This is a genomic window from Roseospira navarrensis (genome assembly GCF_009601025.1).
GTDB classification, from domain to species: Bacteria; Pseudomonadota; Alphaproteobacteria; order Rhodospirillales; family Rhodospirillaceae; genus Rhodospira; species Rhodospira navarrensis.
In genome coordinates this window covers 1-49,935 of the sequence record NZ_WIVE01000032.1, presented here as the reverse complement: position 1 = coordinate 49,935, position 49,935 = coordinate 1, and the positions used below count along the sequence as shown (strand labels likewise).

The window sequence follows — 49,935 nt, the reverse complement described above, 5'->3', positions numbered from 1 at the left end:
CCGGATCGCGGATCACGATGACAACGGGCAAAGACCCCATCCTGAGACGATCACACGATCCGGTGCGGGGCCCCGGGTGGCCACCCGGGGCCCCGCAACCCGGCATCTCCACAATGCCACAAATCAAACAGACAATCCTGAGGGAGCCCCCGCGACCATCGTTCCGATGGTCGCGCTCCTTTGCGGCGACGCGAAGCGTCGCCGGGGGCGACCGAAGGACCTCGTGAGGTGGGTTCGACCCCTGCAGAGTCACAGAACGGTCATCCGGGTTCGGAGCCCTGGAGGGATCTCGAAAGGCCCGCGCTGACGGCGCGGACCGTGCCGTCATGTCAACCTGAGCCCGTTGCCCTGCGGTCACGCCCTGGGGCCGGGCACGCGAACGATGCGGGGCGCGGCGGCGTCGGCCGGCCAGTCGGACTGCACGCGCGGAACCCGCTCCATCAGGGCGAAGCGGTCCTCGCGGGCGACGACGGCCGGGTCCTCGCCGTCCGGCACGGGCACCCACAGTTTGTACTGCGGATCGTTGCCGCCGGCCCAGTCGATCTCCTCATGAAAATCGAACACATAGACCCAGCCGCACTCGCGACACCGCAGCACGTAGCGCCACTCGTGGCTGTCCTGGAACACGGTCTCCAGGCGCTCGAAGTGGTCCGCCATCCGCGCCCGGGTGATGGTCTCCGGGTCGCGCCACAGGGCGCAGGTCTCGACGGTGGGCATTGTGTTTGCCTCCGTGTTCAAATCCGACTTACCGGGCGGCCGCCGCCTTGGTCCGGGTGGTGGGCGCGGCGGACACAGGGTCTTCCGGCCAGGGATGCTTGGGATAGCGGCCCTTCATCTCCTTGCGCACTTCCGCCCAGGCGCCCCGCCAGAAGCCGGGCAGGTCGCGCGTGATCTGCACCGGGCGGCGCGCCGGCGACAGCAGGCGCAGCACGACCGGCACCCGCCCGCCGGCCAGCGTGGGATGCGCGTCCAGCCCGAACAGCTCCTGCACCCGCACCGCCAGCGCGGGTCCTTCGGGATCGTCGTAGTCCAGGGCCAGCCGCGAGCCCGTGGGCACGGTCAGGTGCGACGGCGCCCGCGCATCCAGGTCCCGCGCCCGGTCCCAGGGCAGCAGTGCCGACAGGACCGCCAGCAGGTCCAGCCGCTCCAGATGCGCCGCGCGGGTCATGCCCACCACGAAGGGGGCCAGCCAGTCCTCCAGCGACTCCAGCAGGGCCGCATCCGACAGGTCGGGCCAGCCGGCCTCGGCGCCCTCGGCGTGGCGCAGGAACAGGACCCGCGCGCGCCAGCGCCGGGCGGCCGCGCTCCAGGGCAGCCCATCCAGCCCCAGGTCGCGCACGCCCGCCAGCAGCGCCGCCGTCACCGCCGCCGGATCAGGATCGGCCAGGGGCGCGTCCTTCAGCACCAGCGCGCCCAGGGTGGTGCGCCGCCGCGCGAGCACGGCCCGGTCCCGACGCGACCAGACGATGACCTCGCCCGTCTCCAACGGGTGGACCTCGCCCGCCAGCACCGCCGCGCCGTCCAGGGGCGCCGCCACCCGCACCCGGCCTTCAGTCCCGGCCCGGTCGGCGATGTCCGCCACCGCGAGCCAGTCCACCCCGGCGAGGGGATCATGCGCGTCCACGGCCACCCCGCGCCCGCCGGAGAGGAGGAACCGCCCGGCCTCGCCCCCGGTGCGCCGCTGGCCGATGCGGTCCGGGTAGGCCAGCGCCAGCAACGCCCCCGGATCTCCCGCCTCGCCCTGGTCCCGCACCCCGGCGAGACGGCGGATCTGGCGCGCCGCCTCCCGCGCCCGGTGGAGCGCGCCGGCGTGCGCCTCGGCCTTCGGCGCGCGGCCACGCAGCAGGTCGAGCCGGTGGCGCAGATCCGCGTCCCGTGTGCCCACCGCAAGGTCGCGCTCGGACAGCAGGGCGGCGATATCGGCGGCCAGCGCACCCGCGCCCCGGTCCGCCCCGACCACCACCATATGCGCCAAACGGGGATGCAGCGGCAGCCGCGCCAGCGCCCGGCCGTGTGGAGTCACGCGGCCGTCCGCGTCCAGCGCCGCCAGCCCCCGCAGCAGATCCCGCGCCGCTGCCCAGGGGCCGGCGGGCGGCGGGTCGAGCCAGCGCAGCGCCCCGGGGTCGGTCACGCCCCAGGCCGCCAACTCCAGGACCAGCGGCGCAAGGTCGGCCTCGGCGATCTCCGGCGGAGTGAACGGCACCAGGGCCCCATGGGCGGCCTGCGGCCACAGGCGGTGGCAGGTCCCCGGTCCCAGCCGGCCGGCGCGCCCGGCCCGCTGCGCGGCCGAGGCCTGCGAGATGCGCGCCGTCTCCAGCCGGGTCAGGCCGCTGCCCGGATCGAAGCGGGGCACGCGCGCCAAGCCGCTGTCGATGACGGTGCGGACCCCCTCGATGGTCAGGCTGGTTTCGGCGATGTTGGTGGCCAGCACCACCTTGCGCCGCCCCTCGGGCGCGGACCGCAGGGCGGCGTCCTGACGCGCGGCGGGCAGCGCCCCGAACAGCGGCATCACATCCACGCCCGCACCCAACCCGGAGAGCCGTCCGGCAACCCGCGTGATCTCGCCCTCCCCGGGCAGGAACACGAGCACGTCCCCGCCGTCGTCCGCCAGCGCGGCCCGGATGCGCGCCACGACCGCGTCCGTCAGGCCGTCGCGGGTGGCCGCCGGGGCCGGGTGATGGTGGACCGAAACCGGATGCTGCCGCCCGACGCTCTCGATCACGGGCGCGTCCCCCAGCAGGCGGGCGACCGGCCCGCCGTCGAGGGTCGCCGACATGACGAGCAGCCGCAGATCCGGGCGCAAACCCTCCTGGCTGTCCAGGCACAGGGCCAGGCCCAGATCCCCCTGAAGCGAGCGCTCATGGAACTCGTCGAGGATGACGCACCCCACGCCCTCCAGCGCCGGATCGTCCTGGATGCGGCGGGTGAGGATCCCCTCGGTCACCACCTCGATGCGGGTGCGGGGGCCGACCGCGCTGTCCAGGCGGACGCGGTAGCCGACCGTCTCACCCACCGCCTCGCCCAGGGCAGAGGCCATATAGCGCGCGGCGGCGCGGGCGGCCATGCGCCGGGGCTCCAGCATGACGATGCGGTGGCCGGGATCGAGCCAGGGGGCGCGCAGCAACGCGAGGGGCACGCGCGTGGTCTTGCCGGCCCCAGGGGGCGCCAGCAGCACGGCGTTGGGCCCCGCGGCCAGGGCGGCCGTCAGGTCCGGCAGCACAGCATCCACGGGCAGGGGTGCGGAGTCCGTCATGTCAGGGGGCCTCGCCATCGGCATGCAGAACCACCCGGGCCAGGGTGAGCACATCCACCGCCACCGCACCCGCCCGCTTCAGGACGCGGGCGCCCTCCTCCACCGTCGCGCCGGTGGTCAGCACATCGTCCACCAGCAGCACCCGGCGGCCCTCGACACGCTCCGGCCGGACAACCTGGAAGGCGCCGCGCACGTTCTCCGCCCGCCCGCGCCGGCTGCGACCGCCCTGGGTGGGCGTCGCTCGGGCGCGGGTCAGCACGCCGGGCGACCACGACCGGCCCGCCCGCGCCGCCACCGCCCGCGCCAGCAGCGCCGATTGATTATAGCGGCGGCGCCACAGACGCCAGCGGTGCAACGGCACCGGCACAACCAGATCGGCCGAGTCCAGCACATCCGCGCCCGCTCGCGCCATCCAGCCGGCCAGTGCCCCGGCGGCGTCGGTGCGGTCGGCGTGCTTGAAGGCCAGCACCAGCGGCCGCGCCCCGTCGTCGTAGACCAGCGCGGCGCGCGCCCGGGTGTAGGCGGGCCGCCGGCGCAGGCAGACCCCGCACAGCAGGCCCTCCGCCTCGTCCGCCTCGGGCTCGCCCCAATCGCCGCCGAACGGCACGCCGCAGCGGGCGCATTGCGGTCGGGTGATGAAGGCGACCGCCTGGAAGCAGTCCGCGCACAGGGCCCCGGGATCGGCCACCAGATCCCCGCAGCGCAGGCAGCGCGGCGGCAGCACCAGGTCCAGGGCGGGCCGCAGCGTGGCCGCGCCTCGGGTCACCGCGCGCCGCAGCGGGACGAGGGGATGGTTCGACACCGTCGTCATGGGGTATTGATGCGGGCCGTGCGCCGTCGGCGCAACGGATTTCCCGCCTGCACTGATGCAACTCGGTCTTAACATCGCCATCAACCGGGCTCACATTCATCGCATGACCGCACGATCCGACAGCATGACCGTCTTCGACCGTCCGCTTGTGAGGCGGCACCGCGAGCGCGCCGCCGCCGGCTGGGACGGCTTCGACTTTCTGGTGCGCGAGACCGCTGACCGACTGGTGGACCGCCTGGACGACATCACGCGCCGGTTTCCGGTCGCGCTCGACCTGGGCTGCCACGGTGGCGAGGTGGGCCGCGTCCTGAACGGCCGGGGCGGCATCGAGACCCTGATCCAGGCCGATCTGTCGGACGGCATGGCGCGGCGGGCCGCCGCCAACGGGGTCGGCCCGGTGATGGTCTGCGACGAGGAGGCGCTGCCCGTCGGTCCCGCGTCGCTGAACGCCATCCTGAGCAATCTCAGCCTGCACTGGGTCAACGACCTGCCGGGCGCGCTGCTCCAGGCCCGCCAAGCCTTGAGGCCGGACGGCCTGTTCCTGGCCTGCCTGCTGGGCGGGGCCACGCTGCGCGAGCTGCGCACCTGCCTCGCCGATGCGGAACTGGAGATCGCGGGCGGGCTGTCCCCCCGCACCTCGCCGCTGGCCGATGTGCGCGACGTGGGCAACCTGCTCTCCCGCGCCGGGTTCGCGCTGCCGACCGCCGATGCCGACCTCATCACCGTGCGCTACGAGACCCCCCTGAAGCTGTGGGCCGACCTGCGCGGCATGGGGGAGAGCAACGCCGTGCTGGCGCGCCCCCGCGGCTTCGCGCGGCGCGACGTGATGTTGCGCGCGGCAGACCTCTACATGGAGCGCCACGTCGGGCCGGACGGCCGGGTGCCGGCCACGTTCGAAGTCATCACCCTGACCGCGTGGGCGCCCGATCCCAGCCAGCCGCAGCCGCTCGCCCCCGGCAGCGGCCGCACCAGCCTGACGCAGGTGCTGCATTGATCGTGTTCGTCGATGGACCGGACTGGTCCGGTCCATCGCCTCCGCCGCTTCGCGGCGCCGGCCCGGTCGGGCCGGCCGATGGACGACATGGTAAACCCTGTCGTCCATCGGGAGGACACCCTTCAAAATAGATCCCTAGGGAGCCTGACGACCGCCGATGGACTTTCCCGCACCCCTGATCCGGGGCACGCTGGTGCGCCGCTACAAGCGCTTCATGGCCGACGTGGACCTGGACGACGGCACCCGTGTCACCGCGCATTGCGCCAACTCGGGATCGATGTTGACCGTCCAGCCCCCGGGGGCCGAGGTCTGGCTGTCGCCGCAGGACAGTCCCAAGCGCAAACTGAAGTACACCTGGGAGCTGGTCCGAATCGGTGACCATCTGGTGGGCATCAACACCAACCATCCCAACGCCATCGTGGCGGAGGCGGCGGCCGACGCGCTCATTCCCCAGCTCGCCGGATACGACACCGTGCGCCGCGAGGTGAAGTACGGCCGCAACAGCCGCATCGACGTGCTGCTGTCCCATCCGGATCGGCGGAGTTGCTACGTCGAAGTCAAGAACGTGACCATGAAGCGGGGCCCCGAGGTCGGCGGACCGGCCGAGTTCCCCGACGCGGTGACGGCGCGCGGCGCCAAGCACCTGGACGAAATGATCGACATGGTGGCGGCCGGTCACCGCGCCGTGATGGTCTATGTGGTCCAGCGCGGCGACTGCGGGTCATTGCGCATTGCAGGCGATATCGATCCGGCTTATCTAGAAGCCCTGCAGCGGGCGCTGGCCCTCGGCGTCGAGGCCGTGTGCGTGTCCTGCAGCGTGACGCCGGAACGGGTGGCCGTGACCGGCCCTCTTCCCCTCGACCTGGATCCCTGACCGTCATGATCGAAGCCGCTGCCCGTTCCGAGTCACAGGTGACCCTTCATGGCGCCGAAGGCTTTGCCGCGATGCGCCTCGCCGGACGTCTGGCCGCCGAGACCCTGGACTTCATCACGCCTTACGTGCAGCCCGGGGTGTCCACCGACGCCTTGGACCGCCTGTGCGCCGAGTTCATCGCGGATCACGGCGCGGTCTCGGCCCCGCTGAACTACAAGGGCTTCCCCAAGAGCATCTGCACGTCGGTCAACCACGTGGTCTGCCACGGCATCCCCGGCCCCAAGACGCTCAAGGACGGGGACGTCGTCAACATCGACGTCACCCCCATCCTGCACGGCTGGCACGGCGATTCGAGCCGCATGTTCTATGTCGGCAACGTGGGCGTGAAGGCCCGCCGCCTGTGCGAGGTGACCTACGAGGCCATGATGCGCGGCCTTGCGGTGATCCGCCCGGGCGCCTCCCTGGGCGACATCGGCCACGCCATCCAGTCCTTCGCCGAAAGCCAGCGCTATTCCGTGGTGCGGGATTTCTGCGGCCACGGCGTCGGTCGCGTGTTCCACACCGCGCCCAGCGTCATGCACTTCGGCCAGCCCGGCACCGGCACGGTGCTGCATGAGGGCATGATCTTCACCGTCGAGCCGATGATCAACGCCGGGCGCTACGAAACCAAGATTCTGGCCGACGGCTGGACCGCCGTGACCAAGGACCGCTCGCTGTCGGCCCAGTTCGAGCACACCATCGGCGTCACCGCCGACGGCTGCGAGATCTTCACCACCTCGCCCAAGGGCTGGCACTGCCCGCCCTACGAATAGCGCGGCCCGCCGCCCTCGGACCGCTTCGAAACCGCCAAGGCCGTCCCCTCCCGGGGCGGCCTTTTTTGCGTCCGCCAGACAGGCCCTGACACCCATTTCGTGCTACCGCCGATCCCGCCGCCCACAGCCGGCAGGCGAACGGGCCCGGTGGTTTCCGCCCGTCCCAAAAAAATGGCTTGAAAAGACGACCCCGTTGATCGGAAATGTGGTCCGCGATTCACATGCCGACACAGGGGTTTTTTGGCCGGTCCACAGCCCCCATGTCGGATGCATGGCGTGTCGTACCCACGAACCCGGTTCAACGCGGGAGACGGTGCGTTGTGATGCCGTGAGCGTGGGGGCGCCTTTGGTGTCGATCCGACACACCACTGCGACGCTCGATGAATGAAAACAGGGAGGACACAGTTCCATGACATCCATCAAGACCCTGGCCCGTTTCGGCGGCGCCACCGCGGTGGCCGCGATGCTGGCCACCACCGTCGCCAACACCGCCTCGGCCCAGGACCGCGTGCGCTGGCAGATGACGATGGGCTTCCCCTCGACCCTGACCGCGCTGGCCGACACCGCCCCGTGGGTGGCGGAGCAGGTCAACACCATGTCCGGCGGCAACATGACCCTGCAGGTCTTCGAGCCCGGCAAGCTGGTGAAGGGCACCGAGGTGTTCGACGCCGTCTCGCAGGGCAAGGTCGACTCCGGCTACGTCTGGGCCGGGTACGAGATCGGCAAGCTGCCGGCCTCGGCCCTGTTCGGCGCCCAGCCCTTCGGTCTGGAGCCGATGGAAATGATGGCCTTCATGCTGGAGCACGGCGGCCAGCAGATGATGGAAGAGATCTACGCCGAGCATAACATCATGCCGCTGTACTGCGGCACGATCAGCCCGGAAGCCGCCGGCTGGTTCACCTTCCCGCTGGAGAGCCTGGACCAGGTCAGCGGCATGCGCATCCGCTTCGCCGGCCTGGGCGGCGAGGTGATGCAGAAGATGGACGCCGAGGTGACCCTGCTGCCCGGCTCCGAGCTGTTCGAGGCCCTGGAAAAGGGCGTGATCGACGCCACCGAGTTCTCCCTCCCGACCGTGGACGAGCAGCTCGGCTTCTACAAGGTGGCCAAGTTCTACCACCTGCCGGGCTGGCACCAGCCGTCCACCAACCAGTATCTCTACATCAACCTGGACAAGTGGAACGGCCTGGATGAGGCGCAGCAGTCCATCCTGCGCACCGCCTGCGTCGCCGGTGTCGCCAAGTCCGTCGCCCGCGCCGAGGGCCTGCAGGGCGCCGTGCTGAGCACCTTCATCGAAGAGCACGGTGTGACCGCCGTCAGCCTGCCCGAGCCGATCCTCATGGAACTGCAGGAAAAGACCGACGAGGTCATGGCCGAGTTCTCCGAGAAGGACGAGGACTTCGCGCGCGTCTGGAGCGCCATGTCGGCCTTCAAGGAAGAGCACAAGAACTGGAAGGAACTGGGCTACCTGCCGCGTGACTGGATGAGCAAGGTCGCGGGCGAGTAATCGCCGCCGACTCCATCGTCCCGTGGTCGAATGCGCCGGCCCCCGCCCGAGGCGGGGGTCGGCGTTCGACCGTGAGGCCGGGCGAACCTGAGGGTTCGTTCAGCCGGGCAGCGGAAGGAAACGGTTCCATGAGCGAAACCCCGACCCCCAATTTCGACGGCACCGATCCGGACGGTCTGCCGGACGATCGCCGCTCACTCCCCCGCACCCGCCTGTCCAACGCCATCGACCGCTTCATCATGGCGGTCGGCAACGTGGCGTCGTGGATCTGGGTGCTGCTGATTCTCGGCATCATCCTCAACGTCACGCTGCGCTACGTCTTCGGGCGGGCCACGGTGTGGCTGGAGGAGCTGCAGCTCTACTTCTACGCCATCGGGTTCATCATCGGCCTGAGCTACGCCATCACCTGGAACCGTCACGTTCGGGTGGATGCGCTGGCCGACCGCTGGAGCCCGCGCACCCGGGCCTGGATCGAACTGCTCGGCATGCTGTTCCTCCTGCTGCCGTTCTCGGTGTCCATCCTGATCGAGGCCGTGCCCTACGCCCTGACCTCGCTCCACCTGAACGAGGGCTCCCCCTCGCCCGGCGGCATGCCCTACACCTGGATCCTGAAGTCGTTCATCGTCTGGGGTTTCGCGCTGATCTTCCTGGCGGCCTTCTCCCGCATGCTGCGGTGCACGGCCCTGCTGTTCGAGCGGCCCCGCCCGATCTGGTAGCCGCGGCCCCGCGCCGCGGCTTCGCACCATTCCGATTTGCGCCGCCCGCGTCGGGCCGGCGTTCCGAACAGGGAGAGCGGTGTCCGACCAAGATCCCCGCCGGCCCCACCACCCCCGGGCCCGCATGACGAGGGGACGACCGGACAGCCCGAGGGAGAGCCGCCGTGTTTGAATACGAGATTCTCGTCATCATCCTGCTGGTCAGCTTCATGGCGCTGATCTTCACCGGGTTCCCGCTCGCGTGGGTTCTGGGCGGGGTGTCCTTTGTCTTCATGGTGCTCAGCCTGACCGTGCTGAACTGGTTCGGCGTCGACACCTATTTCCTCGACGACTGGAACGACTTCGCCATCATCGTCGATCGAATATGGGCGCAGATGCAGAACTGGGTTCTGGTCGCCCTGCCCATGTTCGTGTTCATGGGCCTGATGCTCGACCGCTCCGGGGTCGCCGACAAGCTGATGGCGAACTTCACCAAGCTGTTCCGGGGCCTGCGCGGCGGCCTGGCGCTGACCGTGATCCTGATCGGCGTGCTGCTGGCGGCCTCCACGGGCATCGTCGGCGCATCGGTGGTGTTGCTGTCCATGCTGGCCCTGCCGCCGATGATGGAGGCCCGCTACAACAAGAGCCTGGCGACCGGCGTGGTGGCCTCGTCCGGCACCCTGGGCATCCTGATCCCGCCGTCGATCATGCTGGTCATCATGGCGGACCAGTTGTCGCTCCCGGTGGGCGACCTGTTCATGGGCGCCGTGTTCCCAGGCCTGATCCTGGGCGCGCTCTATGTCACCTACGTGATCGTCGCCGCCATGGTCCGCCCGGACATCGCGCCCGCGCCCGAGCGGGCCGAAACGGTCACCTGGTGGGACGTGCTGGGCGTGGTCTGGTCGATCGTGCCGCCGCTGCTGCTGATCCTGGCCGTGCTGGGCTCCATTTTCGCCGGCATCGCGACCCCGACGGAGGCGTCGGGCATCGGCGCGCTGGGGGCCACCCTGCTGGCGGCCGCCAACCGCCGCCTGAACATCGAGGTGCTGCGCCGGGTCTGCCGCGAGACCATGCTCACCACCGCCTTCATTTTCGGCATCTTCCTGGGCGCGACCGCGTTCGCGCTGGTGATGCGCTCGCTGGGCGGCGACGAGTTCATCGGCGGGCTTCTGACCGGCCTTGATGTCGAACCCTGGGTGGTCGTGGTCATCATCCTGTTCGTGGCGTTCATCGCCGGCTTTTTCCTGGACTGGCTGGAGATCAGCCTCATCATCCTGCCGCTGGTGGCGCCGGTGGTGGACGCCCTGGGCTTCGACCTGATCTGGTTCACGGTGCTGTTCGCGACCACGCTGCAGACCAGCTTCCTCACTCCGCCGGTGGGCTTCTCGCTGTTCTATCTGAAGGGCGTGGCGCCGCCGGGGATCACCATCGGCCACATCTACAAGGGCGTGATCCCGTTCGTGATCCTGCAGATCATCGCGATCATCCTCGTGTTCCAGTTCGAGGATATCGTGCTCTGGCTGCCCGACCAGATGTACTGACGCCCGGGGCTTGCCCCGGGGGCGGGCTCAGCCGGTGGCCCCGACCGGCTGAGCCGTCGGGGCCTCGACCGGGACCAGTCCGATCCGGCGGGCGTGGTCCCGGGCGGTCTCGACACGGCCCGGATCGACGGGCGCCATCAGGCCGGGCACCCGGTTCGACTGGTAGGCGGGATGAAAGCCGTCGAGCAGGCTGACGGTCATGCCCGCGCCCAGAAGGTCCCGCACCGCGTCCAGGGTGGCCGTCACGTTGCCCATGTCCTGGGGCAGCACCAGATGACGCACCAGCAGACCCCGCCGGGCGAGCCCCCGCCCGTCCGTCACCAGCGGGCCGACCTGCCGGGCCATCTCCTGCAGCGCCTCGCGGTTCGCGGTGACGTAGTCCCGCACACGGGAGCACCGCCGGGCCGCCATGTCGTCGGCGTACTTGGCGTCGGGGGTGTAGATGTCCACCACGCCGTCGAGCAGACGCAGCGCCTCCACCGCGTCATAACCGCCGCTGTTGTAGACCAGCGGCAGGGTCAGGCCGCGCGCGGCGGCAATCACCAGGGCCTCCAGCACTTGCGGCACCACGTGTGACGGCCCCACCAGATTGATGCAGTGGCAGCCCCGCGCCTGCAACGACAGCATGGCCTCGGCCAGGGCCTGGGCGTCCATGTTCTCCCCCTCGCCCTCCAGCGAGGACGGCGCGTTCTCGCAGTAGACGCAGCGCATGTTGCACCACGAGAACAGGAGATCACCGGACCCGCCGGTGCCGACGATGGCCGGTTCCTCACCGAAGCCGGGCGCGACGGCCGCGACGCGGGCACGGCGCCCGGTCCGGCAGACCGCGCCGGCGGCGATGCTGCCTGCCGCCGCGCTCAGGCGGTCCACGCCGCAGGCCTGGGGGCAGAGGTCACAGGCGGCCAGGCGCGCGAGCGCGGCTTCGGCTCGTCGCGCCAACTCGCCGGTGTCATGAAGCGTCAGGTAGGCAGCAGGCATCCATATCCCCCGTTCCGGACCACGGGTCGTGACACCACGACCGAAACGACACGATGCCGGAGCGCGCCACCGTCTTCAAGGTAGCCGGACCGGAGGCCAGGGCTCCGAATCCAGATGACAGGGGTGTCATGGTTCGTGCCCCATCACGAGATCCTTTGCGCCCTTCGGGCGCTCAGGATGACAATCTCTACTACAAGTGTGTGATCCTGTGGGAGCGAAGCGACGGAAGGATCTCGTGAGGCGGGTTCGCCTCTTCAGAGGCTCAGAACGGCAATCCAGGGTCGGAGCCCGGGCCCGAAGGGGATCCGATCACGACCCGCTCAGGCAGTCCCGCACGGACTCGGCCAGCCCGCGCAACAGCACCGGGTAGAGACCCGCCCCGGGCGTCAAATCCGTGCCCAACGGGTCCAGCACCCCGGCGCGGACGTCGGTCCCCTCGGTCACCACGTCCACCACGCGCGGCTCGAACTGGGGTTCGGCGAACACGCAGACGGCCCCCGTGTCGCGCAGGGCGTCCTGCATCTCCGCCAGCCGCGCCGCCCCGGGGGGTGTGCCCGGATTGACCGTGATGGACCCGGCCGAGGTCAGGCCGAAGCGGTCCTCGAAATACCGATAGGCATCGTGGAACACGACGAAGGGCCGGTCGCGCACGGGCGCCAGCATGGCGTCGATCTCGTCGGTCAGCGCGGACAGGTCCGCCCGCATCCGGTCGGCGTTGGCCTGGTACAGGTCCGCCCGGTCCGGGTCCGCGTGCGCGAGCGCATCCGCGATCGCGCCGGTCATGGCGGCGGCATTGACGGGGTCGAGCCACAGGTGCATGTCCGCCCGGTCCGGGTCGACGCGCCCTTGGGCGGATTCGTGCCCATGCTCGTCTTCGTGCGCATGCTCGTCTTCGTGCGGGTCCTCGGCCCCATGATCGTGGCCATGATCGTGCCCGCCCGCGCGCACGGGCCGCAGAGTGAGCCCCTCCACATCGGACAGAGTCAGGACCCGCGCATCTCCGGCCAGACTGTCCAGCGGGGCCGCCAGGAAGGTTTCCAGCTCCGGCCCCACCCAGACGACCAACGCCGCGTCCTGCAGGGCCTGGGCGTCGGACGGCCGCAGGCTGTAGGTGTGGGGCGACTGGCCGCCCCGGACGATGAGATGGGGCGCCCCCGCCCCCTCCATCACGCCGGCGACCAGGGAATGGATGGGCGTGATGCTTCCCACCACCGCGGGGGCCTCGGCCGCATGCGGCACCCCGCCGCTCCCCATCGACAGGCCCAGCGCCAGCACCGCGCGCCGCGCCCAGCGGCCGGCGCCCCCTTGCATTGTTTCCGTCGGTCTCGTCATGTTGAGGTCTCCGTTCGTCCGTGCGTCCCCTTGGATGAAGTGTTATATTATAACATATCATCCGCCCGGCAAGAGGCGACCCGCCTCAAGGAGTCCCCACCCTCATGTCCGCACACCCCGACCGGGATATTCTGGCGGAAGCCCACGGCCTGGGCGTGTTCCGGGCCGGCCGCTGGATCATCCACGGCATCGACCTGACCGTCCGGCGGGGGGAGATCGTCACCCTCATCGGCCCCAACGGCTCGGGCAAAAGCACCACGGCCAAGACCGTGATCGGCCTGATGGCCCCGGACGCCGGCACGGTCCACCGCGCGCCCGGCCTGCGCATCGGGTACGTGCCACAAAGCCTGTCCATGGACGGCACCCTGCCCCTGACCGTCTCGCGGCTGCTGACCCTGACGCAGCGGTGCCCGCCCGACGCCATCCGGCGCGCCCTGGAGGCCGTGGGCATCCCCCATCTGGCCCGGGCGCAGGTCCACAGCCTGTCCGGCGGCGAGTTCCAGCGCGCGCTGCTGGCCCGGGCCATGCTGCGGGACCCCGACCTGCTGGTCCTGGACGAGCCCGTCCAGGGCGTGGACGTGCAGGGCGAATCGGCGCTGTACGCGCTGATCGGGCGGATCCGGGAAAACACGGGCTGCGGCATCCTGCTGATCTCGCACGATCTGCACGTGGTCATGGCGGCGACCGACACCGTGGTGTGCCTGAACGGGCATGTCTCCTGCCGGGGCACACCGCAGGCGGTGGTCTCCAACCCGGCCTATCAGAAGCTGTTCGGGCGGGCCGCCGCCGACACCCTGGCCGTCTACCGGCACCACGAGCACGGTCACGACCACGACCACGACCACGATGACCATCCCGAGCCCTCTACGCACCCCCGGACCGAGGAGGCCGCCGACCATGCTCGATGACTTCTTTGTCCGCGCAATGGTCGCCGGCATCGGCCTGGCCGTGACCACGGGCCCCCTGGGCTGCTTGGTGGTCTGGCGGCGCATGGCCTATTTCGGCGCGACCATGGCCCACGCCGCGCTGCTGGGCGTCGCCCTGGCGCTGTGGGCCGGTGTGGACCCCATGGCCGGCGTGTTCGCGGTCGCCGCGCTCGTCTCGATCGCGCTGCTGCTGCTGCAGCGCTCCGGCGCGCTGTCATCGGACACCCTGCTCGGCATCCTGGCCCACGCGGCCCTGGCCATGGGACTGGTCGCGGTCTCCGCCATGAGCTGGCTGCGCGTGGACCTGATGGGGTTGCTGTTCGGGGACATCCTGGCGGTGTCAAAGGCCGACCTCGTGGTGATCTACGCCGGCGGCGGGGTCGTGCTCGGCGGCCTGATCGCGCTATGGCGCCCGCTTCTGGCGGCCACCGTCAGCGCGGACATGGCCCGGGCCGAGGGCCTGCGGCCGGACGCCACGCGCATCGCCTTCATGCTGCTGATGGCCGTGGTCATCGCCATCGCCATGAAGATCGTGGGGATCCTGCTGATTACCGCGCTGCTCATCATCCCGGCGGCGGCGGCGCGTCGGCTCGCCTCCGGACCGGAGGCGATGGCCGTGCTGGCGTCCGTGGCGGGGGTCGTGTCCGTGATCGCCGGGCTGTCGGCGTCGATGGCCTGGGACACGCCGTCGGGCCCGTCCATCGTGCTGGCCGCCTTCGGTCTGTTCCTGCTGTCGCTGATCCGCGCCCCGGCCCGGCCGTCACCGCCCTCACCGGAGCCGTCCCCATGACCGCCGCCCCCCCGAAATCCCTGACCCGCAACCAGTCGCTGGTCCTCTCGGCCCTTCGCGCCGGCGGCACGCCACAGGGCGCCTATGCCCTGCTGGACGGTCTGCGGGACCAGGGCCTGCGCGCGCCGGTGCAGGTCTACCGGGCGCTGGAGCGGCTGCAGGCGCTCGGCCTCGTCCACCGGCTGGAGAGCCTCAACGCCTTTGTCGCCTGCAGCCACGATCACGGCGGGACGGAGGACGCGGAGGCCACCCCCGGCCCGGCCGTGTTCGTCATCTGCGAGCACTGCGCGGCCACGCGCGAGCTGACCGACCCGATCATCGGCGGCCGCATCGAGCGCCTCGCCCGCACCGAGGGCTTCGGTCTGCACACCAGCAGCATCGAACTGCGCGGGCTGTGCGCCGTCTGCACCGCCCGGGAGGCGGAGGAGACGGAGACGACGGCGGACCCGTAATCGCCCTCCCGCGCGTCCCGTTGCGTTTCGACAATTACAACCGCACCCGCTTCGGCGAACACTGGGCGATCCTCCAACGCCGAAGAGTCGGTCATGCCGGAAACGCTACGCCGGGCGCTTGAGGAAGCGCTCGATCACGAATATCAGGCCGCCGCCACCTACGAGGCCGCGATTGCGGCCTTCGGCCCGGTGCCGCCGTTCGTGGAAATCGTCGAGGCGGAACGCCGCCACGCCGACCAACTGCTGTGCCTGTTCGAGCGGCACGGCTTCGACCCGCCGCCCAATCGTTGGCGCGGCCACATCCCGAAACCGGCCGACCTGGAAGACGCCTGCCGCGCCGCCACCGCCACGGAAGAGGCCGGGGCCGCCCTGTATGCGCGCCTCGTGGACGGGGTCGCCGATGCGGAGACGCGCGCGGTCTTCACCCGCCTGCAGACGGAGTCGATGGTCGACCACCGCCCGGCCTTCGCGGCCTGCGCCGAAAACCGGACCCGGCACCTTCTGCCCATCCGGTGACCGGACGTCCGGCGTGATCCGCCCCAACCACAGGAGCTTTGACGCATGGTTTGGTCGTTCAGAACCCTCGGCATGGCCGCCGCCCTCGCCCTGTCGCTGGGGTTGGCCGCCGCCCCGCCCGCCGCTTGGGCCGCCGACGCCCCGGACAAGGCCACCGCGCAGGTGAAATCCGGGCTGTACGTCACGGCCCTGGAAGCCTGGGACCTGATGCAGCAGCACCCGGACACGCTGCTGATCGACACCCGCGACCCGGTCGAGGTGATGTTCACCGGATTCGCCACCGAGACCGACGTTCACGTCCCCTACATGATCGCCGACCCCACCACCCTGAACGCCGACAAGGGCCGCTGGCGCATGGTCAAGAACGCCCGCTTCGCCAACGAGGTGGAAGAGCGCCTGTTCGCGCTGGGCGCCGACCCGGAGACCACCCGGCTCGTGTTCATGTGCCGGTCCGGCAGCACCCGCAGCGCGCCGGGCGCCGACCTGCTGTACGAACGCGGCTGGAAGCGGGCCTATACGATGGTGGACGGCTTCGAGGGCGGCAAGCGCCCGGACGGCCCGTCGCAGGGCGTGCGCGACGTCTCCGGCTGGCGCAACAGCGGCCTGCCGTGGAGCTACACCCTGCCGGCCGACGTGGTCTACGTGCGGCCGGACTGAACGGCGCGGCGCGACGCCACGGCCGCCCCCACGATCGCGGACCTCTCCCCACGCCGGGAGGGTCCGCGCTGACGGAACCCCTTTACATTAGCGCTTTCTTATATATAAAAGCTCCGGGTGCGGTCATGCGCCCAGGGGCCAGAAGAGCCGGAATCGGCCGCGTCCAGCACCACAGGGAGGACACTCGCCATGACACCCCGAGTCCCGGGGCCGCGCGGCCCCGTCATCGACCGCCGCCGCCTGCTCCAGATGAGCGCCGCCGGGGCCTCCGCCGCCGCTCTCGCCGCCGCCGGCGTGCTGCCGGCCCGGCCCGCCCGGGCGGTGGAAACCAGCGCCCGGATCGTCATCGTCGGGGCCGGCGCGGCCGGCCTGTCCATGGCCTCGCGTCTGGCCGACCGCCTGGACGGCGCGACCATCACGATCGTGGATGCGCGCCGCCGCCACCTCTACCAGCCCGGGTTTACCCTGGTCGCGGCGGGCCTGAAGGACAAGGCGTATCCCATCTCGCGCACCGAGGACTATCTGCCGCGCGATGTGGAGTGGATCGAAGAGTCGGCCGAGGAGATCGACCCCGAGGCCCGCAAGGTCGTGACCGAGGAAGGGCGCGAGATCGCCTATGACTATCTCGTCGTCGCGGCCGGCATCGACCTGGACTATGACGCCATCGACGGCATGGAGACCGGCCGCATCGGGCAGGAGGGCCTGGGCAGTCATTATCACAGCCCCGAGGCCGCCTGGGCCACCTGGCGGGAGATGTCGCGGTTCACGCAGTTGGGCGGCACGGGCCTGTTCCTGCGCCCGGCGACCGAGATGAAGTGCGCCGGGGCGCCCCTGAAGTACACCTTCATGACGGACGACTGGCTGCGGCGGCGCGGCACCCGCGAGAAATCCACCATCATCTACGCGGCCCACTCGGGCAGCCTGTTCAGCGTGCCGATCGTCCACGAGAAGGTCCGCATGCTGTTCCAGGACCGGGGCTTCGACGCCCGTTACAATCACGTGATGACCGGGATCGACCTGGGCAAGAAGGAAGCCGTGTTCGACACGCCGGACGGCGAACAGACCATCGGCTACGACTTCATCAACGTCATTCCGCCTATGCGCGCGGCCAAGGTGGTCCGTGACAGCCCCCTGCCCTGGCAGGAGGGGCCGTTCGCCGCCGACGGCTGGATGGAGGTGGACAAACACACCCTGCGCCACGCCCGCTATCCCAATGTGTTCGGCGTGGGCGACATCGCCGGCGTGCCCAAGGGCAAGACCGCCGCGAGCGTGAAGTGGCAGGTTCCCGTGGCCGCCGATCACCTGATCGCGGACATCGCCGGGACGACCAGCCCCATGTCCTACGACGGCTATACGTCCTGTCCGCTCATCACGCAGATGGGCCGCGCGATGCTGGTCGAGTTCGACTACGACAACAACCTGACGCCCTCGTTCCCGGGCGTGGTCGCCCCGCTGGAGGAACTGTGGGTGACCTGGGTCATGAAGACCATCGCGCTCAAGCCCACCTACATCGCCATGCTGCGTGGCGACGCCTAGGACCGACGGGAGGACAGACACCATGGAAAGCTTCGATCCGGCCGTCTTCCTGGCGGTGTTTCTTGAGATGATGGGCAGCATCTTCTGGGTGCTGCTCGCCGTGGCGCTCCTGGGCCTCGCCGGGTTCGCCTGGGTGGTGTGGCGCGAACGCACCCTGCACAGCCGCCGCCTGATCCGGGCGGAGATCCTGGGCGTGCTGGGCGGCTTCGGCGCGCTGGCGCTGATGGCCTATGTCACGGTCTCGGGCTTCACCGATGCCGGCGGTCCCGTGGACTGGCTGCTGATCGGCGTCATCTGGGGCATGGGACTGGTCGGGACCACCATCCTGAGCTATGCCGTGATGGGCGTGTTCGACTGCCTGACCGGACGCTGCGCCGAGCGACCCCAGACGGGGTAATCGGCGCGCGGCGCGGGCGAGGGGGTCGGTCCCGTTCCCCCAACCGGGGCCACCCCCTCGCCTGGAGCGCGTTTCGTGCCCGTTCATTCTTCCGTGTCGCCCGACGGCACCCGCTGGCCCGTGGTGCTGGCCCTGCTGGCGGGCGGCGTGCTCGCCGCCGTCCATGTGGGCAAGGTCCCGCCGGTGCTGCCCACCCTCAGTGACGATCTGGGGCTCGGACTGATTCAGGGCGGTTTCGTCGTCTCCACCTTCTACCTGCTCGGCATGACGCTGGGGCTGATGACCGGGGTTCTGGCGGACCGCCTGGGCCGCCGCCGGCTGGTGCTGGCGGGCCTGGTGTCGCTGTGCGCGGGCGGGGCCGCAGGGTCCCTGGCGGACGGATTCGCGGCGCTGCTGGCGAGCCGCGTGCTGGAGGGGCTGGGGTTCATGGCGGTCTCGGTCTCCAGCCCGGCGCTGGTGGTCGCCGCATCCGCGCCGAGGGACCGGCCGCGCACCCTGGCCCTGTGGAGCATGTTCATGCCCACCGGGATCGCGCTCGGGCTGGTGGCCGGATCCCTGACGGCGGCGCCCGAGGCCTGGCGGGGCCTCTGGCTGGCCGTGGCGGCGCTGACGCTGGCCGGGACCCTGACCGTGACCCGCATGACGCGGGGGCTGGCCGCCGTCCATGGACCGCCACCGGGATCGCCCTGGCGGGTGCTGGGCGAGACCCTGGGCCGGCCGCGCCTGCTGCTGCTGGGGGCGGTGTTCTGCGCCTATGCGTTCCAGTGGATCGCGGTCATGGTCTGGCTGCCCACCTTCCTGCCCGCCGCCCTGGGGGTGGGGGCGACCACGGCCGCCCTGATGACGGCGCTGGTGGTGATCGCCAACGTGCCCGGCAACTACCTGGGCGGCCGGCTGCTGCAACGGGGCGTGGGTCTGGGCCGGCTGGTGCCGGGGGTCTCGGCTGTCATGGCCCTGTGCGCCATCGGCCTGTTCACCGAGGTCCTGCCGCCGACGGCCCGCGTGACGCTTGTGCTGGTGTTCTCTCTGACGGGTGGGATCATCCCGGCGGCCCTGTTCGCCTCGGCCCCGGCCCGCGCGGCCTCGCCCGGGCATCTCGCGGCGGCCAACGGGCTCTTGATGCAGGGCTCGAACATCGGGCAGTTCCTGGGGCCGCCGCTGGTGGCGGGCGCGGTCACCCTGGCGGGCGGCGCGTGGAGCGGCGCCCTGGCGCCGGTGCTGACGGCCGCCGCCCTGACGGCGCTTGCCGGGGTGCTGGCCGGACCCACGGGCCGGTCGTAGGGGGAACCGCCCCCGGCGGATTGCCGACAGCTACGTTCAGGGCTCGCTTTCGGCGGCGGGCTGGAACACAAGGCCGTCATCGGCCTCGATGACGCGACCGATCAGGGTGCCGTCGTCCTCCAGCACCATCGGCGGCACCGGCCGCCCGGCGGTGGCCATCATGCCCCCCTCGCCGTCCCGCACCACGCCGGCGGCCGCGACGCCCGACGGGGCCACCAGCCAGGGCGTCTCGCCCAGGGCCGACATCCGCCACGCCGCGAAGCCGCGCAGGTCCAGCAGGATATCGCCGGCGGGGTCGGCGAGGCGCACATAGGGCCCGTGCCGCCCCTCCGCCGGGAACCAGTGCACGGCCAGACCAAAGCGCCGGTCGAGCGGCGCGGGGAACAGCGCGGTGTCGATGATGCGCTGACCGGCGCGCTCGACCCACAGGCGGCGCGCGCGCAGCGGGGCCAGCCACCCCTGCTCGGGCACCTGCAGGCCGAGGCGCCCGCCGCGCTCCGGCAACTCGATGCGCACGGTCTCCGGTTTCGGCACCAGCAGTCGGTCGCCGCTCACCACGCCGGTGCGCCAAGCGGCCAGTAGAGCGGTTCCCGCAACAACCCCGACCGCGATCAGGCCCAGCCAGTGCCGGGTGCCGCGCGTCATCGGACGGCCGCTCCGGCGTCGGTTTGGGCCCCGTCCACCCGCGTCAGCAGGAAGACCGCCTGGGCGCTGAGCAGGTTCGCCCAGGGGCCGGTCGCCGACAGGCGATTGACGCTCCCGTTCTCGTTCAGGGCGACACCGCGGTCGATGCGGATGTCCATCTGGCGGGTCAAGTCCACGAAATCCTTGATGGTGCAAAAGTGGATGTTGGGTGTCGCCCACCATTCGTCGGGCAACCCGGTGGTCATGGGCATGCGCCCGGTGCTCACCAGGTGCCAGCGGGCCTTCCAGAACCCGAAGTTGGGAAACGAGACGATGGCGTACCGCGCGACCCGCAGCAACTGATCCAGCACATCGCGCGGGCGCTGCATGGCCTGGATGGTCTGGCTGAGAATGGCGTAGTCGAAGGCCCCGGCCGGGTAGTCCACCAGATCGGTGTCGGCGTTGCCCTGGATGACGGACACCCCGCGCCGCACGGCCGCGCGCACGCCGGCCATGGACAGTTCGATCCCGCGGCCGTCCACGGACTTGGTCTGCGCCAGGTACTGCAACAGGGCGCCGTCGCCGCAGCCGACATCGAGCACCCGCGCCCCCGGGGTCACCATGTCCGCGATGATGCGCAGGTCGAACCGCAGTTCACCGTTGCCGCTGCCGGTGCCGTTCACGCTGCCGTCCGCATCCAAAGAGGCCGCATCGGTCATGACGCCGCCTCCGCCGAGGCCGGCAGACCGCGATGACGCGCCGCCCCGTCCAGGAACCCGCGCAGCGTCTCGTGGAACTCCGGCTCATCCAGGAGGAAGGCGTCGTGGCCCTTGTCGCTCTCCACCTCGACGAAGCTGACGTTGGCCGCGACGCTGTTCAGGGCCTGCACGATGGCCCGGCTTTCCACGGTCGGGAACAACCAGTCGCTGGAAAAACTGATGACGCAGAAGCGGGTCCGCGTGTCGCGGAAGGCGTTGGCCAGCTTGCCGCCGTGCTCGGTCGCCAGGTCGAAGTAGTCCATCGCGCGTGTGATGTAGAGGTAGGAGTTGGCGTCGAACCGATCCACGAAGGTGGAGCCCTGGTGGCGCAGGTAGCTCTCCACCTGGAAGTCGGCGTCGAAGCCGTAGGTCACCCGGTCGCGGTCCTGCAGGCGACGGCCGAACTTGCGATGCAGCGCCGTTTCCGACAGATAGGTGATGTGGGCGGTCATGCGCGCCACGGCGAGCCCCCGGTGCGGGATCACGCCGTGCTCGTGATAAGCGCCGCCGCGCCAGTCGGGATCGGCCATGATGGACTGACGCCCGACCTCGTGGAAGGCGATGTTCTGGGCCGAATGCCGGTACGACGCCGCGATCGGCACCGCCGTGAACACCCGCGACGGATGGGAGGCCGCCCACTCCAGCACCTGCATGCCGCCCATGGACCCGCCGATGACGCAGAACAACTGATCGATGCCCAGCGCGTCCAGCAGGCGGGCCTGCACCGTGACCATGTCGCCGATGGTGATGACCGGGAAGCCGAGCCCCCAGGGCTGGCCCGTCTCCGGGTTGATGTCGCGCGGGCCGGTGGTGCCCATGCAGCCGCCCAGCACGTTGGCGCAGATCACGAAGAAGCGGCGGGTGTCGATCACCTTGCCGGGCCCGACGAGCGCGTCCCACCAGCCCGGCTTGCCGGTCACGGGATTGACGCCGGCCACGAAGTGGTCGCCGGTCAGGGCGTGACAGACCAGAACGGCGTTGGAGCGCTCGGCGTTCAACTGCCCGATCGTCTGATAGGCGACGGTGACGGGACCGAGATCGAGTCCGCTGTCCAGCCGGATCGGTCGATCCTCCCCGACCCGGAGGGTCTTGTTCTCGGGTGCGTCCAACGGCATCTCACATGGGCTTGGGGCGGAGCGCCGGTCGCGAGGCGGCGGGCGTAAAGGCCGCGACGTTCACCCCACCTGTCCCGGCCGCCGAACTCCTAGGCGGCGTCCCGTCGAGTGTCAACGTTTTCTTTGATTTCCGGGGCTTCCCGGCGTACATCTGAGCCCCCTTTGACAGCCGTGATGGAAGGCCCCCGGATGAGCCGCCCGACGCAAACGCTCGACAGTCTCCGGCAAGAGATCGACGACCTGGACGATCAGATCCTTGACCTGCTGATGCAGCGCTGCGCCGTGGTGGACCGCATCGCGGCCGCCAAGCGCGGCGGGCCGGCCCTCCGCCCGGGCCGCGAAGCCATGATCCTGCGCCGGGTCGTGGGCCGCTGGCAGGGCAGCCTGCCCAAGCGGACCCTGGTCCGACTCTGGCGCGAACTGCTCTCCGGTCTGGTCGGCGTGCAGAGCCCGTTCTCGGTCGCGGTCTGGATGCCGGAACGCGGCGCGGGCTACCTGGAAGTCGCCCGCAATCAGTATGGGTCCTATACCCCGACCACGTCGCATCAGTCGCCCAGTCAGGTGGTGCGCGAGGTGACCTCGGGCAACGCGACCGTCGGCATCCTGCCGCTGCCCCGGTGGGAGGACGAGTCCCCCTGGTGGACCCAGATCCTCTCCAACGCGTCGGACGCGCCGCACATCGTCGCCCGCCTGCCGCTGACCGGCCCGGGACCGCTGGGAATCGAGGCCTTGGCCATCGCCCGCATGGAGCCGGAAGCGACCGACGACGATCACTCCGTGCTGGCCGTGGAGACCGGCCCGGATATCAGCCGGTCCGCCTTCACCGAGGCGCTGGCGGCCGCCGGTCTGCCGGCCCGCGCGGTGTGGGACGCCCGGCCCACCTCCGACGACGGCCGCTTCCACGTGATCGAGGTGCGCGGCTTCGTCGAGCCCAAGGACGAGCGCCTGGCCGCGCTGCAGCACGGCGCCAGCGACGGCGGCGGCATCCGCAATGCGCGGCTGCTGGGCGCCTACGCCACGCCACTGCCGGCCGAAGCCTTGACGGACTGACCCCGGATCGGCTCCCATTCCCGGCTTCTGCGCTTGCCTTCGCGAGCCCTCCCTTTCACCGCGCCGCCTGCTGGAACGTCATCATGAAACAGCCCCCCGTCCGCCCCGGCATCATGGACCTGAAGCCCTACGTGGCCGGAGAATCGAAGCTTGAGGGCCATGCGCGCGTCATCAAGCTGTCCTCCAACGAGGGCGCCCTGGGCCCCAGCCCCAAGGCCATCGCGGCCATGCGGGTGGCCGCCGCGGTGGTGGACCGCTATCCGGATGGCGCGGCCGTGGCCCTGCGCGAGGCGATCGGGCGACGCCACGGCCTGGACCCGGCCCGGCTGGTGTGCGGGTCGGGCTCGGACGAGCTGATCTCGCTGCTGGTCCGCGCCTATGCCGGTCCCGGCGACGAGGTGCTGTTCCCGGCCCATGCCTTCCTGATGTACCGCATCTACGCCCAGGGGGCGGGGGTGACCCCCGTGGCGGCGCCCGAGAACGGCATGGTCGCGGACGTGGACGCGCTGCTGGCGCACGTCAGCGAGCGCACCCGAATCCTGTTCCTGGCCAACCCCAACAATCCCACCGGGACCTATTTGTCGGACGCCGAGGTGCGCCGCCTGCGCGAGGGCCTGCGCGAGGACGTGCTGCTGGTGCTCGACGCGGCCTATGCCGAGTACGTGGAAAAGAACGACTACGAACCGGGCATCGCGCTGGTGGACAGCCACCCCAACACGGTGATGCTGCGCACGTTCTCGAAGATCCACGGCATGGGCGGCGCGCGCCTGGGCTGGGCCTACGGCCCGGATCACGTCATCGACGTGCTGAACCGGGTGCGCAGCCCGTTCAACGTCTCCGTCCCGGCGCTGGCCGGGGGCGAGGCGGCGATCCAGGATCACGCCTTCACCGACCTGGCGCGCGAGCACAACGACTACTGGCTGGCCTGGACCGCCGAGCGCCTGCGCGCCCTGGGGCTGAACCTGACGGACAGCGTGGGCAACTTCGTGCTGGTCACCTTCCAGACCGAGCCCGGCCGCACCGTCAACGACGCGGACGCCTTCCTGCGCGGCAAGGGCATCATCGCGCGCGCCATGGGCGCCTACGGGCTGCCGGACAGCCTGCGCATCACCATCGGCACGGGCGATGAGATGCGCGCCTGCGTCGATGCCCTGGCGGAGTTCGTGGCCGGATGACCGCCTCCCCCGCGTTCGAGCGCCTGGCGATCGTCGGCATCGGGCTGATCGGCTCGTCCCTGGCCCGCGCCGTGCGGGCCGAGGGGCTGGCGCGCACCATCGTGTGCGCCGACGCCAACGCCGACCACGCCGCGCGCGCCAAGGCCATCGGCATCGTGGACGAGGCCACCACCGACCCGGCGGAGGCGGCGGCCGGCGCGGATCTGGTCATGTTGTGCGTGCCCATCGGCGCCTATGCGGACGTGGCGCGGACCATCGGCCCGGCGCTGAAACCAGGGGCCATCGTCACCGACGTGGGCTCGGTGAAACAGGCCGTGATCGACGCCGTGGCCCCGCATCTGCCCGAGGGCGTTCACCTGGTGCCGGGCCACCCGGTGGCGGGCACCGAGAAGTCCGGCCCCGACGCCGGCTTCGCCGCGCTGTTCCCGGGCCGCTGGTGCATCCTGACGCCCGTGCCGGGCGCCGACGAGGGGGCGACCCGCAAGGTCGCCGATCTGTGGCGCGCCTGCGGCATGACGGTGGAGCGCATGGATCCCGGCCATCACGACCGGGTGCTCGCCATCACCTCCCACCTGCCGCACCTGATCGCCTACACCATCGTGGGCACGGCGACCGATCTGGAAGAGCACCTGCGGCAGGAGGTCATCAAGTATTCGGCCTCCGGCTTCCGGGACTTCACCCGCATCGCCGGCAGCGACCCGACCATGTGGCGCGATGTCTTCCTGAACAACCGCGAGGCCGTGCTGGACTGCCTGCAGCGCTTCACCGAGGACCTGACCGCCCTGCAGCGGTCCATCCGGCGGGGCGAGGGCGACGCGCTGTTCGACCTGTTCACGCGCACCCGCGAGATCCGCAAGGGCGTGCTGGACGCCCGGCAGGCGTAACCCGCGGGACAGGGCAAGACCCCCGCAAGCGTCATGCCCCATGGGACGGGTAGGGTATAGCCTCCGTCCACCTTGCCTCCCGATCGTTCGAAAGATTATAGTCTGCAACGAGCGGGCGACGCCAAGCAAAGGCGTGGGCCTCGCCTCCGGCACGAACTGTTTTCTTAAATTTGAGGAAAATTTTAGACCGTCGCCCGCCGGGTTTCGTGCGCGTCGTCACTTCCCGGCACTTCGCGGATGGCGGATACGGAGGGCTCAGCCGCCTTGCGGCGCCGGACTCCAGCGGTCATCGTCGAAGGCCGGTGGGATGACCTGAAACGGGGGCCGTCATGCCGCACCATCCACTCATACCAGCCGCGAATGAGTTTGACTCATGCGCCCGGGCGCCCTTCGGGCGCCCAACCGTGAAAAAGCGGCACCGGCCCTCTGCCCGCCGGAGCGTTCTGGCCCTGGCCGCCCTTCTGCTGCTGCCGTTGCAAGGCTGCGACGACGGGGCATCCGAGCCGGCGTCCGAGACCGAGGCGATCCTGCTGATCTACTGCGGCATCACGATGCTGCACCCCATCCGGGCCATCGTGGACATCTTCGCGGCCGAGACCGGCGCGCGCGTCACCATCAGCCAGGGCGGGTCCGAGGACCTGTACAAGAGTCTCGCCCTCAGCCGCATCGGCGACCTGTACTTTCCGGGGTCCCTGTCCTATCGCGAGCGCCACCTGGACGAGGGCCTGCTCGGCCCGGCGGTGCGGGTCGGCTACAATGTCGCGGCCCTGGTGGTCACCGAGGGCAACCCGAAAGGCATCGCCGCCGACGTGGCGGTGCTGACCGATCCGGCCCTGTCCGTGGTGATCGCCAACCCGGAAAGCGGCAGCATCGGCCGCGAGGCCCAGAGAATCCTTGAACACGTGGGCCTGTACGGTACCGTTCTCGACAACATCAGCGTGATGGCCACGGACTCCCGCAATCTCAATTTCACCCTGGTGGACGGGACGGCGGACGTCGCGCTGAACTGGCGCGCCACGGCGTTCTTTCCGGAAAACCGGGACCGCCTGGACGTGCTCGACATCGACCCGGCCCTGGCCGTGCCGAAGACGCTGGCGATCAACCGCCTGACGTTTTCCGAGCATCCGGACCTGGCGCAGCGGTTCATGGATCTGGCGGCCTCTCCGCGCGGGCAGGCCATCTTCCGGTCCTACGGCTTTCTCGACCGTGATGGTCTTTCCGAGGACTAGGCCCGCATGCTGTCTCCCCGCGCCGCATCGGACGGCATTTCCATCCGCCCCCTGGTGATCCTGTTCGCCGTCTATGTGTTCGGCGTTCTGGCGCTGATCGCGGTGGAACTCCTGTTCTCCAGCCTGATCGACGACCTGAACGAACGCTCCCGCAACGAAAGCAACCGCGTCCTGATCGGCGAGGTCATCGTCAACGATCTGGTCCGGCTGGAGGCGCTGACCTATCGCATGGCGGCCGCCACCCAGAATGCCAAGGCACGGGAATGGGTGCGCGAGCAGGCCCACGCCACCACCGGGCACCTGCGTGATGCGCTGGACGTTCTCGCCCACGGCGGCGTGCTGCGCCGCTCCACCCGCCTGAACATCGAATCCCGCGAGGTGATGGAGCGGGTCATCCCCTACGAGGCCCGCCGGACGGACCTTCCCTACGTTCTGGAGGTGATCGAGATCACGCCCAAGGTGGCGGACGTGGAGCAGTTGATCGACTCGCTGATGGACCTGATGAACCGGCACGATGCCCTCAGCGGCATGTCCGACGCCGTGGCCTACCGGGCGCTGGAGCGGGAGCTGGAAGACTTCATGGCGCGGATGCCACCCCTGTTCCTGCGCATGAACGAGAACGCCAACCGCCTGTTCTTCCGCAGTCAGCAGACCCTGAACGCCCTGACCGCCGACATCAACCGCCGGACCCAGACCTACATGACCGCGCGAGCCGCGCTGTCCGGCGCGATCATCCTGTTCGTCATCGGCACCGGCATCCGGATGCTGCGCTCGGTCCGCGCCTCCAACCGGCGGCTCGCCGACATCAAACGCGACCTGGAATTCCAGAAGTTCGCGCTGGACCAGCACGCCATCGTCACCGCCACCGACGCCACCGGGACGATCACCTACGCCAATGAAAAGTTCTGCGCCATCAGCGGCTACGAACCGGACGAGATCATCGGCCAGAATCACCGGATCGTGAACTCGGGCGAGCACGACGACGCCTTCTTCCAGGACCTGTGGGCGACGATCACCCAAGGCGAGGTCTGGCACGGCGAGGTCCGAAACCGCAACAAGGACGGCAGCACCTATTGGGTCTCGGCGACCATTGTTCCGTTCCTCGACACGGCCGGAAAACCGTTCCAGTACATCGCCATCCGCACCGACATTACCGAACGCAAGCGGATCGAGGAGCGCTTCCGCGAGCGCAACCGCTTCCTGCACGGCATGACCCAGGCCATGGGCGAAGGGGTCTACGCCCTGGACGCGGAGGGCCGCTGCACCTTCGTCAACCCCGAAGCGGAGCGCCTGATCGGCCGGTCCCGCAACGAGCTGCTGGGTGCGGACATCCACGCCCTGGTCCACTATCAGGTGGAGAACGGCAGGCAGGTGCCGCGCGACCACTGCACAATCCAGCGCGCCATCCGTCGGGGCGAGGCTTATCGCTCCGACCGAGAGCGCTTCCGCCATGCCGACGGCTCCGTGTTCTCGGTCGCCATCACGGCGGTGCCGCTGACCGAGGGCGACAGCATCGTCGGATCGGTCACCCTGTTCCAGGACATCTCGGACCGCAAGCGCGCCGAGGACGCCATGAGCCAGGCGCGCGAGGAGGCGGAGCAGTCGAACCGGCTGAAGAGCGCCTTCCTCGCCAACATGAGCCACGAGATCCGCACCCCCATGAACGCGGTCATCGGCCTGACCCACCTGGCGCTGCAGACCGAATTGACGCCGCGCCAGCGCGAATACCTAGACAACATCTCAACCGCCGCCCACAATCTCCTGGCGATCATCAATGACATCCTGGATTTCTCCAAGGTCGAGGCCGGCAAGATGTCGCTGGAGCACGTCCAGTTTCGGCTCTCGGAGATCCTCAACGGCGCGGTCATGGTCGTGCGGCCCAAAGTGATCGACAAGGGACTGACCCTGACCCTGCACATCGACCGGGACGTGCCGGATTCATGGATGGGCGACCCGGTGCGGCTGGGTCAGGTGATCACCAACCTGGTCAGCAATGCGGTCAAGTTCACGGAAAGCGGCCGCGTGACCATCACGGTGTCCCTGGGGACGCCCGACGCGGAGGATGGCCGGCGGCCGCTGGCGGTCTCGGTCTCCGATACCGGCATCGGCATGAGCCCGCGCCAGCAGTCGCACCTGTTCGAGGCCTTCAACCAGCTCGACAGTTCCACCACCCGGCGGTTCGGCGGGACCGGCCTCGGCCTCGCCATCTCGCGTCAGATCCTGGACCTGATGAACGGCACCATCGCCGTGGACAGCAGCCCGGGTGTGGGCTCGACCTTCCATGTCACCGTGCCGCTGGATCGGCCCGAAAAGACGCCGCCGGACGATCCCCTCCCCGCCCCGCTGCGCGGCATGACCATCGCCCTGGCCTGCGCGGACGCGGCCCTGCAAGAGGCGGTCGCGCTGATGGCCGAGCGCCTGAGCCTGACCGTGCGGCTCTGGGATCCGCGCGGCGGCGGCGCGAGCCGGCCCGATCCGGCGGCCGCCGTGGTGATCGTGGACACCGACCTGCGCGACGCCGGCGGCTGGCCGCTGGTGCCGCACCTGCTCGCGGACGACGCCGCCCCGCCGCTGATCGTGCTTGGCGCGGACACCGCGGCGGCGAACCCCGAGCGATGCGTGCGCCTCGACGCCCCCCTGACCGAATGGCGCCTACGGAGTGCCCTCATGAGCCTGACCGGAGACCGCAGCGCAATCCGCACCACCTCCCGGGATCCGTTGTCGAACGCCCGCGCGACCCTGAAGGGCGCCCGGGTGCTTCTGGTGGAGGATACCCCCATCAACCAGAAGGTCGCCATGGAGATGCTCAAGGCCGCCGGCATTGAGGTCGCTGTGGCCGGCAACGGGCACGAGGCGCTGGCCTGGCTGGATCGGGAGTCCTGCGATCTGGTGCTGATGGACATCCAGATGCCGGGCATGGACGGCCTGGAGGCCACCCGCCGCCTGCGCGCCCGCCCGGATCTGGCGGGTTTGCCCGTGATCGCCATGACCGCCCACGCCATGGCCGCCGACCGCGAGCGCAGCCTGGCCAGCGGCATGAACGACCATGTGGCCAAGCCGATCCATCCGCCCGAACTGTTCTCGACCCTGGCGCGCTGGCTCAATCGCGACGTCTCGGCCCCCATGGCCCCGGCGCTGGCCGATCCGGCGCTGGAAACCGAATTGCTGCACAGCCTGGGCAAGGCCATCCTGGACGTGCTCGACCTGCGACAGGCCCTGCGGTCGGTGAACGGCAACATCGATCTTTTGCGTCGCCTGCTCATTGACTTCGCCCGCAACCAGGGGGTCCAGACCTTCGTGTTGTATCAGGCCGTGCGGACCGGAGAGATGGAGGACGCCCGTCATGCCGCCCACACCCTGAAGGGGACCGCCGCCACCATCGGCGCCGCCGAGGTGGCGCGCCGGGCCGCCGCCATCGAGACCACCCTGTCGCGTGGGGAAACGCCGGCCGACGCCTTGATGGAGCGGCTCAACGACGCCATGTCCCCGCTGCTTCGCGCCATCCTGGCCATGGATGACAGCCGCAAGGCGGCCGCGTCGAAGACGTCGGGCGAACCGGCGGGTCCCGCCGCGCCGCCCCCGGACCTGACGGAGGCGGTGGCCGCGCTGCGGGCGAGCCTGGAGGCCGGTGATCCGGAGGCCGAGGGGCTGGCGGACGCGCTGGCGGGGCAGGTTTCCGCCTCTGTGAAACCACAGGCCGACGCCGTCCTCCGTGCGGCGGAAGCCTTCGATTTCGAGGACGCGCTGGCCGCGCTGGCGGCCCTTGAAAAGGCCCTCGTCGCCCCCGTTGACTGAGCGGAGACGCACCCATGCCCCTTGAGTCCGCCCCGCCCGCTGCCCCGGAGCCGGCCGCCGCCGCCGACCGCCGTCCCCGCCTGCTGGTCGTCGATGACGAACCGATGAATATCAAGGTCCTGGTGGACCTGCTGGGTGGTCAGTACCGGCTGACCGTGGCCAAGAGCGGTCATCAGGCCCTGGGTCGGCTGGCGGCCGGCCCCGAGCCGGACCTGATCCTGCTCGACGTCATGATGCCGGGCATGGACGGCCACGAGCTGTGCCGGGTGCTGAAGGAAACGCCGAGATACGCGCACATCCCCATCATCTTCGTCACCGCGCTGGGCGAGACCGAGGACGAGACGCGCGGCTTCGAACTGGGTGCGGTGGACTACCTCGCCAAGCCGATCTCGCCGCCGGTGGCCCAGGCGCGGGTCCGCACCCACCTGCAACTGCGCGAGGCCCGGCGCGTGCTGGAGGACTACAACCGAAAGCTGGAGGCCGAGGTCCGCCAACGCACCGACGAACTGATGGCCCGCACGCGCGAGGTCGTGCAGGCCCAGGACGTCACCATCCGCGCCCTGGCCTCGCTGGCGGAGACCCGCGACAACGAGACCGGCAACCACATCAAGCGCACCCAGCATTATGTTCGCCTGCTGGCCGAGGCGCTGGCCGACCATCCCCGCTTCGCCGACACCCTGGACGCCGAAACCATCGAACTGCTGTTCAAGTCGGCCCCCCTGCACGATATCGGAAAGGTGGGCATTCCGGACGCCATCCTGTTGAAGCCGGGCAAGCTGACCCACGAGGAAATGACCATCATGAAGACCCACGCCGAGTTGGGGCGCGAAGCGCTGCTGGCGGCGGCCGAGGGCAGCGATCCCGCGGACGTGGGGTTCCTCCGGTACGCCTGCGAGATCGCCGGCGGCCATCACGAGAAATGGGACGGCAGCGGCTATCCGGCCGGCCTGGAGGGCGACGCCATCCCCCTTTCGGCGCGGCTGATGGCGGTGGCGGACGTCTACGACGCGCTCATCTCCCGGCGGGTCTACAAACCGCCGTTTACGCACGAAGACGCCATCAGCCAGATCCGCGGCGGACGCGGCAGCCACTTCGATCCGGACGTGGTGGACGCCCTGCTGGCCCGCGAGACCGAGGTCATGGCCATCGCGGCCCGCTACGCCGACGACGCGTGATCCGGGTCGGAGTGTTTCGGTCGGCGGCAGACCCCGCCTCTGGATTGCGAAGCGTCAGTTCCTATTTTAGGTCTGTCTAATATACTTCAGCGCTTCAAAGGCCGACCGCTGGACGCAGGACATGCCGCGCCGCGCGTCTGTTCCGGGTCGCCCCGACCCGGGATGCCCCTTTCGTTTGCCGCCACAGGATCCCCGATGACCGAGCATTCTTCCGACTCCCGCGCCATTGCCGTTCCCGGTGGGCGCCTGTCCCGCCTCGCCCGGTTCGGTGGCCTGGCGTCCACCGTCGCCGGCAGCGCGGCCCTGAACGGCGCGCGCCAGATGGGCCGGGGGCAGCGCCCGCGCGCCCGCGATCTGGTGCTGACGCCCTCCAACGCGCGCCGGGTGGCGGACCAACTGGCCCAGATGCGCGGCGCGGCGATGAAGGTGGGGCAGCTCGTGTCCATGGACGCGGGCGACATGCTGCCGCCGGAGCTGGCTGAGATCATGGGCCGGCTGCGCGCCGACGCCCACTACATGCCCGGCCATCAGTTGAAGGCCGTCCTGAACACCGCATGGGGCGCGGGCTGGCTCGCCCGGTTCCGCAAGTTCGACGGCCGGCCCATCGCCGCCGCCTCCATCGGGCAGGTGCACCGCGCGATCACGGTGGATGGCCGCGACCTCGCCATCAAGGTGCAGTACCCCGGCGTGCGCCAGAGCATCGACAGCGACGTCAACAACGTCGCCACCCTGTTCCGCCTGTCCGGGATGATGCCCAAGGAGCTGGACATCACCCCGATGCTGGACGAGGCCAAGCGGCAACTACACGACGAGGCCGATTACGAACGCGAGGGGCGGTATCTCAGCCGGTTCGCTGGCCTGCTGGCCGATGCCCCGGACTTCCGGGTCCCGGCCCTGCATGAGGACCTGACGACGCCGTCCGTGCTGGCCATGGACTTCGTCGAAGGCGTGGCGGTGGAACGCCTCACCGACGCCCCGCAGACGGTGCGGGACCGCGTCATGGGCCTGTTGATCGGCCTGCTGTTCCGGGAGCTGTTCGAGTTCCACCTGATGCAGACGGATCCCAACTTCGCCAATTATCGCTACCAACCGAAGACGGACCGGGTCGTGCTGCTGGACTTCGGCGCCACCCGCGCCTTCGGTCCAGACCTGGCCGACCAGTTCCGCGCCCTGCTCAAGGGCGGGCTCGACGACGACCGGGCGGCCATGCGCCGCGCGATCCTGGACATCGGGTTCTTCGGCGAGGACACCGCGCCCCACCATCAGGAGCTCTTGCTGGACATCGTCGCGCTGTCCATGGAGCCCATGAAGCGCCCCGGGGCCTTCGACTTCGCCGACAACGACCTCGCGATCCGCATGCGCGACGCCGGGATGGCGCTGGGCGAGGACCGCAGCTTCATGCACATCCCGCCCATGGACACGCTGTTCCTGCAACGCAAGTTCACCGGCCTGTACATGCTGGCCAGCCGACTGCGCGCCAGCCTGGATCTCCGTGCGTTGATCGAGGGGTATTTGTAAGGGTCCGTCCTGATCGGACGGTGTGAGTCCGCCACTCGCTTGAGCACAGCCGCACCGTAACGGCACCGGAGAGTCTTTGTTTTTTTCGCCGCAGCGCCCCTTTGGGGCGCGCGGCTCCGCCGCTTCGCGGCGCCGACCCAGTCGGGCCGGCCGCATTCGCCACGTCACGACGTGCCGAATGCGGTTTCAGCCCCTCATACAGCCATCATGAGACATCACCCGGCCAGCGCCTCACGCCAGACCCGGGCGGCCTCCAGCCGGCGCGGCGATTGCCCCGCCGCGTGCGCGGACAGCGCGGCCACGAGCTGGTCGAGGCTATCCAGCGAATGCACCGGCCGGAAGTCATCCACATGCGGCAGGATGGCGCGCACCCCCGCCGCCTTCGGCTGGAACCCGTCCCACCGCAGCAACGGGTTGAGCCAGATCAGCCGCCGGCAGGACTTGTGCAGGCGTTCCATGGGGCGCGCCAGCCCCTCCGCCTCGGCCTGATCCAGACCGTCGGTCATCAGCAGCACGAGCGCCCCCTGCCCCAGCACGCGGCGCGACCAGTGGCGATTGAACGCTGTCAGACAGTCGCCGATCCGGGTGCCGCCCGCCCAATCCGGCATCGCGGCGGCGGCGGCGGCCATGGCCACGTCGGGATCGCGGTTGCGCAGGGCGCGGGTCACGTTGGTCAGCCGGGTACCGAACACGAAGGCGTGGAAGTGCGGTTCGCGCTGGGCCAGCCCGTGCATCAGGCGCAGGAAGATGCGGGCGTAGCGGTCCATGGACCCGCTGATGTCGCACAGCGCCACCACGGTCGGCGGGCGCGGCTCCGGCGCCGCCCGGCGCAGCGGCAGGGCATCGCCGCCCGTGCGCAGGCTGGCCCGCATGGAGGCCCGCAGATCCACATGCCGGCCATGGGGATCGGGCCTCCGCCGCCGGGTCTTCAGCCGCAGGTCGGGCAGCCGCAGCCGCTCCAGCGCCCGTTGGGCGCGCCGGAATTCCTCGGCGGTCATCTTCTCGAAGTCCATAGCCCCCAGGCGCTCCTGGTCCGACCAGTCCAGGTCGATGGAGAGGCGCTGTTCCTCGGTCGGCGTCTCCCGGTCCGGCGGCGGCGGCGGGGTCCCGGACCCCAGCGCATCGTGCAGGCGGCGCGACCCGTCATCCGCCTCACCGGGGGTGCGCAGGCGCGGCAGCAGCAGGCCCATCATCCGGCCCAGGATGTCCGGATCGGCCCAGAAGATGTGGAACGCCTCGTCGAACAGCGCACGGTCCTGACGCCGCTTGACCAGCACGGCGGCCAGCGCGGCCTTGAGGTCCTCCCGGTGGCCAGGACCAACGGCCTCGACCGCGCGCAGGGCCGCCAGGGTATCACCCGGCCCCACCCGCAGGCCGGCCGACCGCAGCACGCGCACGAAGTGCATGACGTTGTCGGCCAGACGCCCGCCGCTGGCCGCCGTCTGTGCCTCACCCGGCGGGGGCATCATGACCCACCGCCGCGCGCACCTCGGCCAGCACCTTGGCAGCTTCCGACCCGCGCATGCGCAGGATGTCGTCCTGGTACTTCAGCAGCACGCCCAGCGTGTCGTCGATCACCGCCGGGTCCAGCTCGACGATATCCAGTTGCATCAGCGCGTTGGCCCAATCCAGCGTCTCCGCGACACCGGGCAGCTTGAACAGGTCCCGCTCCCGCAGGCCCTGGACGAAGGCCACCACCTGGGCGGCCAGCCGGTCCCCCACACCGGGGGCGCGGGCGCGCAGAATGGCCCGCTCCCGTTCGGCATCCGGATAGTCCACCCAGTGATAGAGGCAGCGCCGCTTGAGGGCATCGTGGATCTCGCGCGTGCGGTTGGACGTGACGACGACGACCGGCGGCGGCCCGCCGCCCCGCACCCCCAGTTCCGGGATCGTGATGGTGAAGTCGGAGAGCACCTCCAGCAGGAAGGCCTCGAACGGCTCGTCCGCCCGGTCCAGTTCATCCACCAGAAGCACCGGCGGCACCCCGTCGATGCCCTCCACCGCGCGCAGCAGCGGACGGCGGATCAGGAACGGGTCGGTGAAGATGTCCCGGCCCAGGCGGTCGCGGTCGGCGCCCCCAGTGGCTTCCGCCAGCCGGATCTCGATCATCTGGCGGGCGTAGTTCCACTCATAGGCCGCGCTCGCCAGATCCAGGCCCTCGTAGCACTGCAACCGCTCCAGCGGCCGACCGAGCGCGCGGGCCAGAACCTTGGCGATCTCCGTTTTGCCGACACCGGCCTCGCCCTCCAGGAACAGCGGCCGACCGAGCCGCAGCGCCAGGAAGACGCAGGTCGCAAGGGCGCGGTCGGCGACGTAATCGTGGGCCGACAGCATATCGAGGACGGCATCAACGGAGGCGGGAGCGTTGGCGGACGGGGCGGGCGATATGGTCACGCGGGGCCTCCGAGGGATGGACGGGGCGAGGGGCGGCGAATGCTCACGCGGGGCCGTGAGAGACGGCCTGACCGATGGGAGACCATGGTAGACAATCGATCCGGCTCGGGAAAGGAGGCCGGCTCGCCGATCGCCGTGCCCATACCGGGAAGCGCATCCAAAGATTGTTTACTCGGCCCGGGAGCGGTAGTAGGATTACGGCGTTCGCGGGGGCGACATCGTGGCCTCCCGATGGAAACAGCCCCGGGCCGGGCTCTGCAAGGACCGCCATGTTCCCATGCACCCTGTACAGCGACGACCCGGAAGACCGGGCGTTCGGTGACGACCTCTGGACCTGGCTGAAGGAACAGCCGCAGGACGCCTGGCTGCTGTGGATGCGGACGGCGAACTGGGACAATGCGGACGGGATCTTCGACAGGATGCTCGACGATCCCAACTGTGATCTGGCCATCGTGTCATGGCTGTTCTGGGCCAGTGACCCCGGATATCACCTGAAGAACCCGGACAGATTGGACCAGTCTCTTCCCGGTAAGATCCTGCGCAATCTGGACAAGGGGTACTATACGAACGCCGATCTGTTCTATGATACATTCAGCGTCATCGACAATGCCCACGCATATATTGCATGCCTCGAAGAGATGCGAGAGAAAGGGATCAACCCGCTCTTCGCGCTGCCCCGGCCCCTCTGCGGTCCCTTCAACGGGCGGCGCGCGCGCATCCCCAATGCCTATGACCCGGAGACGGAAGAGGGCCTGCGGCAGGTTTTCGAGCACATGAACGGTCGCCTGCCACGCTCGGAAGAGGCGTATTGGCGTGACCAGACGGCGGGCGGAAACCTGGCGATCATGAAATACCTCGCCTTGCCCAAGGTTCCCGACGATCCGCTGACCGCGTTCGCCCACCTGGACGATGTCGGCTACATGGAAGCGATCTTCGGACGGCACAAGAAATATCTGCGCGCCCGGAAAAGATTGGTGATCGACTACATGTGGGACCCAAAAAACATGCGTTCACTGCATTACACGACCCGAGGCAATTCCCTGAAACAGGTAAGTATGGTGTGGAAGTATTCAACCATATTCGGAAGGATCGGACTGCTGTTTATCCTCTTTGGCCTTCTAGCTGCAATAGCAATGTCAATCAACATGGCCCGGGATTGGTTCGCCTCATAAGGCGGGCCCTTGGCCGCTGGACCAGGGACCCGCGCCCATGATCCAGCGGACACGCGACACCCTTGAACCGGACACGTGGAACAACGCCAGTGATTTCTGGGCATGTCTGAAGGAGCAGCCCCAGGACGCGTGGCTGCTGTGGCTGCGGCCCTGAAGAAAAGGACCAACGATCCCCCCCTTCGCGCTGCCCCGGCCCCTCTGCGGTCCCTTCAACGGGCGGCGCGCGCGCATCCCCGATGCGTATGACGCCGAGACCGAACGGGACCTTCACGCCATCCTCGACAGACTCGAGAGCACCCTTCCGCGCTCCGAAGAGGCTCATTGGCGGCTGCGTCGGACGTATACGCGCGCCTGGATCGACGACTCCCTTGCTTTGCCCGAGGTTCCGGAGGCGCCGACGGACGCCTTCGCGCACCAGGACGACGTGGCCTACCTGGAAGCGATCTTCGGGCGACACGACAACTACGTGCGGGCCATGAAGAAGCTCCGCAGAGCCGCGGACAAAAACCGGCCTGGCGCCAGCCGTGCCGACCGGCTGATCTGGCTGGTCGTCCTGATTGGCTTTCCCCTGGTGATCGGCGCGGCGTTTGTCGCGCACTACCTCAGAACCCGGACGTGGTGAGACGACATCCGGACGATGGCGTTGCGGAACCGGGCATGGTGTGAGGGGCGGGTGGCCTTTGGCCACCCGCCGCCAAATCGGGTTTGCGGCGGCTGTCCGTCGTCCAGCCGCCCGACAGACATCATCGGCGCGGATGGTTCGCCAGCCCCTCATCCCCCGCAGGCCGCCACGGCCCGGGACGCCAACACCGAGATCAGCGCGGCCCGATAGGCCGCCGAGGCGTGAATGTCGCTGTTCATCCCGTCGGCGGGCATGGCGACCCCCTTGGCGGCCTCGGGCGTGAACGACCGCGCCAAGGCGTCCTCGATGGCGGTGGCGCGGAACGCGCAGGGCCCCGCCCCGGTGACACCGACCCGCACGCCGCCCGCCGTCTTCGCCACCATCACGCCGACGACCGCATAGCCCGACGCGGGGTTGGCGACCTTCTCGTAGGCCGCCGCCTGCGGGATCGGGAACGACACGGCCGTAATCAGTTCGTTCTCGTCCAGGGCCGTGGTGAACAGGTCCTGGAAGTAGTCGTCCCCGGCGATGGTGCGGGTATTGGTGTGGATGGTCGCGCCCAGACCGACCACGGCGGCCGGGTAGTCGGCGGCCGGGTCGGCGTTGGCGATGGACCCGCCGATGGTGCCCCGGTTGCGCACCTGCGGATCCCCGATCAGGCCGGCGAGCCGGGCCAGCGCCGGGATGGCGCCGCGCACCACCTCGGACGCGGCGACCTCGGCATGGGTCGTTCCCGCACCGATGACGATGGCGTCCCCCTCCTTGCGGATGCCCTTCAGGGCCTCGATCCGGCCCAGATCCACCAGAGCCTCGGGCATGGCGAGGCGCTGCTTGAGGGTCGGGATCAGGGTCTGCCCGCCCGCCAGCGGCTTGATGTCCTCGCTGGTCAGCAGGGCCACGGCTTCGTCCAGCGACGACGGCCGGTGATACTCGAACGCATACATGGGTCTGTCTCCGTCCGTCGTCGTTATTCGGCCGCCCGCGCGGTGCCGCCCTTGGCGTCCTGGATGGCCTGCCACACCGCCAGCGGGGTCGCCGGCATCGGGATGTCGTCCACGCCCAGCGGCCCCAGCGCGTCGATGATGGCGTTGATGATCGCGGGCGGGCTGCCGATGGCCCCGGCCTCGCCGCAGCCCTTGGCCCCCAGCGGATTGTGGGTGCAGGGCGTGCAGGTGAAGTCGAAGCGATAGTCCGGGATGTGCTGGGCGCGCGGCATGGCGTAGTCCATGTAGCTGCCCGTCACCAACTGCCCGTCGTCGGAGTAGACCGCGCCCTCCAGCAGGGCCTGACCCAGTCCCTGGGCGATACCGCCCTGTACCTGCCCCTCGACGATCATCGGGTTGATGATGGTCCCGAAGTCGTCCACGGCGGTGAAGCGGTCCACATGGACGTGCCCGGTCTCCGGGTCCACCTCGACCTCGCAGATGTAGGTTCCGGCCGGATAGGTGAAGTTGCCCGGGTCGTAGAACGCGCTTTCGTCCAGGCCCGGCTCCAGCTTGTCGTGCGGGAAGTTGTGCGGCACGTAGGCCTGGAACGCGATCTCGCCCATGGTCAGCGACTTGTCGGTGCCCGCAACCGAGAACACGCCGTCCTTGTATTCGATGTCGCCTTCGCCGGCCTCCAGCATGTGGGCGGCGATCTTCTTGCCCTTGTCGATGATCTTGTCGATGGCCCGCGCGATGGCCGAGCCGCCCACCGCCAGCGACCGCGAACCGTATGTGCCCATGCCGAAGGGGATGCGGTTGGTGTCGCCGTGGACGATCTCCACGTTGGCCATGGGCACACCCAGGCGGTCGGCCACGATCTGGGCGAAGGTGGTCTCGTGTCCCTGGCCGTGGCTGTGGCTGCCCGTGAACACGGTCACCGAGCCGGTGGGGTTGAAGCGCACCTCGGCCGCCTCGTACAGGCCGGCCCGCGCGCCCAGGGCGCCGGCCACCGCCGACGGGGCGATGCCGCAGGCCTCGATGTAGCAGGAGAAGCCCACGCCCCGCAGCTTGCCCTTGGCCTCGCTGGCCGCCCGGCGTTCGGCGAACGATGAATACTCCGACAGCTCAAGGGCGCGGTCCAGGCTGGCCTCATAGTGGCCGGTGTCATAGGCCAGCGCCACCGGCGTCTGATAGGGGAACTGGTCGGGCTGGATGAAGTTCTTCCGGCGCAGCTCGGCCGGGTCCATCTTCAGCTCGCGCGCGGCCTTCTCCACCAGCTTTTCCAGCACATATGTGGCCTCCGGCCGCCCCGCGCCCCGATAGGCATCCACCGGCGTGGTGTGCGTGAACAGCGCCTTGACCTCGGCGTGGATGGCCGGGGTGCGGTACTGCCCCGCAAGAAGCGTCGCGTAAAGGTACGTCGGCACCGACGACGCGAAGGTGGACAGATAGGCCCCCATGTTGGCCAGGGTCTTCACGCGCAGGCCCAGGAAGGTGCCGTCGGCATCCAGCGCCAGTTCGGCCGTCGTCACATGGTCGCGGCCGTGGCAGTCGGTCATGAAGGATTCCGACCGCTCCGCCGTCCACTTGATGGGCCGCCCGACCTTGGCCGCCGCCCAGGTGACCACGGCCTCTTCCGCGTAATGGAAGATCTTGGAGCCGAAGCCGCCGCCCACGTCGGGGGCCACCACACGGACCTTGTGTTCCGGCAGATTGAGCACGAAGGCGCACATCAACAGCCGGATCACATGCGGGTTCTGGCTGGTGGTGGTGAGCGTGTAGGACCCGTCGGCGGGATCGTACTCGCCCACCGCCGCGCGCGGCTCGATGGCATTGGGGATCAGGCGGTTGTTGACCAGTTCCAGGCGCGTGACATGCGCCGCCTTGCCGAACGCCTCGTCCGTGGCGGCCTGATCGCCGATCTCCCAGTCATAGCAGACGTTGCCGTCCACTTCGTCGTGAACCTGGGGCGCGCCCGCCGCCCCCGCGTCCGCCAGATGCACCACGGCCGGCTGCGGATCGTAGTCGATCATCAGCGCCTCGGCGCCGTCGCGGGCGGCGTGGCGGCTGTCGGCCAGCACTACGGCGACGGTATCCCCCACATGACGCACGCGGCCCACGGCGAGCGGCGGGTGCGCCGGCTCCTTCATGGGAACGCCGCTCTTGCCGATCACCTGCCAGCCGCAGGGCAGGCCGCCCACCCCGTCGGCGGCCATGTCGGCGCCGGTGAACACGGCCACGACACCGGGCACGTCCATCGCGGACGGCTTGTCGATCTCGCCCAGCGCGGCATGGGCATGGGGCGAGCGCACGAAGGCGGCATGGAGCTGGTTCGGGCGATTGATGTCGTCGGTGTAGCGGCCCCGGCCGGTGAGGAACCGGGCGTCCTCGGTCCGCTTGACGGACGTGCCGACGGTCTTGGCGGGTGCGTTCATGGCCCTAACCTCCCATCCCGGTCCGCATGCCTTCGGCGCCCGCCTTCACGGCGCGCACGATGTTCTGATAGCCGGTGCAGCGGCACAGGTTGCCGTCCAGGCCCTTGCGGATGTCCTCGTCCGTCGGGTTGGGCGCGTGGGTCACCAGATCGACCGCGCTCATCACCATGCCGGGGGTGCAGAACCCACACTGCAGGCCGTGGTGGTCATTGAACGCCTGCTGCATGGGATGCAGGGTCGCGCCGTTGGCCAGACCCTCGATGGTGGTGACCTGCGATCCGTCGCACTGCACGGCCAGCGCGGTGCAGGACTTCACCGAGACGCCGTCGGCGATCACCACACAGGCGCCGCACTGGCTGGTGTCGCATCCCACGTGGGTGCCGGTCAGGTGTAGCTGCTCGCGCAGGAACTCGACCAGCAGGGTGCGGGGCTCGACGCTGCCGCTGACCGGCTGGCCGTTGACGGTCATGCTGATGGGGATGGACATGCCTGGACGTCTCCTGTGATCCGGTCACGCCAAGGGGCGCGCCGGGGCGATCCGGGGCGGGACTGGGACGGGGAGAGGCAGAGCACATCTGGGAACGGGCCGCACACCCGAACGGCGGGCGCGCGGATCCGTCTGGACCCGAGCCGGTCGCATGGTTTCCTCCCTGAGAAGCACGCCGGTGGACCCGGCTTGTCATGTGCTTTCATTGGGACTAACGCTACGGAAGGTCCCTCGCGAATGTCAACCATGAGAGTCAGGCTTCCGCCGCCCTCCGGACCGTCCCCACGCCGCGCAAGGAGCCCCCATGATCCAGGATTTCGATGAGGACGTGCTGCCCGCCCTGCTGGATTGGCGCACCCGCGACGACGCCGGGGCACTGGTGACCCTGGTGCGCAAGACCCGCTCCGGGCCGCGTCCGTTGGGCGCGCAGTTGGCGGTCTCGGTCCGGGGCGAGGTGGTGGGTCTGATCTCGGGCGGATGCGTGGAAGGCGGCATCGCCGAGGAGGCCCGGGCCGCCATGACCGAGGGCCGCAACCGCTTCGCCCGCTTCGGCGAGGGCTCGCGTTACGTGGATCTGCGCATGCCCTGCGGCGGCTCCATCGATGTCTATGTGGACGCCACGGTCGCGACCGGGACTCTCGCCGATGTCGCCGAGGCCGTGGCCGCGCGGCGGGCGGCGGTGCTCGCCACGGACACCGCGACGGGCGAGACCCGGGTGGAGGCGCCGCAAGAGGGCGACGACGCCGCCTTCGCCACCGCCGAGCTGGTGTGGCCCACCGAGAGCCTGTTCCGCCGCCTGCATCGGCCGCCGCCCCGCCTGATCCTGGCCGGACGCGGGCCGATCGTGCCGCTGGCGGCGCAGATGGGGGCGCTGAACGGCTATCGGGTCGAGGTGCTGACCGATGATTCCCATGTGGCGGGACAGACCGCGCCGGCCTGCGCCGCGCCGGTGCGCGGAACGGGTCCCGGGGACGTGGGGGCGGTCGCCATCGACCCGGCCACGGCGGTGGTGACCCTGTTCCACGACCATGATGTGGAACTGCCGCTGCTGCGCCGCGCCCTGGAGTCGCCGGCGTTCCATATCGGCGCGCTGGGCAGCCAGACCACCCAGGCCGCGCGCCTCGCCCGGCTGGCCGACGAGGGCTATTCCGAACAGGCCCTCACCCGCATCGAAGGTCCGGCCGGGGTGCCCATCCACGCCGCCAACCCGGCCGAGATCGCCACCTCCATCATCGCCGGCGTCATCCGGGCCTACCGGGCCGGACGCCCGCCGGTCACGGCGGCACGGGATCGGCCGGAGATGTAAGGGCCGATTTCACGGCCGGGGCAGATAGTCCGTCCGGTCTCCGGCGCGGTAGACATCCGCCGTGCAGCAGTGCAGGCCGCCGCCGAACGGATAGGCATCGCGCAACGCGACCGGCACGACCTCGAACCCCAGGCGGTCCAGTTGCTCGGCCTGGTGAACCTCGGTTTTCTCAACACAGACGGTCCGGGCATCCAGCATCAGCACGTTCATGGACAGCCACACCGACGAGTAGCACAGGGGCGGCGGCTCGGCGTGGGCCGGAGGCGCCGCCTCCACGACCTGCCAGTCATTGGTCCGGAAGAGGGAGCGCAGGTGCTCAGGCAGCGGGCGCGTTGGGTTGGACAGGATCAGGCCGGGACACAGCGGAACCAGCGTGCAGTCGATGTGCGCCGGATAAGGGTCGCCGGGAAAATGGGCGGCATGAACCCTGTGATCGGGGAAATGTCGCCGGAGCCACGCGATGCCCTTGCGGTTGGTCGTGAACCCATGCTGCACGATCAGGTCCCGGCCCAGCCGGATCACATCCGCCGCGTCGAACAGGATCTCCTCTTCGGTCGTGACGAAAACCTTTCGGGCCGTCCAGTCCAGCCGCGTCTGCACGCCGATCGCGTCATCAAGATACCCCGGGCGAAACGAGCGGTCCGTCAGCCGGGGTTTCGGTGCCGCCGTATGCCGAAACGCCGGGTCTGCCTCGAAGTACCGGGTCAGGAGCGGCCGGTAGGCGAGGTATTCGAACCAGCGGCAGCGGAAACTCATGGTGGCCTCGACGATCTCCGGGCCCACGGTCAGCAGAACGTCCCGGGGCGCCATGCAGCCGAACTGGGTGCGGGCCTGGAAGTCCGGCGTCTGGATGCCGGCGTCGAAGTCGATGGGCTCGGGACGGTCCACGACGATGCCCCGACGGCGCAGCAGGGCCGCGAAGTCGTCCAGCAGCGCATTCGCGCGATCAATGCTGTCCTGTGGCCGGCGCCCCCAGCGGCCCCGCATGTCCGAGTGTTCGGGCACCTTGGCGTTGACCGCCGGTTCCGGGGCGGGCACCTGCCCCAGGTCGGCCCGCCCGACGATCACGTGCCGCAGGGGGTCCCATTCCGTCCAGCTCTCGACCCGCACAGGGTCTTGCGCGCGGGGGACTGCGTCGTGGGCAGGCGTCTTCCCGTCCGGACCGGGCATTCCAGTGGGGTCCACAGTTTCCAGGGTCTCCATGGTCAGGCTCCCACCACCGAACGCCCGACGGGCGCGGTCTCGCCCCCGGCGAGCATGATCCGCCGGACGGCCGTGCGGTCCTTCTTGCCGGTGCGCGTGCGCGGCATGGACTCCAGCACACGACAGGTTTCCGGGACCATATAGGCCGGCAGACCGGCCCGGATGTGCCGCAGCATCGCATCCCGCAGATCGTCCCCCCCGGCGGCCTCGGGGCCCGGCGCGACGAAGACCGCCAGACCGGGCCCGCGCTCGTCCAGCAGGGCCACGCAGGCGGCCGCGTTCGGATGGGTCTCCACCCAGCTCTCGATCATGTCCAGTTCGATCCGCAAGCCATGCAGGCGCACCTGCCGGTCCCGGCGCCCGACGTACTGCAGCCGGGCGCCGTCGAGAACACGGAACACATCCCCGCTGCCATGGCGGCGGGGTGCCGGCACACGGCCCGGCCAGGACGCGCCGGGGGCCAGGTATCCCGACAGCACCGCCGCGCCCTCGACCCAGAGTTCGCCCTCGCGCCCCGGCGTCCAGGCGTCGGCGGAAAAGTCCCCATCCAGCCCGAGCGCCACCGGACCCCCGCGCCGGGTGAACCGGGACGGGTCTCCGTCGCCGTCCATTGCCAGGGGGTCCGCCAGAACGTAGGGCATCTCGGTGCCGCCGAACAGGTTCCAGACGGTTGTGGCCGGGGCCAGGGCCGTCGCCAGCGCGCCCCGCAGGTCCGGTGTGACCCGCTCGCCCGTCAGGGCCAGGGCCCGCAGGTGGGGACGCGTCTGCGGCCACTCCGGCGCCGCGATCATGGCGCCGGCCAGGCTCGGCACCGTAAAGGCGACCGTCGCCCCGCTGCCGGCCAGGGCCCGCCCCATGGGCTCGACACCTGTCCCGCCGACGCCGCGCAACAGCATCAGGCAAGCCCCGGTCCGCGCGGCCGCCAGGATGTCGAACATGGACACATCGAAGCCGAACGACACCGAACTCGCCAGACGGTCGGTCTCCGTGATGCCGAGATCCCGGCAATAGGCCGCAACGGCGGCATGCGCGGCATCACGGGCCATGCAGACCCCTTTCGGCACGCCGGTCGATCCCGAGGAGAACAGGACATAAGCAATCTCGTCCGCCGCCGCCCGCGCACCCGGCGGTGGCGCATCCAGCCAGGACAGAGCGCCCGGCGGGCAGGCCTCGACCGCGATCACGGGCGTCGGGGCGGCGCCCGACGACGCCGGACCGGGCGACGGGTGGACCGACTCGGTTGCCAGGATCGCCTGCGGCCGCAGGGTCTCCAGAATGGCGCGCATGGCCTCCGGGGGCGTCTCGGCCTCGACGTACGCGTAGGCCCGTCCAGAAAGCAGAATGCCCAGGATGGCCACCACGGCCCCGACGGACTTGTGGCCATGCACCAGAACCACCGGATTTTGATCCCCGGGATCCGGCAGCCGGCAGACACGGTCCGCGATCCCGATGGCGCGGGCGAGACCCTCGACCCGCGAGGCCACCCGCGCGCCGTCGCGCACGGCCGGCGCGTTCGGGTCTCGGCGCACCGCCGCGATCCAGGGTTGTATAAGGTTGTCGAACACCTCGCACTGGGATGTCATGGCCGGGACGGATCCTTTTTCGTGAGACGCTGCGCAGGGGTACCTCTACGATCCGAAAGACAAAACATCTAGAAAAACAATCCTGAGATGCTATAGCGTACGACCCCATGAAGGGTGCCCTCGCCACCTTAACACGGAAAGCGCGGACGCCCGGCTCGACAAGAGCCAAGACGGCTGCAGGGGTCAGGGGGCCCGGTCGGCCAAACCGGGGGGCATACCATGAGGGGTGATGATCCGAATCCACAGGCAGGCCTTGCACAGGACCTGATCGAGGCACTCAAGGCGGTCTCGCTCAACGACGTCTCGATTCCCGAAACGGTCTGGCTGGACAGTGCATGTTGCGGACCGGCTGACCATGATGCACAGCCGCCAGAGGGGGCAACGCCGCTCGGCGCGGCGTTCCTGTTTCGCAAGCTGGACCCCCAGAGCCTGGATCTGGCGCGGACAAGAGCGCCGGCGGCAGGCACCGCCCGGCGGGATCTGCCGTGGCGCATCGTCAGGGCCGGTGAGGCGGGCTCGGGCATCACCCCGGGTGCGGGTGTGCTGAGTGAGGTCCTTTCGACCAGCCTGACTCAAGGCGCGCGTTTCGCCCTCACCGCCGCGCCCGGCAGCGGCCGGACCACCGTCCTGGCGGACGTCGCCCAGGACTTGTTGCGTCGTCAACTGGCCCGGCGCGAGGACTCCAACCGCCCGATCGTGTGGCAACTGCCCCTGTTCTTCCACGCGCGGGAGCTGCGCGCGACCGGGGTCGGACGCACCCTGGAGCGGACGGCCGCCCAGGCCTATGGCCTTGCCCTGCCGCTTCAGGTGCTGGTCCCGGCCATCCGGCTCGGCTATTTCGTCCCCATCATCGACGGCCTGGAGGACTGGGGCAACGGCGACCGGCTCAGCACCTCCGACCCACTGGTGGCGGAATTCCTGCGCCTGATGGGACCGAAGGCGCCGTTCCTCGTGGCGGTGGACAGTCGCTGCGTCTACTACACCATCTTCGATCACGACCGCGTAACCGGCCTGGGCGAGCGCATGCGCGACAGCCACGACATCGAGCTGGTCGAGCTGGCGCCCTTCGTCGGCCGTCAGGCCGGCGAGTCCTTCCGGGCCGCGTTCCTGCGCCAACGCCGTGAGTTGGCCTCCCTGCGCGCCGGCGAAGACGTCATGCAGGACGGGCCGCCCGCAAGCGATTCGGATGACGATCCGGTCGAGACGGCGTTGGGCCGGACCATCGAGGCCTGGGTGGCGGAACACGATCCGAACGGCCAGCTAACACCGGACCAGCGCCGGGAACTGGTGCATCAGCTCGCCCTGGAACAGTTCCGGACGGCGACCTCGTCGCTCCCCTTCGAGCGCGTGATGGACCTCGTCTACGGCCGCATCACCTACGAGCTGCGCGACACCTTCCACATCAACGCATCGCTGAGCGAGATCTTCCGCAGCGAGCTGTTCACGGGCGACGAAGAGCGGGGCTTCAACTTCAAGTCCCAGCTCATCTGGGAATCCGCGCTGGTGGACCTGCTGGCCCGCACCGCCGCCCGCGAGAGCATCGGCGCCAAGTTCGTCGGCATCCTGGAGAACGGCCTGCTGCTGGAGCGGTCGTCCCTGGCGTTCTGGCTGCATCGCGACATCCGGCGCAACCAGCGTCGTTTCTATGGGCGCATCGCCCGCATTCTGTCCCACGACAATCCGCTGCTGCCCAAGGACCGCAGTTCCGAGCAGGCGCGCAACACGCTGGTCGGCCTCATGCGCCTGCTGGTGGCGTTCGACCGCCTCAGCGGGAAGGAGCCCCCGCTGCGCATGCCGCCGGGCGTGTCCTTCGAGGGGGCGGCCCTGCACGACATCGACTTCGCCGACCTCGACCTGAGCGGCTGGAACTTCAACGACACGGTCATGCGCGCGCCCCATTTCGTGAACGCGGTGCTGGAGGACTGTTCGTTCCGCAACGCCTACATTCAGGCGTTGTATTTCCAGCCCCGGAAAACAAAGGGTGTCTGCAACTTCATCAATGCCCGCTTGCCCGGTGCGCGGTTCGCCCTGGACACCTTCGAGGACCTGCCGCTGAGCCGGGCGGACCTGAGCGGATCCCAGATCGAGTACCTCCTCAAGGGGAAGGGCAGTGCCGACTGGCGCCGGCTGCGGGCCGAGATCGACAAGGCGGTCCGCAGCAGCACCATCATCAAGGCCCGCGACGGCGAAGCCCCCGTGCCGAGTTCGGGGTTCGACGCCGATCTGGCGGCCGGGCTCGCCGGCGTGCCCTCCGTCCGCCTGCTGGCGGATCGTTTCATCGTCGCGTTGGATGAGAAGAAGAGCGTCCTGACGATCGAAAGCGTGAAACCGGACAGTGCCGAATCCCAAACGGCGGCCGGCAAGAAAAAGGAGGACAAGCCGCCTGCGGCAGACCTTCAGACGACCTCCATCACCCTGCCCGGCAAGGCCCCCCGCTTCGTGGCGGACATCTCCGTGATCGGAGGGCCGCGGACGGATGTCACGGCGGGCCTGCTGGTCGCCGACAGCACCGGCCTGCAGGCGCTGTTCTGGCACGAGGATGGGGCGGAATGGTCGGGGATGCGCCGCCTGGACGCGCGGATCGGCGCCGCCTGGACGCGCGGATCGGCACCCCCGGGTTCGCGGCTCTGCTGGGCGCCGACGGCTCCCTGCTCGTCCATGGATCGGACGGCGCCTTTCTGGTGGCCCCGGACGACACGATCCACCCCCTGGGCCCACCATGGACGGACGTGCGCCTGCTGTCGCTGCCCGATCCCGCCCAGGCCCACCTCGTCGCCGCCACCGAGGATCACCTCCTGACCCTGACGCTCAGAGCGGATCCCGAGACGCCCGGCGGATGGGCCACCGACCCGGGCCCCCGCCGCCGCGTGGACGGCGTGCCCGTCCGCCTGGCGACCGAGGGCGAGGACGTGGCCCTGGTCTATGACGACAACTCGGTGCAGATGGTCTCTCGGCGTTACGGCTGGGCCTCGCGCGGCCACCACCTGACCAGTTTCACGGCCATCCAGGACGTGGTGTTCGTGCGCGATCGCGGATTCCTGTACGTCATCGGCTCGTGGCAGGGCGACGACGGGCCCGAGGGCGGCCCGAAGGGCGGAAAGCCCCAGTACGGCAGTTGCCTGCTGGACAGCCGCACGGGCGAACTGGTGCTGTACTATGATCTGGACCCGAAGGGCTTCAAGGAGTCGATGCTGAAGAAGAACCTCCGCAGCTTCATCCAGTCCCAGGAACAGACCCCCGAGGCACGCATGACCCGGGAGGAGTGGAGCGAGGGGCTGTACGACGGCTCCACGGAAGGCGGCCACTTCATCGTGCAACGCATCCAGGTGCCGGCGATCCCGCAGACCTATTCGGCCGAACAGGACCTGACGGTGGACATCCGGCTGGCGCCGAAGGACCAGCTCAAGCGCCTGCGCGCGATCTACGACGTGCCCGGCGTGGTCGGGCAGATCCCTCTGCGGGTCGAGCTGCAGATTTCGGATACCGACGGCGTCGGCCACGCGGTGCCGACCGACACCATCGAGATGATCGAGCAGGATCCCGACCTGGTGATCCGGTTCCCGTGGTCCTTCCAGAAACCGGGCGACTACACGGTGGTTCCGTCCGTCTTCCTCGGCCCGGCCATGCGCATGCTGGAAATGCCCGGGCGGCTGCCGGTGCGCCCCAACAACCCGTTCGAACACGGCCCCGGCCTGAACGAGGGCAACGCGTACCTCTTTGTCGGGCACGAGGAGATGCTGGCGCGCCTGATGGAGGATGTCCGACGCAACAACGTCATGGTCTGCGGCAGCCGCCGCCAGGGCAAGAGTTCCCTGCTGAACATGCTTCTGCCGCGCCTGCGCAACATCTCCGGGGGCGACATCGTGGCGGCGCGGGTCTCGTTCGATCTGGTGCAGAAATCCGGCACGCGCAGCGGAGAAAGTGTTGGGGTCATTCAGGCTCTGTTCGCCGAGCTGCGACTCAACGAGGAGTACCAGCGCATCTTCGCGCTGCCCGACCCGGCCTCGATCACGGACAAGCCCACGGCCATCAACGCCGTGGCGGACCTGTGCCAGCAGCTTCGCGAAGCTTTGGGCGAGAGCGCACGTCTGGTCCTGCTCGCCGATGAAGTCAACAAGGTCAACGAGTTCGGCGATGCCGCCGAGTTCCTTGGCGCCCTGTTGAACGACTACGCCCGGTCTTTCCGCCTGGTTGCCTTCGGCGTCCCCGGGGACTTCGGCCACAACGTGGACACGCTCAACAACAGCGGCTTTCCCCGCTTCCTCACCCAGCGCCGTTTCCTGCGCCCGTTATCCAATCAGGAGATTACGGCGCTGGCGAGCGGTCCCATCAAGGGCCGCTACGATATTGATCGCGGCGCGCTGGAGGAACTGGTCATGCGCGCCGCCGGTCGCCCCTTCGACGCCCAGGTCATGCTGCGCAAGGCCCTGGACCAGACCATTGAACAGAAGCGCACAACCCTGCGGGCCCGGGACATCGTGCGCGCCTTTCATGGCGAATTGGTCACGACCTATCAGTCCTATCTGATGGACGTCATGAAGGCCGCCGAGGCCGCATGCCCCGACGAGATCAATGACTGGAAAGAAGAGCTGGAGGCGGACTTTTGGGCCGGGGTCAAGATGATCAACGGCCTCGACTCAAAAAGCTCGGCTGCACACAAAGAGATCATGAAATACGGCTTCGTCCGCGGCGATTACGGCGAGTATCTGAACATCCCGCCAGCCATGCTCGCCGCATGGGTCGGGCTGGCGGAATAGACATGGGGGAAGGGGATGCCTGACATGCGTGATAATGGCCACTGCGCCGACTTGACCGTGGATGACGCCGTGACGCGGGCCACCACCGCAACGCCGATCGTCGGCTGGCCGATTCAGTCGGACACGGACTACCTGCGGTCGGACGGCCAGTTCATTCTGACCATCCTGGACAACCTGCAGCCGATCTTCAACATCGTGGCCCCGCGCCGCTGGGGGAAGACGTCCTTCCTGATGCGGGTCAGGCGTCACGCGGAAGCGTGCGGTCGGCCGGTCCTCCTGAGCGCCTTCAACAATGGCGTGGAAGGCTTATCCCTTTGCTTCCGGCGCGATCAACATATCGTAGGAGATTGGGCCTTTGGTGGTGGCGATGCCCAGGAG

Annotated in this window: 42 protein-coding genes; 27 read left to right on the top strand and 15 right to left on the bottom strand. The window is 69.6% G+C overall.

Features of this window, described 5'->3' with window-relative positions:
• Window positions 1-354: 354 nt before the first annotated feature.
• The 3 genes from GHC57_RS11205 to GHC57_RS11195 are packed head-to-tail and all read right to left on the bottom strand — an operon-like array spanning window position 355 to window position 4,064.
• Entirely contained in the window at window positions 355-717 is a 363-nt protein-coding gene (locus GHC57_RS11205; protein ID WP_153344206.1) for a hypothetical protein, read from the bottom strand.
• 28 nt (window positions 718-745) lie between these two features.
• Complete coding sequence (hrpB, locus tag GHC57_RS11200) at window positions 746-3,253, bottom strand: ATP-dependent helicase HrpB (RefSeq protein ID WP_153344204.1); 2,508 nt, start codon at window positions 3,251-3,253, stop codon at window positions 746-748.
• Between the two features lies 1 nt (window position 3,254).
• On the bottom strand, window positions 3,255-4,064 hold the full coding sequence (locus GHC57_RS11195) for a ComF family protein (RefSeq protein WP_153344202.1): 810 nt from the start codon (window positions 4,062-4,064) through the stop codon (window positions 3,255-3,257).
• A gap of 124 nt (window positions 4,065-4,188) precedes the next feature.
• On the opposite strand from GHC57_RS11195, the gene GHC57_RS11190 reads away from it, so the two are divergent.
• The 6 genes from GHC57_RS11190 to GHC57_RS11165 all read left to right on the top strand — a co-directional run bounded on the left by GHC57_RS11190 (window position 4,189) and on the right by GHC57_RS11165 (window position 10,484).
• Window positions 4,189-5,058, top strand: a complete 870-nt coding sequence (locus GHC57_RS11190) for a methyltransferase domain-containing protein (RefSeq protein WP_153344218.1) — start codon at window positions 4,189-4,191, stop codon at window positions 5,056-5,058.
• A 157-nt stretch (window positions 5,059-5,215) separates the two neighbouring features.
• Window positions 5,216-5,932 carry a DNA/RNA nuclease SfsA gene (sfsA, locus tag GHC57_RS11185; RefSeq protein ID WP_153344200.1) on the top strand — a complete coding sequence of 239 codons (717 nt, stop codon included), beginning with the start codon at window positions 5,216-5,218 and terminating at the stop codon, window positions 5,930-5,932.
• 5 nt (window positions 5,933-5,937) lie between these two features.
• Complete coding sequence (map, locus tag GHC57_RS11180) at window positions 5,938-6,744, top strand: type I methionyl aminopeptidase (protein WP_153344196.1); 807 nt, start codon at window positions 5,938-5,940, stop codon at window positions 6,742-6,744.
• Between the two features lie 409 nt (window positions 6,745-7,153).
• Window positions 7,154-8,248: a TRAP transporter substrate-binding protein gene (locus GHC57_RS11175; protein WP_153344194.1), complete on the top strand. Its 1,095-nt coding sequence runs from the start codon at window positions 7,154-7,156 to the stop codon at window positions 8,246-8,248.
• A gap of 128 nt (window positions 8,249-8,376) precedes the next feature.
• A complete protein-coding gene (locus tag GHC57_RS11170; protein ID WP_153344193.1) occupies window positions 8,377-8,964 on the top strand; it encodes a TRAP transporter small permease subunit in 588 nt (195 codons plus the stop codon).
• Between the two features lie 164 nt (window positions 8,965-9,128).
• Window positions 9,129-10,484, top strand: a complete 1,356-nt coding sequence (locus GHC57_RS11165) for a TRAP transporter large permease subunit (RefSeq protein WP_170294839.1) — start codon at window positions 9,129-9,131, stop codon at window positions 10,482-10,484.
• 27 nt (window positions 10,485-10,511) lie between these two features.
• On the opposite strand, the gene GHC57_RS11160 is transcribed toward GHC57_RS11165, so the two are convergent.
• Together GHC57_RS11160 and znuA are read right to left on the bottom strand one after the other, a co-directional pair.
• Entirely contained in the window at window positions 10,512-11,462 is a 951-nt protein-coding gene (locus GHC57_RS11160) for a radical SAM protein (protein ID WP_153344192.1), read from the bottom strand.
• Window positions 11,463-11,771: 309 nt separating this feature from the next.
• Complete coding sequence (znuA, locus tag GHC57_RS11155) at window positions 11,772-12,794, bottom strand: zinc ABC transporter substrate-binding protein ZnuA (protein WP_246152270.1); 1,023 nt, start codon at window positions 12,792-12,794, stop codon at window positions 11,772-11,774.
• A gap of 104 nt (window positions 12,795-12,898) precedes the next feature.
• Between znuA and GHC57_RS11150 the strand changes: the two genes are divergently transcribed.
• From GHC57_RS11150 to GHC57_RS11115, 8 genes are all read left to right on the top strand, one after another.
• Window positions 12,899-13,702, top strand: a complete 804-nt coding sequence (locus GHC57_RS11150; RefSeq protein WP_153344189.1) for an ATP-binding cassette domain-containing protein — start codon at window positions 12,899-12,901, stop codon at window positions 13,700-13,702.
• Window positions 13,692-14,510 (top strand): metal ABC transporter permease, encoded by an 819-nt coding sequence (locus tag GHC57_RS11145; RefSeq protein WP_153344187.1) that lies wholly within the window; start codon window positions 13,692-13,694, stop codon window positions 14,508-14,510. Before GHC57_RS11150 ends, GHC57_RS11145 begins: the two co-directional genes overlap by 11 nt.
• Entirely contained in the window at window positions 14,507-14,962 is a 456-nt protein-coding gene (locus GHC57_RS11140; protein WP_153344184.1) for a Fur family transcriptional regulator, read from the top strand. Before GHC57_RS11145 ends, GHC57_RS11140 begins: the two co-directional genes overlap by 4 nt.
• 93 nt (window positions 14,963-15,055) lie before the next feature.
• Window positions 15,056-15,478 carry a ferritin family protein gene (locus tag GHC57_RS11135; protein WP_153344182.1) on the top strand — a complete coding sequence of 141 codons (423 nt, stop codon included), beginning with the start codon at window positions 15,056-15,058 and terminating at the stop codon, window positions 15,476-15,478.
• Between the two features lie 45 nt (window positions 15,479-15,523).
• Entirely contained in the window at window positions 15,524-16,135 is a 612-nt protein-coding gene (locus GHC57_RS11130) for a rhodanese-like domain-containing protein (protein ID WP_153344180.1), read from the top strand.
• Between the two features lie 189 nt (window positions 16,136-16,324).
• Window positions 16,325-17,671 (top strand): NAD(P)/FAD-dependent oxidoreductase, encoded by a 1,347-nt coding sequence (locus tag GHC57_RS11125; RefSeq protein ID WP_153344178.1) that lies wholly within the window; start codon window positions 16,325-16,327, stop codon window positions 17,669-17,671.
• A gap of 22 nt (window positions 17,672-17,693) precedes the next feature.
• On the top strand, window positions 17,694-18,068 hold the full coding sequence (locus GHC57_RS11120) for a DUF5368 domain-containing protein (protein ID WP_153344176.1): 375 nt from the start codon (window positions 17,694-17,696) through the stop codon (window positions 18,066-18,068).
• Window positions 18,069-18,143: 75 nt separating this feature from the next.
• Window positions 18,144-19,349 carry an MFS transporter gene (locus tag GHC57_RS11115; protein ID WP_153344174.1) on the top strand — a complete coding sequence of 402 codons (1,206 nt, stop codon included), beginning with the start codon at window positions 18,144-18,146 and terminating at the stop codon, window positions 19,347-19,349.
• Window positions 19,350-19,385: 36 nt separating this feature from the next.
• On the opposite strand, the gene GHC57_RS11110 is transcribed toward GHC57_RS11115, so the two are convergent.
• From GHC57_RS11110 to metX, 3 genes are read right to left on the bottom strand one after another with little or no spacing between them, the layout of a single operon-like run.
• Complete coding sequence (locus tag GHC57_RS11110) at window positions 19,386-19,994, bottom strand: hypothetical protein (RefSeq protein WP_153344172.1); 609 nt, start codon at window positions 19,992-19,994, stop codon at window positions 19,386-19,388.
• Entirely contained in the window at window positions 19,991-20,692 is a 702-nt protein-coding gene (gene metW, locus GHC57_RS11105) for a methionine biosynthesis protein MetW (protein WP_153344170.1), read from the bottom strand. The genes GHC57_RS11110 and metW overlap by 4 nt, the downstream gene beginning before the upstream one ends.
• Window positions 20,689-21,846, bottom strand: a complete 1,158-nt coding sequence (metX, locus tag GHC57_RS11100; protein WP_153344168.1) for a homoserine O-acetyltransferase MetX — start codon at window positions 21,844-21,846, stop codon at window positions 20,689-20,691. Before metX ends, metW begins: the two co-directional genes overlap by 4 nt.
• 189 nt (window positions 21,847-22,035) lie before the next feature.
• Between metX and GHC57_RS11095 the strand changes: the two genes are divergently transcribed.
• The 7 genes from GHC57_RS11095 (at window position 22,036) to GHC57_RS11065 (ending at window position 32,672) form a co-directional block, all read left to right on the top strand.
• A complete protein-coding gene (locus GHC57_RS11095) occupies window positions 22,036-22,896 on the top strand; it encodes a chorismate mutase (protein WP_170294837.1) in 861 nt (286 codons plus the stop codon).
• A gap of 83 nt (window positions 22,897-22,979) precedes the next feature.
• A complete protein-coding gene (gene hisC, locus GHC57_RS11090; RefSeq protein ID WP_153344163.1) occupies window positions 22,980-24,071 on the top strand; it encodes a histidinol-phosphate transaminase in 1,092 nt (363 codons plus the stop codon).
• Entirely contained in the window at window positions 24,068-24,955 is an 888-nt protein-coding gene (locus GHC57_RS11085) for a prephenate/arogenate dehydrogenase family protein (protein WP_153344161.1), read from the top strand. Before hisC ends, GHC57_RS11085 begins: the two co-directional genes overlap by 4 nt.
• Before the next feature lie 404 nt (window positions 24,956-25,359).
• On the top strand, window positions 25,360-26,184 hold the full coding sequence (locus tag GHC57_RS11080; protein WP_211369177.1) for a substrate-binding domain-containing protein: 825 nt from the start codon (window positions 25,360-25,362) through the stop codon (window positions 26,182-26,184).
• Between the two features lie 6 nt (window positions 26,185-26,190).
• Window positions 26,191-29,979, top strand: a complete 3,789-nt coding sequence (locus GHC57_RS11075; RefSeq protein ID WP_153344156.1) for a PAS domain S-box protein — start codon at window positions 26,191-26,193, stop codon at window positions 29,977-29,979.
• A 14-nt stretch (window positions 29,980-29,993) separates the two neighbouring features.
• Entirely contained in the window at window positions 29,994-31,154 is a 1,161-nt protein-coding gene (locus GHC57_RS11070) for a response regulator (RefSeq protein ID WP_153344155.1), read from the top strand.
• 195 nt (window positions 31,155-31,349) lie between these two features.
• Entirely contained in the window at window positions 31,350-32,672 is a 1,323-nt protein-coding gene (locus GHC57_RS11065; RefSeq protein WP_153344153.1) for an ABC1 kinase family protein, read from the top strand.
• A 215-nt stretch (window positions 32,673-32,887) separates the two neighbouring features.
• On the opposite strand, the gene GHC57_RS11060 is transcribed toward GHC57_RS11065, so the two are convergent.
• Both GHC57_RS11060 and GHC57_RS11055 read right to left on the bottom strand, forming a co-directional pair.
• Window positions 32,888-34,141: a vWA domain-containing protein gene (locus GHC57_RS11060; RefSeq protein WP_343031164.1), complete on the bottom strand. Its 1,254-nt coding sequence runs from the start codon at window positions 34,139-34,141 to the stop codon at window positions 32,888-32,890.
• A complete protein-coding gene (locus GHC57_RS11055) occupies window positions 34,122-35,006 on the bottom strand; it encodes an AAA family ATPase (RefSeq protein ID WP_153344210.1) in 885 nt (294 codons plus the stop codon). Before GHC57_RS11055 ends, GHC57_RS11060 begins: the two co-directional genes overlap by 20 nt.
• 329 nt (window positions 35,007-35,335) lie before the next feature.
• Between GHC57_RS11055 and GHC57_RS11050 the strand changes: the two genes are divergently transcribed.
• Together GHC57_RS11050 and GHC57_RS11045 are read left to right on the top strand one after the other, a co-directional pair.
• Window positions 35,336-36,238: a DUF4274 domain-containing protein gene (locus tag GHC57_RS11050; RefSeq protein ID WP_170294836.1), complete on the top strand. Its 903-nt coding sequence runs from the start codon at window positions 35,336-35,338 to the stop codon at window positions 36,236-36,238.
• Between the two features lie 373 nt (window positions 36,239-36,611).
• Entirely contained in the window at window positions 36,612-36,860 is a 249-nt protein-coding gene (locus GHC57_RS11045) for a hypothetical protein (RefSeq protein ID WP_153344149.1), read from the top strand.
• A gap of 149 nt (window positions 36,861-37,009) precedes the next feature.
• Here the strand turns inward: GHC57_RS11045 and GHC57_RS11040 are convergent, their stop codons facing one another.
• From GHC57_RS11040 to GHC57_RS11030, 3 genes are read right to left on the bottom strand one after another with little or no spacing between them, the layout of a single operon-like run.
• Window positions 37,010-37,804, bottom strand: a complete 795-nt coding sequence (locus tag GHC57_RS11040; protein WP_153344148.1) for an FAD binding domain-containing protein — start codon at window positions 37,802-37,804, stop codon at window positions 37,010-37,012.
• A 23-nt stretch (window positions 37,805-37,827) separates the two neighbouring features.
• Complete coding sequence (locus GHC57_RS11035; RefSeq protein WP_153344146.1) at window positions 37,828-40,221, bottom strand: xanthine dehydrogenase family protein molybdopterin-binding subunit; 2,394 nt, start codon at window positions 40,219-40,221, stop codon at window positions 37,828-37,830.
• 4 nt (window positions 40,222-40,225) lie between these two features.
• Window positions 40,226-40,708, bottom strand: a complete 483-nt coding sequence (locus GHC57_RS11030) for a (2Fe-2S)-binding protein (protein ID WP_153344144.1) — start codon at window positions 40,706-40,708, stop codon at window positions 40,226-40,228.
• A gap of 304 nt (window positions 40,709-41,012) precedes the next feature.
• Here GHC57_RS11030 and GHC57_RS11025 point away from each other — a divergent pair, with 304 nt between their 5' ends.
• Window positions 41,013-42,014 (top strand): XdhC family protein, encoded by a 1,002-nt coding sequence (locus tag GHC57_RS11025; protein ID WP_153344142.1) that lies wholly within the window; start codon window positions 41,013-41,015, stop codon window positions 42,012-42,014.
• Window positions 42,015-42,023: 9 nt separating this feature from the next.
• Here GHC57_RS11025 and GHC57_RS11020 read toward each other — a convergent pair whose 3' ends face one another.
• Window positions 42,024-43,217 (bottom strand): serine/threonine protein kinase, encoded by a 1,194-nt coding sequence (locus GHC57_RS11020; RefSeq protein WP_246152269.1) that lies wholly within the window; start codon window positions 43,215-43,217, stop codon window positions 42,024-42,026.
• 2 nt (window positions 43,218-43,219) lie between these two features.
• On the bottom strand, window positions 43,220-44,800 hold the full coding sequence (locus tag GHC57_RS11015) for an AMP-binding protein (protein ID WP_153344141.1): 1,581 nt from the start codon (window positions 44,798-44,800) through the stop codon (window positions 43,220-43,222).
• Between the two features lie 219 nt (window positions 44,801-45,019).
• On the opposite strand from GHC57_RS11015, the gene GHC57_RS11010 reads away from it, so the two are divergent.
• The 3 genes from GHC57_RS11010 to GHC57_RS11005 all read left to right on the top strand — a co-directional run.
• A complete protein-coding gene (locus GHC57_RS11010) occupies window positions 45,020-47,599 on the top strand; it encodes a pentapeptide repeat-containing protein (RefSeq protein WP_153344139.1) in 2,580 nt (859 codons plus the stop codon).
• Window positions 47,482-49,557: an ATP-binding protein gene (locus GHC57_RS19350; RefSeq protein WP_170294835.1), complete on the top strand. Its 2,076-nt coding sequence runs from the start codon at window positions 47,482-47,484 to the stop codon at window positions 49,555-49,557. Before GHC57_RS11010 ends, GHC57_RS19350 begins: the two co-directional genes overlap by 118 nt.
• Before the next feature lie 24 nt (window positions 49,558-49,581).
• Window positions 49,582-49,935: hypothetical protein (locus GHC57_RS11005; RefSeq protein WP_153344137.1), on the top strand; the 354-nt coding region annotated here is incomplete at its 3' end.

What these genes read in the sequence shown, in the direction of transcription:
- GHC57_RS11140 (WP_153344184.1), top strand. Translation starts at nt 14,507, where the DNA reads ATGACCGCCGCCCCCCCGAAATCCCTGACCCGCAACCAGTCGCTGGTC.
- GHC57_RS11060 (WP_343031164.1), bottom strand. Translation starts at nt 34,141, where the DNA reads ATGATGCCCCCGCCGGGTGAGGCACAGACGGCGGCCAGCGGCGGGCGT.
- metW (WP_153344170.1), bottom strand. Translation starts at nt 20,692, where the DNA reads ATGACCGATGCGGCCTCTTTGGATGCGGACGGCAGCGTGAACGGCACC.
- GHC57_RS11160 (WP_153344192.1), bottom strand. Translation starts at nt 11,462, where the DNA reads ATGCCTGCTGCCTACCTGACGCTTCATGACACCGGCGAGTTGGCGCGA.
- GHC57_RS11020 (WP_246152269.1), bottom strand. Translation starts at nt 43,217, where the DNA reads ATGGAGACCCTGGAAACTGTGGACCCCACTGGAATGCCCGGTCCGGAC.
- GHC57_RS11145 (WP_153344187.1), top strand. Translation starts at nt 13,692, where the DNA reads ATGCTCGATGACTTCTTTGTCCGCGCAATGGTCGCCGGCATCGGCCTG.
- hisC (WP_153344163.1), top strand. Translation starts at nt 22,980, where the DNA reads ATGAAACAGCCCCCCGTCCGCCCCGGCATCATGGACCTGAAGCCCTAC.
- metX (WP_153344168.1), bottom strand. Translation starts at nt 21,846, where the DNA reads ATGCCGTTGGACGCACCCGAGAACAAGACCCTCCGGGTCGGGGAGGAT.
- GHC57_RS11135 (WP_153344182.1), top strand. Translation starts at nt 15,056, where the DNA reads ATGCCGGAAACGCTACGCCGGGCGCTTGAGGAAGCGCTCGATCACGAA.
- GHC57_RS11035 (WP_153344146.1), bottom strand. Translation starts at nt 40,221, where the DNA reads ATGAACGCACCCGCCAAGACCGTCGGCACGTCCGTCAAGCGGACCGAG.
- GHC57_RS11205 (WP_153344206.1), bottom strand. Translation starts at nt 717, where the DNA reads ATGCCCACCGTCGAGACCTGCGCCCTGTGGCGCGACCCGGAGACCATC.
- GHC57_RS11055 (WP_153344210.1), bottom strand. Translation starts at nt 35,006, where the DNA reads ATGCTGTCGGCCCACGATTACGTCGCCGACCGCGCCCTTGCGACCTGC.
- GHC57_RS11015 (WP_153344141.1), bottom strand. Translation starts at nt 44,800, where the DNA reads ATGACATCCCAGTGCGAGGTGTTCGACAACCTTATACAACCCTGGATC.
- GHC57_RS11150 (WP_153344189.1), top strand. Translation starts at nt 12,899, where the DNA reads ATGTCCGCACACCCCGACCGGGATATTCTGGCGGAAGCCCACGGCCTG.
- GHC57_RS11040 (WP_153344148.1), bottom strand. Translation starts at nt 37,804, where the DNA reads ATGTATGCGTTCGAGTATCACCGGCCGTCGTCGCTGGACGAAGCCGTG.
- GHC57_RS11110 (WP_153344172.1), bottom strand. Translation starts at nt 19,994, where the DNA reads ATGACGCGCGGCACCCGGCACTGGCTGGGCCTGATCGCGGTCGGGGTT.
- GHC57_RS11025 (WP_153344142.1), top strand. Translation starts at nt 41,013, where the DNA reads ATGATCCAGGATTTCGATGAGGACGTGCTGCCCGCCCTGCTGGATTGG.
- GHC57_RS11130 (WP_153344180.1), top strand. Translation starts at nt 15,524, where the DNA reads ATGGTTTGGTCGTTCAGAACCCTCGGCATGGCCGCCGCCCTCGCCCTG.
- GHC57_RS11010 (WP_153344139.1), top strand. Translation starts at nt 45,020, where the DNA reads ATGAGGGGTGATGATCCGAATCCACAGGCAGGCCTTGCACAGGACCTG.
- map (WP_153344196.1), top strand. Translation starts at nt 5,938, where the DNA reads ATGATCGAAGCCGCTGCCCGTTCCGAGTCACAGGTGACCCTTCATGGC.
- GHC57_RS11030 (WP_153344144.1), bottom strand. Translation starts at nt 40,708, where the DNA reads ATGTCCATCCCCATCAGCATGACCGTCAACGGCCAGCCGGTCAGCGGC.
- GHC57_RS11120 (WP_153344176.1), top strand. Translation starts at nt 17,694, where the DNA reads ATGGAAAGCTTCGATCCGGCCGTCTTCCTGGCGGTGTTTCTTGAGATG.
- znuA (WP_246152270.1), bottom strand. Translation starts at nt 12,794, where the DNA reads ATGACGAGACCGACGGAAACAATGCAAGGGGGCGCCGGCCGCTGGGCG.
- GHC57_RS11070 (WP_153344155.1), top strand. Translation starts at nt 29,994, where the DNA reads ATGCCCCTTGAGTCCGCCCCGCCCGCTGCCCCGGAGCCGGCCGCCGCC.
- sfsA (WP_153344200.1), top strand. Translation starts at nt 5,216, where the DNA reads ATGGACTTTCCCGCACCCCTGATCCGGGGCACGCTGGTGCGCCGCTAC.
- GHC57_RS11125 (WP_153344178.1), top strand. Translation starts at nt 16,325, where the DNA reads ATGACACCCCGAGTCCCGGGGCCGCGCGGCCCCGTCATCGACCGCCGC.
- GHC57_RS11195 (WP_153344202.1), bottom strand. Translation starts at nt 4,064, where the DNA reads ATGACGACGGTGTCGAACCATCCCCTCGTCCCGCTGCGGCGCGCGGTG.
- GHC57_RS11050 (WP_170294836.1), top strand. Translation starts at nt 35,336, where the DNA reads ATGTTCCCATGCACCCTGTACAGCGACGACCCGGAAGACCGGGCGTTC.
- GHC57_RS11190 (WP_153344218.1), top strand. Translation starts at nt 4,189, where the DNA reads ATGACCGTCTTCGACCGTCCGCTTGTGAGGCGGCACCGCGAGCGCGCC.
- GHC57_RS11170 (WP_153344193.1), top strand. Translation starts at nt 8,377, where the DNA reads ATGAGCGAAACCCCGACCCCCAATTTCGACGGCACCGATCCGGACGGT.
- GHC57_RS11175 (WP_153344194.1), top strand. Translation starts at nt 7,154, where the DNA reads ATGACATCCATCAAGACCCTGGCCCGTTTCGGCGGCGCCACCGCGGTG.
- GHC57_RS11095 (WP_170294837.1), top strand. Translation starts at nt 22,036, where the DNA reads ATGAGCCGCCCGACGCAAACGCTCGACAGTCTCCGGCAAGAGATCGAC.
- GHC57_RS11085 (WP_153344161.1), top strand. Translation starts at nt 24,068, where the DNA reads ATGACCGCCTCCCCCGCGTTCGAGCGCCTGGCGATCGTCGGCATCGGG.
- GHC57_RS11075 (WP_153344156.1), top strand. Translation starts at nt 26,191, where the DNA reads ATGCTGTCTCCCCGCGCCGCATCGGACGGCATTTCCATCCGCCCCCTG.
- hrpB (WP_153344204.1), bottom strand. Translation starts at nt 3,253, where the DNA reads ATGACGGACTCCGCACCCCTGCCCGTGGATGCTGTGCTGCCGGACCTG.
- GHC57_RS11065 (WP_153344153.1), top strand. Translation starts at nt 31,350, where the DNA reads ATGACCGAGCATTCTTCCGACTCCCGCGCCATTGCCGTTCCCGGTGGG.